The 57671-nt window shown below is 71.8% G+C and carries 46 protein-coding genes (1 of these 46 running past the window's edge); 27 read left to right on the top strand and 19 right to left on the bottom strand.

Features of this window, described 5'->3' with window-relative positions:
- Positions 1 to 161: the 5' portion of a response regulator transcription factor gene (locus J7E86_RS01795; protein ID WP_215079030.1), read on the bottom strand. Its footprint begins 481 nt before the window's first position; the window shows 161 of its 642 coding nt (coding positions 1–161); it begins with the start codon at positions 159 to 161; its stop codon lies off the left edge, out of view.
- On the bottom strand, positions 158 to 1384 hold the full coding sequence (locus J7E86_RS01790; protein ID WP_215079028.1) for a sensor histidine kinase: 1227 nt from the start codon (positions 1382 to 1384) through the stop codon (positions 158 to 160). Before J7E86_RS01790 ends, J7E86_RS01795 begins: the two co-directional genes overlap by 4 nt.
- Positions 1385 to 1556: 172 nt before the next feature.
- Between J7E86_RS01790 and J7E86_RS01785 the strand changes: the two genes are divergently transcribed.
- Together J7E86_RS01785 and J7E86_RS01780 are read left to right on the top strand one after the other, a co-directional pair.
- Positions 1557 to 2621 (top strand): ABC transporter permease, encoded by a 1065-nt coding sequence (locus J7E86_RS01785; protein WP_215079027.1) that lies wholly within the window; start codon positions 1557 to 1559, stop codon positions 2619 to 2621.
- The gene (locus tag J7E86_RS01780) at positions 2618 to 3352 is read left to right on the top strand and encodes an ABC transporter ATP-binding protein (protein ID WP_215079025.1); all 735 of its coding nucleotides are present in this window, start codon (positions 2618 to 2620) and stop codon (positions 3350 to 3352) included. Before J7E86_RS01785 ends, J7E86_RS01780 begins: the two co-directional genes overlap by 4 nt.
- Here J7E86_RS01780 and J7E86_RS01775 read toward each other — a convergent pair.
- Both J7E86_RS01775 and J7E86_RS01770 read right to left on the bottom strand, forming a co-directional pair.
- A complete protein-coding gene (locus J7E86_RS01775; protein WP_215079023.1) occupies positions 3343 to 3828 on the bottom strand; it encodes an indole-3-glycerol phosphate synthase in 486 nt (161 codons plus the stop codon). The genes J7E86_RS01780 and J7E86_RS01775 overlap by 10 nt on opposite strands.
- A 194-nt stretch (positions 3829 to 4022) precedes the next feature.
- Positions 4023 to 4811, bottom strand: a complete 789-nt coding sequence (locus J7E86_RS01770) for a pyrimidine reductase family protein (RefSeq protein ID WP_215079020.1) — start codon at positions 4809 to 4811, stop codon at positions 4023 to 4025.
- Positions 4812 to 4882: 71 nt separating this feature from the next.
- On the opposite strand from J7E86_RS01770, the gene zapE reads away from it, so the two are divergent.
- From zapE to J7E86_RS01755, 3 genes are all read left to right on the top strand, one after another.
- Entirely contained in the window at positions 4883 to 5983 is a 1101-nt protein-coding gene (gene zapE, locus J7E86_RS01765; RefSeq protein WP_215079018.1) for a cell division protein ZapE, read from the top strand.
- A 450-nt stretch (positions 5984 to 6433) separates the two neighbouring features.
- Positions 6434 to 7186, top strand: a complete 753-nt coding sequence (locus tag J7E86_RS01760; protein ID WP_308312434.1) for a peptidyl-tRNA hydrolase — start codon at positions 6434 to 6436, stop codon at positions 7184 to 7186.
- Between the two features lie 43 nt (positions 7187 to 7229).
- Positions 7230 to 8522 (top strand): hypothetical protein, encoded by a 1293-nt coding sequence (locus J7E86_RS01755; protein WP_215079016.1) that lies wholly within the window; start codon positions 7230 to 7232, stop codon positions 8520 to 8522.
- Between the two features lie 162 nt (positions 8523 to 8684).
- On the opposite strand, the gene J7E86_RS01750 is transcribed toward J7E86_RS01755, so the two are convergent.
- A complete protein-coding gene (locus J7E86_RS01750) occupies positions 8685 to 10709 on the bottom strand; it encodes a transglycosylase domain-containing protein (RefSeq protein WP_215079014.1) in 2025 nt (674 codons plus the stop codon).
- Positions 10710 to 10875: 166 nt separating this feature from the next.
- Here J7E86_RS01750 and J7E86_RS01745 point away from each other — a divergent pair, with 166 nt between their 5' ends.
- A complete protein-coding gene (locus J7E86_RS01745) occupies positions 10876 to 11292 on the top strand; it encodes a BlaI/MecI/CopY family transcriptional regulator (protein WP_215079012.1) in 417 nt (138 codons plus the stop codon).
- A gap of 303 nt (positions 11293 to 11595) precedes the next feature.
- Here J7E86_RS01745 and J7E86_RS01740 read toward each other — a convergent pair whose 3' ends face one another.
- A complete protein-coding gene (locus J7E86_RS01740; RefSeq protein WP_215079010.1) occupies positions 11596 to 12285 on the bottom strand; it encodes a nuclease-related domain-containing protein in 690 nt (229 codons plus the stop codon).
- A gap of 350 nt (positions 12286 to 12635) precedes the next feature.
- On the opposite strand from J7E86_RS01740, the gene J7E86_RS01735 reads away from it, so the two are divergent.
- The 3 genes from J7E86_RS01735 (at position 12636) to J7E86_RS01725 (ending at position 16093) form a co-directional block, all read left to right on the top strand.
- Positions 12636 to 13481: a DUF4142 domain-containing protein gene (locus J7E86_RS01735; RefSeq protein WP_215079008.1), complete on the top strand. Its 846-nt coding sequence runs from the start codon at positions 12636 to 12638 to the stop codon at positions 13479 to 13481.
- Between the two features lie 128 nt (positions 13482 to 13609).
- Positions 13610 to 14416 (top strand): TIGR04222 domain-containing membrane protein, encoded by an 807-nt coding sequence (locus J7E86_RS01730; RefSeq protein WP_215079006.1) that lies wholly within the window; start codon positions 13610 to 13612, stop codon positions 14414 to 14416.
- Between the two features lie 114 nt (positions 14417 to 14530).
- Positions 14531 to 16093, top strand: coding sequence for an alpha/beta hydrolase (locus J7E86_RS01725; RefSeq protein ID WP_215079004.1), 1563 nt, complete (start codon positions 14531 to 14533; stop codon positions 16091 to 16093).
- A 66-nt stretch (positions 16094 to 16159) separates the two neighbouring features.
- Here J7E86_RS01725 and hemQ read toward each other — a convergent pair whose 3' ends face one another.
- Complete coding sequence (gene hemQ / locus J7E86_RS01720; protein WP_215079002.1) at positions 16160 to 16876, bottom strand: hydrogen peroxide-dependent heme synthase; 717 nt, start codon at positions 16874 to 16876, stop codon at positions 16160 to 16162.
- A 10-nt stretch (positions 16877 to 16886) separates the two neighbouring features.
- The gene (hemG, locus tag J7E86_RS01715; RefSeq protein ID WP_215079000.1) at positions 16887 to 18308 is read right to left on the bottom strand and encodes a protoporphyrinogen oxidase; all 1422 of its coding nucleotides are present in this window, start codon (positions 18306 to 18308) and stop codon (positions 16887 to 16889) included.
- A gap of 339 nt (positions 18309 to 18647) precedes the next feature.
- Between hemG and J7E86_RS01710 the strand changes: the two genes are divergently transcribed.
- The 4 genes from J7E86_RS01710 to J7E86_RS01695 all read left to right on the top strand — a co-directional run bounded on the left by J7E86_RS01710 (position 18648) and on the right by J7E86_RS01695 (position 22790).
- Complete coding sequence (locus J7E86_RS01710; RefSeq protein WP_215078999.1) at positions 18648 to 19838, top strand: thiolase family protein; 1191 nt, start codon at positions 18648 to 18650, stop codon at positions 19836 to 19838.
- Between the two features lie 152 nt (positions 19839 to 19990).
- Entirely contained in the window at positions 19991 to 20782 is a 792-nt protein-coding gene (pcaH, locus tag J7E86_RS01705) for a protocatechuate 3,4-dioxygenase subunit beta (protein ID WP_374223752.1), read from the top strand.
- Position 20783: 1 nt separating this feature from the next.
- Positions 20784 to 21383 carry a protocatechuate 3,4-dioxygenase subunit alpha gene (gene pcaG, locus J7E86_RS01700; RefSeq protein WP_251018520.1) on the top strand — a complete coding sequence of 200 codons (600 nt, stop codon included), beginning with the start codon at positions 20784 to 20786 and terminating at the stop codon, positions 21381 to 21383.
- 36 nt (positions 21384 to 21419) lie between these two features.
- Complete coding sequence (locus J7E86_RS01695; protein WP_215078995.1) at positions 21420 to 22790, top strand: FAD-dependent oxidoreductase; 1371 nt, start codon at positions 21420 to 21422, stop codon at positions 22788 to 22790.
- Positions 22791 to 22952: 162 nt separating this feature from the next.
- Here the strand turns inward: J7E86_RS01695 and hemE are convergent, their stop codons facing one another.
- Positions 22953 to 24038: a uroporphyrinogen decarboxylase gene (hemE, locus tag J7E86_RS01690; RefSeq protein WP_215078994.1), complete on the bottom strand. Its 1086-nt coding sequence runs from the start codon at positions 24036 to 24038 to the stop codon at positions 22953 to 22955.
- A 91-nt stretch (positions 24039 to 24129) separates the two neighbouring features.
- Between hemE and J7E86_RS01685 the strand changes: the two genes are divergently transcribed.
- The 5 genes from J7E86_RS01685 (at position 24130) to J7E86_RS01665 (ending at position 30573) form a co-directional block, all read left to right on the top strand.
- Positions 24130 to 24807, top strand: a complete 678-nt coding sequence (locus J7E86_RS01685; protein WP_215078992.1) for a DUF3000 domain-containing protein — start codon at positions 24130 to 24132, stop codon at positions 24805 to 24807.
- A gap of 166 nt (positions 24808 to 24973) precedes the next feature.
- Positions 24974 to 25636, top strand: a complete 663-nt coding sequence (locus J7E86_RS01680) for a response regulator transcription factor (RefSeq protein ID WP_215078990.1) — start codon at positions 24974 to 24976, stop codon at positions 25634 to 25636.
- Positions 25637 to 25747: 111 nt separating this feature from the next.
- A complete protein-coding gene (locus J7E86_RS01675; protein WP_215078988.1) occupies positions 25748 to 27025 on the top strand; it encodes a ribonuclease D in 1278 nt (425 codons plus the stop codon).
- A gap of 201 nt (positions 27026 to 27226) precedes the next feature.
- Positions 27227 to 28447: an acetyl-CoA C-acyltransferase gene (locus J7E86_RS01670; protein ID WP_215078986.1), complete on the top strand. Its 1221-nt coding sequence runs from the start codon at positions 27227 to 27229 to the stop codon at positions 28445 to 28447.
- Positions 28444 to 30573: a 3-hydroxyacyl-CoA dehydrogenase NAD-binding domain-containing protein gene (locus tag J7E86_RS01665; RefSeq protein WP_215078984.1), complete on the top strand. Its 2130-nt coding sequence runs from the start codon at positions 28444 to 28446 to the stop codon at positions 30571 to 30573. The genes J7E86_RS01670 and J7E86_RS01665 overlap by 4 nt, the downstream gene beginning before the upstream one ends.
- Positions 30574 to 30781: 208 nt before the next feature.
- Here the strand turns inward: J7E86_RS01665 and J7E86_RS01660 are convergent, their stop codons facing one another.
- Entirely contained in the window at positions 30782 to 31813 is a 1032-nt protein-coding gene (locus tag J7E86_RS01660) for a hypothetical protein (protein ID WP_215078982.1), read from the bottom strand.
- Positions 31814 to 31999: 186 nt separating this feature from the next.
- Between J7E86_RS01660 and J7E86_RS01655 the strand changes: the two genes are divergently transcribed.
- Genes J7E86_RS01655 through J7E86_RS01640 form a run of 4 tightly spaced genes read left to right on the top strand, consistent with a single transcriptional unit; the run spans position 32000 to position 37015 of the window.
- Positions 32000 to 34207 (top strand): HAMP domain-containing protein, encoded by a 2208-nt coding sequence (locus J7E86_RS01655; RefSeq protein ID WP_251018519.1) that lies wholly within the window; start codon positions 32000 to 32002, stop codon positions 34205 to 34207.
- A gap of 3 nt (positions 34208 to 34210) precedes the next feature.
- A complete protein-coding gene (pgsB, locus tag J7E86_RS01650; protein WP_215078980.1) occupies positions 34211 to 35419 on the top strand; it encodes a poly-gamma-glutamate synthase PgsB in 1209 nt (402 codons plus the stop codon).
- Positions 35416 to 35898 carry a poly-gamma-glutamate biosynthesis protein PgsC/CapC gene (locus J7E86_RS01645; RefSeq protein WP_130881708.1) on the top strand — a complete coding sequence of 161 codons (483 nt, stop codon included), beginning with the start codon at positions 35416 to 35418 and terminating at the stop codon, positions 35896 to 35898. Before pgsB ends, J7E86_RS01645 begins: the two co-directional genes overlap by 4 nt.
- 34 nt (positions 35899 to 35932) lie before the next feature.
- Positions 35933 to 37015: a C40 family peptidase gene (locus J7E86_RS01640; protein WP_215078978.1), complete on the top strand. Its 1083-nt coding sequence runs from the start codon at positions 35933 to 35935 to the stop codon at positions 37013 to 37015.
- A 58-nt stretch (positions 37016 to 37073) separates the two neighbouring features.
- Here J7E86_RS01640 and J7E86_RS01635 read toward each other — a convergent pair whose 3' ends face one another.
- Complete coding sequence (locus tag J7E86_RS01635; RefSeq protein WP_215078976.1) at positions 37074 to 38156, bottom strand: hypothetical protein; 1083 nt, start codon at positions 38154 to 38156, stop codon at positions 37074 to 37076.
- 129 nt (positions 38157 to 38285) lie between these two features.
- On the opposite strand from J7E86_RS01635, the gene J7E86_RS01630 reads away from it, so the two are divergent.
- Positions 38286 to 38684 (top strand): NTP pyrophosphohydrolase, encoded by a 399-nt coding sequence (locus J7E86_RS01630; RefSeq protein ID WP_215078974.1) that lies wholly within the window; start codon positions 38286 to 38288, stop codon positions 38682 to 38684.
- Here J7E86_RS01630 and J7E86_RS01625 read toward each other — a convergent pair.
- The 7 genes from J7E86_RS01625 to J7E86_RS01595 all read right to left on the bottom strand — a co-directional run bounded on the left by J7E86_RS01625 (position 38605) and on the right by J7E86_RS01595 (position 49116).
- Positions 38605 to 40185: a glycosyltransferase family 39 protein gene (locus J7E86_RS01625; protein WP_215078972.1), complete on the bottom strand. Its 1581-nt coding sequence runs from the start codon at positions 40183 to 40185 to the stop codon at positions 38605 to 38607. The two genes, J7E86_RS01630 and J7E86_RS01625, sit on opposite strands and share 80 nt — an antisense overlap.
- A gap of 87 nt (positions 40186 to 40272) precedes the next feature.
- The gene (locus J7E86_RS01620; RefSeq protein WP_215078970.1) at positions 40273 to 41769 is read right to left on the bottom strand and encodes an amino acid permease; all 1497 of its coding nucleotides are present in this window, start codon (positions 41767 to 41769) and stop codon (positions 40273 to 40275) included.
- Between the two features lie 473 nt (positions 41770 to 42242).
- Positions 42243 to 44228, bottom strand: coding sequence for a 1-deoxy-D-xylulose-5-phosphate synthase (gene dxs, locus J7E86_RS01615; RefSeq protein ID WP_215078968.1), 1986 nt, complete (start codon positions 44226 to 44228; stop codon positions 42243 to 42245).
- A gap of 288 nt (positions 44229 to 44516) precedes the next feature.
- A complete protein-coding gene (locus J7E86_RS01610; RefSeq protein WP_215078966.1) occupies positions 44517 to 45809 on the bottom strand; it encodes a sugar ABC transporter permease in 1293 nt (430 codons plus the stop codon).
- Positions 45806 to 46594 carry an ATP-binding cassette domain-containing protein gene (locus J7E86_RS01605; RefSeq protein ID WP_215078964.1) on the bottom strand — a complete coding sequence of 263 codons (789 nt, stop codon included), beginning with the start codon at positions 46592 to 46594 and terminating at the stop codon, positions 45806 to 45808. The genes J7E86_RS01610 and J7E86_RS01605 overlap by 4 nt, the downstream gene beginning before the upstream one ends.
- Positions 46595 to 46629: 35 nt before the next feature.
- Positions 46630 to 47739, bottom strand: coding sequence for a substrate-binding domain-containing protein (locus J7E86_RS01600; protein WP_215078962.1), 1110 nt, complete (start codon positions 47737 to 47739; stop codon positions 46630 to 46632).
- Between the two features lie 177 nt (positions 47740 to 47916).
- Positions 47917 to 49116 carry an ROK family transcriptional regulator gene (locus J7E86_RS01595; RefSeq protein ID WP_215079094.1) on the bottom strand — a complete coding sequence of 400 codons (1200 nt, stop codon included), beginning with the start codon at positions 49114 to 49116 and terminating at the stop codon, positions 47917 to 47919.
- 503 nt (positions 49117 to 49619) lie between these two features.
- On the opposite strand from J7E86_RS01595, the gene J7E86_RS01590 reads away from it, so the two are divergent.
- Entirely contained in the window at positions 49620 to 49757 is a 138-nt protein-coding gene (locus J7E86_RS01590; RefSeq protein ID WP_215078961.1) for a hypothetical protein, read from the top strand.
- Between the two features lie 164 nt (positions 49758 to 49921).
- Here J7E86_RS01590 and J7E86_RS01585 read toward each other — a convergent pair whose 3' ends face one another.
- On the bottom strand, positions 49922 to 53848 hold the full coding sequence (locus J7E86_RS01585; RefSeq protein ID WP_215078959.1) for a polymorphic toxin-type HINT domain-containing protein: 3927 nt from the start codon (positions 53846 to 53848) through the stop codon (positions 49922 to 49924).
- 465 nt (positions 53849 to 54313) lie between these two features.
- On the opposite strand from J7E86_RS01585, the gene J7E86_RS01580 reads away from it, so the two are divergent.
- The 3 genes from J7E86_RS01580 to J7E86_RS01570 form a co-directional block, all read left to right on the top strand.
- A complete protein-coding gene (locus J7E86_RS01580) occupies positions 54314 to 54727 on the top strand; it encodes a hypothetical protein (protein WP_308312433.1) in 414 nt (137 codons plus the stop codon).
- An 82-nt stretch (positions 54728 to 54809) separates the two neighbouring features.
- A complete protein-coding gene (locus J7E86_RS01575) occupies positions 54810 to 56414 on the top strand; it encodes a trypsin-like serine protease (RefSeq protein ID WP_215078956.1) in 1605 nt (534 codons plus the stop codon).
- A gap of 212 nt (positions 56415 to 56626) precedes the next feature.
- Positions 56627 to 57671: SGNH/GDSL hydrolase family protein (locus J7E86_RS01570; RefSeq protein ID WP_308312432.1), on the top strand; the 1045-nt coding region annotated here is incomplete at its 3' end.

Genomic DNA, 57671 nt, shown 5'->3' with positions numbered 1-57671 from the left:
ACGTCCGGCCGTGCACCGCCGTCGAGGAGGCGCAGGGCCTCGCCGCCGTCGGCGGCCTCGCCGACGGCCGTCACCTCGGGCAGGTCGTCGACCATGGCGCGCAGGCCGCGGCGTACGACGGGGTGGTCGTCGACGAGGAGCACGCGGATGACGCCGGTCACGCGGCCTCCGTCCCGATGACGCCGGTGCGGACCGGCAGCGCGGCGGCGACCGCCGTGCCCTCGCCGGGGGCCGACTCGACGGTCAGGGTGCCGCCCAGCTCGGTGATGCGCTCGCGCATGCCGTGGAGGCCGAAGGTGCGCCGGCCGTCCGCGGCGGGGGCGTCGGGGGTGAAGCCGACGCCGTCGTCGTAGACGTCGAGGGTGACCTGGCCGTCGAGGTAGGAGAGGGTCACGGCGGCGCGGTCGGCGCGGGCGTGCCGGGCGACGTTGGTGAGCGCCTCCTGGGTCAGGCGCAGCAGGGCCACCTCGGTCTCGACGGGCAGGGCGCACGGCTCGCCGTCGAGGTGGAAGGCGGCGGTGGGCAGGGCGCGGGCGGTGACGCGGCGCAGTGCCTCGGGCAGGGTGGCGTCGTCCAGGGCGGGCGGGGTGAGGGCCTGGACGAACCGGCGGGCCTCGGCGAGGTTGTCGGAGGCGGTCCGGGCGACCTCGCGCATGCGCGCGCGTGCCGTGCCGGTGTCGGCGGTCTCGGCGGCGCGGGCGAGCAGGACGATGCTGGACAGGCCCTGGGCCAGGGTGTCGTGGATCTCGCGGGCGAGCCGCTGCCGCTCGGCGAGCCGGCCCGCCTCGCGCTGGGCGGCCGCGAGCTCGTCGCGGGTGCGGACCAGGTCGTCGATCAGGCGCTGGCGCCGGCGGGTCTCCCGGTAGAGCGCGGCGTAGCCGTAGGCGGTCAGGACGGCGACGGCCGCCCCGGCGACGGGGCCGATGACCTTGGCCGCGGTGAGCCCGCCGGGCGCGGCCGCCTGGGCGGCGACGACGGCGGCGGTGCAGGCCGCGACCGCGGGCAGCGACCAGCGCACCGGCAGGGCGTACAGGAAGAGGAAGAAGAGCGGGAAGGCGACGTAGCTGAAGCCGTGGTCCATGACGAGCAGGGCGAGCCACAGGCCGGTGACGGCGGTGAGCCACGCGCCGGGCCGGCGGGTCCGCCGTACGGCACCGGCGCCGTAGGCGGCGGCGAGCAGCAGGCCGGGCGCGAGGACGGCCGGGGACCCGGCCCCCAGGAGCGCGGGGCCGAGGGCGACCGCGAGCAGCGTGTAGAACGCGCCGTGCACCGCGAGCCGGACCAGGCGCAGTGAGGGCGCCTCGCCGGCGACGCGTTCGTGTGCGCGGCGGCCGCGCACACCAGCGCGCGGAGCCGTCGCGTCGGGGGCGGGGTCTCGGGTCATCCCGTCGAGCGTACGGCGCCGCCCGGGCGGGCCCGGCGGCCCGGCCCTCAACCGTTCGATTGATTTCCGGGTGCGCCGTACGGACGAGCCGGGGACCCGTCCTTGCCCTGATGGCGGCGCGGCCCGCGCGCGGCACGGTGGAGGTGTCCTGATCAGAGCCCGGGGAGGGTCCTTGTTCGTCGCACTCCGTGACATCCGTTTCGCCCGGGGGCGGTTCGCCCTCATGGGCGCCGTCGTCGCGCTCGTCACCACGCTGGTGGTCTTCCTCTACGGCCTGACCGACGGCCTGGCCCGGGAGGCGACCTCCGCCGTCGCGGGGCTGCCGGCCCAGCGCGTCGTCTTCGGGGCGCCCGCCGGCGCGGAGCCCGAGGTGTCGTTCTCCAACAGCTCGGTCGACGACCGGCAGCTGGCGGCGTGGCGTGCGGCGCCGGGCGTCCGCGCGGCGGAGCCGCTGGGCGTCGCGATGACGCGGCTGACGGCGCACGGCAGGGCCACGTCGGTGAGCGCCTTCGGTACCGCGGAGGGGCTGCGGCCCGCGCTGGTGTCCGGTTCGGCGCCCGGGGACGGCGGGCTCGCGGTGAGCGGGCGCGTCGCGCGGGAGGGCGGTATCAAGGTGGGCGACCGGGTCGTCCTCGGCACGCGGGAGCTGACCGTCTCGGGCATCACGGCCGACCGCGCCCACGGGCACGCCCCGGCCGTGTGGACGACCCTCGCGACCTGGCACCGGGTGAGCCACCAGCGGTGGCCGACGGCGCTCGCCGTGACCGGCGCGGGCGGCCCGCCGGGGGCCGTCGCGCGGTCCACGAAGGCGGTGGGGACCGGCGCCGCGCTCGACGGCATCGACGGCTACGCCGCCGAGCACGGCACGCTCCGGCTCGTCCAGGGCTTCCTCTTCGCGGTCGGCGCGCTGGTGGTGGGGGCCTTCTTCACGGTGTGGACGGTGCAGCGGCGGCCCGAGGTGGCGGTGCTCAAGGCGCTGGGCGCGAGCAGCGGCTATCTGGTGCGCGACGCGCTGGGGCAGGCGGCCGCCGTGCTGCTCTCCGGGGCGGCGCTGGGCGCGGCGGCGGGCGCGGGCGGTGGTGCGCTGGCGTCGGCGTCGGTGCCGTTCGAGCTGGGTGCCGCCACCGTGGCCGTACCGCTGGCGGCGATGGTGCTGCTGGGACTGGCCGGCTCCGCGCTCGCCGTGCGCCGCATCACCTCCGTGGATCCCCTGACCGCACTGGGAGCGAACCGATGACCACCCCGACGACCGCGGCGGCCGCCCTGGCGATGGAGGACGTGACGCTCACCTATCCGGATGGCGACCGGACCCTGACGGCCCTGGACCGGGTGTCCCTGACCGTGGCCCCCGGCGAGCTGGTGGCGGTCGTCGGGCCGTCCGGCTCGGGCAAGTCGAGCCTCCTGGCGGTGGCGGCGACGCTGCTGCGGCCGGACTCGGGCCGGGTGGTGCTGGCCGGGCGGGAGACGGCGCGCATGAGCGAGCGGGAGCGCGCGGCGCTGCGCCGCGAGCGGATCGGCATCGTGTTCCAGCAGGCGAACCTGCTGCCGTCGCTGACGGCCGAGGAACAGCTGCTGGCCGTGGCCCACCTGCGGGGAGGGAGGGTACGGGCGGAGCGGGCGCGGGCGGCCGGGCTGCTGGAGTCGGTCGGGCTGGACGCGGCGAAGCGCCGCCGCCGCCCGCACCGGTTGTCCGGTGGCGAGCGGCAGCGCGTGAACATCGCCCGCGCGCTGTTCGCCGGCCCGTCCGTGCTGCTGGTGGACGAGCCGACGTCGGCGCTGGATCACGAGCGCGGCGAGCGGGTGGTGGAGCTGCTGGCCGAGGTGACGCGGCGGCACCGCACGGCGACGGTGCTGGTCACGCACGACCGGGCGCTGCTGAGGCGGGCGGACCGGGTGCTGGCGATGGACGACGGGCGGCTGGGCGGGGGCCCGCCGGGTCAGCCCGGAGGGCCGCCGGGTCAGCCCTGAGGGAAGGCGTCCTCGTCGTTGTGGGCGTAGAGCTTCAGGACGGGCACCCCGACCTTGTGCCGGGCCCGGGAGGCCCAGTCGCGGTGGAAGAACTCCTCGACCAGGTGGGGGGCGGTCAGCACGATCACCTCGTCCGCGTGGGTCTGGTCGACGACCGACCGCAGCAGGTCGAGGGGGTGCCCGTCGACGGTCTGGCCGACGGCCTCGCAGCCGGCGTCACGGAGCAGGCGGAGCGAGTGTTCGAGGGCCAGGGCCGCGGGCCTGCGGGCCTGTTCCCCCTCGGGTTCGTCGGCCTCGTGGACAGCCTGTTCCAGCTCGCCGAGGGCGACGTCGTCGATGGCGCGCAGCAGGCGGTCCTCGGCGCCTCTGGGCTGCATCAGCACCACGAAGGACATCTCGTCGTCGTGGAGGCTGGTCACGAAGTCGACGTCCTCGGCGGACAGCGGTTGCTCGATCATCAATACGCTCGTGAACACGGTGGGTCCCTTCTCCTTCGTGGGCCACCGGGCCCAACAGAAACCATCCTGCGCGGGCCCAGCGGGCCCGCCTGTCCCGATCTCGTGCCCCTGGGGGCGCGTCTGACTCAATTCTGCCCATCGACAGGTAACCGGAACGGGCAATTCCGCCGATGGTCGGATCCGGTGGCGCCCGTCGGATCCGGTGGCACGTGTCAGATCCGGTGGTACCTGGTGAAGAGGAATCCTGATTCTTCTATGACCGACGCCAGGGCGAATCGTTCCGGCACCACGACGGGGGGACCATTGACGATCCGTGCCGCCGTCCCCGACACCGCCACCGGGGCCAGGGACAGGCACATCTCGTCCAGCACGCCCGCCGCCACGAACTGACCCAGCAGCCGGGGGCCGCCCTCCGTCAGCAGCCGCGTCAGCCCCCGCCCGGCCAGCACCCGGGGCACGAGCGCCGGATCGACCCGCCGGCCCTCCCCCGCGGCGATCACCTCCGCACCCGCCGCGCGCGCCGCGGCCACGCGGTCCTCGGGGGCGTCCTCACCGGTCAGCACGATCGTCGGCACCAGCGGCTCGGTGAACAACGGAAGTGAGAAGTCCAGGTCGAGACCGGCGCTCACGACCGCGATCGCCGGCGCGGGCCCCTGACCGAGCGCCGCGCGGCGCGCCGCGAACGCCTCCCGGGCCCGCGCGGGCCGGTAGCCCTCCTGCCGTACGGTCTCGGCCCCCACCACCACGGCGTCGGCGAGGCCCCGCAGGGTGCCGAAGATCCGCATGTCGGCGTTCGAGGACAGCGGCTGGGAGCGCCCCTCGTGATGGGCCGCGCCGTCGAGGGAGGAGACCATATTGGCCCGCAGCCATCCGTGGCCCCCCGATCCCGCCGCTCCTCCCGGGGTCTCCGGGTAGGCGTAGGACTCGGCCAGCTCGGCCAGGTCCCAGGTGCGGTCTTCGCTGTCGGACGGGGTGAGCGGGAAGGGGAACAGGCGTCGCATAGGCCGCAGTGTGACATGGCTCGCTGTTCCCCGGCCCGGCAGCGGGCGGACAGCGGCTAGGCTGGACGGCTGTGTCGCCCTCCACCGCCTCCGCCGCCAGCGCCTCGCCGTCCGCCGACGGCTCCGGCGCGCCGATCGCACTGACCTCGCGCGCCCCGCACGTCCCGGCCGACCGTCTGGTCGCCGAGATGGTGCCGCCGCCGCGCTTCGACTCCGTGCGCTTCGACAACTACATCCCGGCCGCCGACCAGCCCAGCCAGGCCGAGGCCGTGCGGGTGCTGAGCGACTTCGCCGCCGGTCTCGGCGGCGCGAGCGCGAGCGGCAGCGGCCGCAAGCGCTGGTTCCGGCGCGAGGCCAAGCCCGCCGCCGGTCCGCGCGGCGTCTACCTCGACGGCGGCTACGGCGTCGGCAAGACCCACCTGCTGGCCTCCCTCTGGCACGCCACCCCGGCCGCGCCCGAGCAGAAGGCGTTCGGCACGTTCGTGGAGCTGACCAACCTCGTCGGCGCGCTGGGCTTCCAGCAGACCGTCCGCACCCTCGGCGAACACCGGCTGCTGTGCATCGACGAATTCGAGCTGGACGACCCGGGCGACACCGTGCTCGTCTCGACCCTGCTGGGCAAGCTCGTCGACGCGGGCGTGGCGCTCGCCGCGACCTCCAACACGCTGCCGGGCAAGCTCGGCGAGGGCCGCTTCGCGTCGGCCGACTTCCTGCGCGAGATCCAGGGCCTGTCCGCACACTTCCGCCCGCTGCGCATCGACGGCGAGGACTACCGCCACCGCGGCCTGCCGCAGGCACCGGCCCCGCACGACGACGCCACCGTCACCCGCGCGGCGCACGCGACGCCCGGCGCCTCCCTGGACGCCTTCCCCGCCCTCCTCGACCACCTCTCCAAGGTCCACCCGAGCCGCTACGGAGCGATGTGCGACTCCGTGCGCGCGGTGTGCCTGACCGGCGTGGAGCCGGTGGCGGACCAGTCCACGGCCCTGCGGCTGGTGGTCCTGGCGGACCGGCTCTACGACCGCGAGGTGCCGGTGCTGGCGTCGGGGCGGCCCTTCGACGAACTGTTCAGCGAGGAGATGCTGAACGGTGGCTACCGCAAGAAGTACTTCCGCGCGATCTCGCGGCTGACGGCGCTGGCGCGCGATGCGAAGTCGCTGGTCGCGGACTAGCGGGGGCGGTGACCCGCACCGGGGTGGTGTCCTCAATCGCCGGACGGGCTTGGTTCACGGCCTGTCCGGCGACTGGCTGACGGCCGTCAGGGGCGCGCGTTCGCCGCGAGCCGGCCCAGGGCACGGGGCGGTGACCCGCACCCGGGGGGGGTGACCTCAATCGCCGGACAGACTTGATTTACGGCCTGTCCGGCGCTTGCCTGACGGGCGTCGGGGGCGCGCGTTCGCCGCGAGCCGGTCCGGGGTGCGACCTCAGGACCGTCGGCAGGGCACTGCCGGCCCACCTCCCGTCCGCTGCGAGCGGGCCCGCGCCAAATCCAGCCCGTCCGGCGTTTGAGGACCGGGGTCCGGGGCGGAGCCCCGTGCTCTCACGCGCGCCGCGGCAAGCGGGCCCGCGCCAAAAAATGGGCCCGTCCGGCCGCCCACCGGACGGCTGGCAGACTGGTGGCCGTGACCAGCCCTGACACCACTTCGCCCACCACCGCCGGCGAGTACCCCGGTGAGAACCCCCGGGACAAGGCGCCGCAGTTCGTGCTGCCGCTCGTCGTCCGGATCGAGAAGGCGGAGCCGCCGGCCCGTACGGACGCGCTGGAGACCGCGGCCCGCGCGGTGCTCACGCTGCTGTCGGACGAGCGGTCGCTCCCCGGTGCCGACGGCGAGGACGGCGCGTGGGCGCGCGCGGTGCGGGACTGGCAGGACGCGAGGATCCGCAAGGTGGTGCGCCGGGCGCGGGGCGCGGAGTGGCGGAAGGCGTCGGGGCTGCCGGGCATCACGGTGCCGGGCGAGCGGGCGGAGGTGCGCGTCTTCCCGCCCGTACCGCTGGACGGCTGGCCCAAGGAACTGGTCAAGCTCCAGGTCTCGGGCACGGACCTGGACGATGCCGGGCCGCCGCCGGCGCCGGACGCGTCGGTGCCGGTGCTGTGGCTGAACCCGGAGCTGGAGATGTCGGCCGGCAAGGCCATGGCCCAGGCGGGCCACGGCGCCCAGCTGGCGTGGTGGGAGCTGGACGGCGCGGCGCGGGACGCCTGGCGGGCGGCCGGTTTCGCGCTGGCGGTGCGGACGGCGGAGCCCGCGCGCTGGGCCGCTCTGACCACGAGCGGGCTGCCGGTGGTGCGGGACGCGGGGTTCACCGAGATCGCGCCGGGGTCGTGCACGGTGGTCGCGGACCACCCGGCGCTGCGGGGCCGATCGTACGACCTGTGATACTGGCGTCAGAACATCTGTTTTGGCGCCAGGGGGTAGGAAGTTGTCGATAAGGACCGTACGCGGCGCGACGGCTCTGGTCACCGTGGGCGCCGTGGCCGCCCTCGGCCTGGGGCTGTCGGCCTGCGATTCCGGCAAGGACACCGACGCGAAGGGCGGTTCTCCGACCGCTTCCGCGGGGTCGAAGGGCAAGGCGAAGAACGCTCCGGGCGGCGAGGCGGACGAGGAGTCGTCGCCGAGCGCGAAGCCCGAGGAGAAGTGGGACGGCAAGGTCCGGGTGCTCGGGGACGGCTCGACGTCCTCCACCGGTCCGCAGCCCAAGCAGCCCAAGCCCGTGAAGCTCAAGCCGGGCGAGAAGCCGCCGCAGTTCGTGGTCTTCTCCTGGGACGGCGCGCTGGAGGGCGACGACCACCTCTTCTCGCACTTCCGCGAGACCGCCAAGCAGAACAACGCCCAGATGACGTTCTTCCTCACCAGCATGTACCTGCTGCCGAAGTCGAAGGCGACGCTGTACAAGCCGCCGCAGCACAAGCCGGGTGACGCGGCGATCTCCTTCGCGACGGACGCGCACATCAAGGACACGCTGGCCCAGCTGCGGGGCGCGTGGCTGGACGGCAATGAGATAGGCACCCACTTCAACGGGCACTTCTGCGGCGCCAAGGGCGGCAACGACTGGAGCACGGCGGAGTGGAAGAGCGAGATCGACCAGTCGTATTCATTCGTCCAGAACTGGAAGACGAACACCGGCTACACGAACCTGCCCCCGCTGCCCTTCGACTTCAAGAAGGAGCTGGTGGGCGGCCGTGCGCCCTGCCTGGAGGGGCAGCAGAACCTCCTCACCGCCGCGAAGTCCTACGGCTGGCGGTACGACGCGAGCTCGCCCGGCGACTTCCAGATCTGGCCCTCGCAGACCAAGGGCATCTGGAATTTCCCGCTGCAGCTGCTGCCGTATCCGAAGAGCGAGAAGCAGGTCCTGTCGATGGACTTCAACTTCCTCTACAACCAGTCCGGTGACAACACCAAGGGCGACCCCGCGAAGTACGCCGAGTGGCGGAAGCTGACGCGGGACGGCTATCTGAACGGTTTCGAGCGCGTCTACAACGGCAGCCGTGCCCCGCTGTTCATCGGCAACCACTTCGAGGACTGGAACGGTGGCATCTACATGAAGGCCATCGAGGACGTCATGAAGTCGGTGTGCAAGCGCGACGGGGTGCGCTGTGTGTCGTTCAAGCAGCTCGCCGACTGGCTGGACGCCCAGGACCCGAAGGTGCTGACGAAGCTGCGCGGGCTGGACCCGGCCCAGGCGCCGGACTGGTCCACCTTCGTCAAGAAGTAGGCCGGCAGGCCGGGCTTCGTCAAGAAGTAGGCCGGCAGGCCGGGCTTCGTCGAGAAGCAGGCCGGGCTTCGTCGAGAAGCAGGCCGGGCTTCGTCGAGAAGCAGGCCCGCTTCGTCACGAAGCGGGCCGGGCGCCGAAGCGGGTCCGGCGCCCGGGGCGGCGTCAGCTCTTCCGCGCGGTCATGTACTTCGTCCAGATGTCGATGGGGAAGACGCTGCCCGGCGTGGACTTCGCGGCGCCGCCGAGGCCGTCCAGCGACAGCAGTTCCTGCGTCTTGGGGTCGATGCGGGAGAGCGAGACGGCGGTCGACAGCTTGCCGCGGTAGCCGACGAACCAGGCCGACTTGTTGTCCTGCCCGGTGCCGGTCTTGCCCGCAGCGTCGGACCCGGCCGCCCGCGCGGTGGTGGCGCTGCCGCGCCTGACCGCGTCGCGCAGGGCGTCGTCGACGGCGGCCGCGACCCGTTCGGGCAGGGCCCGCTCGGCGCTCGGCTTCTCGACGGGGACGGCGTTGCCGTTGCGGCTCAGCCTGTCCACGGAGTACGGCTCGCTGTGCAGGCCCCGGGCGGCGAACGTGCCGTACGCGCCGGCCATGCGGATGGCGCTGGGCGTCGTGGTCCCCAGGGAGAAGACGGGAACCTTCGTTCCGAGGCTGTTCCTGAGCAGGCCCGCGCGGACGGCGGTGTCGCCGACCTGGTCCAGTCCCACGTCCATGCCCAGCTGCATCATCGGGGTGTTGACGGACTGCGCGACCGCTTCCTTGAGGCTGATCTTCCCCCAGGACTTCCCGCCGTCGTTGACACCCTTGACGATCTTCCCGGAGCGGTCCCAGTACGGGCCCTCCGGAGTGCGCAGGGACACCTTGTTGTCGCCGTCGTAGACGGTCGACGGGGAGACGGGTGTGCGGGGTTTGCCGCGTTCGAGCTGGACGCCGTCGCGCAGGGCGGCGGCGTAGACGAAGGGCGTGAAGGCCGTGCCGGCCGGGACGACGGAGGAGTTGGCGTCGTTGAAACCCTGCTTGAGGTAGCCGGGGCCGCCGTGCAGGGCGACGATGCGCCCGTCGGTGGTGACCGAGGCGGCTCCGATGCGCACGTCCCGGTCGGCCTCCCGCTTCTCCGGGTCGAGGCGGCCGCTCACCTCCTCGACGGCCTTGTTCAGCGCGTCCATGCCCGGCCGCTCGAAGGTGGTGCGGATCTGGTAGCCGCCGAGGTCGAAGTCGTGGTCGGAGACCTCGGTGTGGGCGCTGACGTAGGCGCGGGCCGTCTCCACGAGGTAGCCGGTCTGGCCGGTGAGGCCCGCCGGCCTCGGCGGGGCCTTGGGCTCGGGGAAGGTGGTGTAGCGGGCCCGCTCCTCCTGGGAGAGCTTGCCGGTGACGACCATCCGGTCGAGGATCCACTTCCAGCGCTCCACGGCCCGCTCGTGGTTCTTGGAGCCGAGCGCGGGGTCGTACAGGCCGGCGCCCTTGAGCAGCGACGCGAGGAACGCGCCCTCGCTGGCGTTGAGCTGCGAGACGTCCTTGTCGTAGTAGGCGTGGGAGGCCCGCTGGATGCCGTAGGTGCCGCGCCCGAACCAGCTGGTGTTGAGGTAGCCCTCCAGGATGTCGTCCTTGCTCATCCGGTTGTCCAGCTTGATGGCGATGAACATCTCGGTGAGCTTGCGGGTGAAGGTCTGCTCCTGGTTGAGGTAGGCGTTCTTCACGTACTGCTGGGTGATGGTCGAGCCGCCCTGGGTGCTGCCGCCCGTGACCATCTTGGAGACGGCGCGCACCATGCCGCTCGGCGAGATGCCGCTGTCGGAGTAGAACGTCTCGTTCTCGGCCGCCAGCGCCGCCCACCGGACCTTCTCCGGGACCTTCTTCAGGTCGGTGTCCTGACGGTTGACCTCGCCGGTGCGGGCCATCTCGGTGCCGTCGGCCCAGTAGTAGACGTTGTCCTGCTGGGTGGCGAAGGCGTTGAGGTCGGAGGGTATGTCCGTCCGTATGTACATGATCGCCACCAGGGCGGTCAGGGCGCCGGCCACGGACAGGAAGGCGCCCAGTGTCTGGCGCCACGACGGCACCCAGCGCCGGAAGCCCTGCCGGCCCGGCCGGGGGTAGGCGGGCAGGAGCCGCCGCTTGCGGGGGGCGGCGCGCCTACGGCGGGGCGGGGCGGAATGCTTCCGGGCGTGCGTCCTGTTTCGTCGTTCGAACACCGCTCGACCCTACGGCCTCGGGATACCCGCCCGGTACGCCCCTTGTCCGTGGATTCCAAATCATGAGACCCGTTCGGGTACCGTATCGTTTTTACATCCCTGTAAATGCGGACAGCGGTCCGGCACACAGCCATACGCGAGACCAGCAGAAGGAACGCGGCACGCCATGGAAACCGTCACACCGACCCCCGCCGCGGCACGCCACGGCCGACGCCGTGCCAACGGCGCGCTGGAGGGCGAGGTGCTCGCCGCGCTGCAGCGGGCCGAGGGTCCGCTCACGCCCCGCGAGGTGCAGAGCCGGCTGGCGGGCGAGCTGACGTACAGCACGGTGGTGACGATCCTGAGCCGGTTGCTCGGCAAGGAGGTCCTCACCCGCACCCCGCGCGGCCGCGCCTACGCCTACGCGCCGGTGACCGACGAGGCGGGGCTGGCCGCGCGCCGGATGCGCAAGATCCTCGACGGCCCGGCCGACCGGGAGGTCGTGCTGGCGCGGTTCGTCGCCGAGTTGCCGCCCACGGACGAGGCGCTGCTGCGCGCACTCCTGACCCCCGCCTTCCCCGGGCCGCGCCAGCCGCTGCCCTAGCCGGGCGGTGCCCGGCGGATCATGTGAGCGGGCGGCTGCGGGCCGTGTCGTGCGCCCACCGCTGCGCGGTGGTGTCCTCAATCTCCCCCAGCTACCGCTGGGAGGTGCCCCCAACGGGCTGATTGTGGCTGAGCTCAGCCACAATCAGCCCGTCCGGCGATTGAGGACGCGCCCGCAGGGCGCCCGCCGCCGCAGGCGGCAAAGACGACCCGCCCCGCCGCAGGCGGCCACGCGGCAAAGCCGGCCCGCAGCCGAAGATCCCGCAGGACACCACCCAACCCCCGGCGGGAGCCGCACGCGCCCTCACGCCCAGAGCCACACCCGGCGGTTGCGGGCGACGGTGTGGACCCGGTCGGCCCGGCGGGGGTGCAGCTCGCCGGCCTCCGCGCCCAGGCCGGACACCTCCGTCTCGCGCAGCACCCGCACGTCGTCCAGCTCGGGGGCCACCTCCAGGCTCGCAGCGCCGACGACCACCAGGACCGGCCGCACCCGGACCAGGAAGCCGCACCCCCGCGACAGCACGTGAGAGGCCCGCGCCGCGGCGTGCCGGATCTCGCGGACGTACGGGAGCGACTGCCGCTCCCGGGACAGGCGGACCAGGGTCTCTCCCACGTGGACGTGCGCCCGTCGGCCCGCCGTCGCGGCGACGGCGAAGACACCGCCAGGGCCTATCAGCAGGTGGGAGACGACCGTGTCGCCCGGCAGGACGACGGAGTGCACCACGTCCCAGCCCCCGGCCGTCAGCTCCTCCAGTGCCGCCCCGACGGCCTGCTCGGCGGCCAGCGCCCGGCGCCAGACGTCCTCCACGGGCCGCCGGCCGAGCAGCCGGGCGAGGACGAGCGCGGCGCGGCCGGTGCCCGACGCGTCCAAGCGCGCCCGGAGGGTCTCGCCCGGCCGGTTGGGGGCGAGGTCGTCGTCGGGTGGCAGGAAGAGCCTCTCGGGGTCGAAGCTCTTGCCGTTCGCGCTCCGCTTGCCGTCCGGCCGGTCCCGCACGCGCACCACCCCCACCCGCCATATTGCCGCATAAGCGCGGGAACCAACCCGGTCCTCCACCCGTTCACCGCGTGAGGCCCCGCGACATCCCCCCGATCGCGGGGCCTCACCAGCGCCCGGAGCCGCCCGGCGGCGCGCGCGGAATCGGTCAACGTACCAACCGCCCCACGGGGCACGGGTGTTCTTCCTCCGGCAGTGACGCAGCCCACACGCCCGCGAAAGAAATCCGCGACGGGCGGACGCCCAGGCCAGCCGCTGATTCGGGCGGCCTGCCCCACGGCCGGCCGGTCCGAATCTCCGTGAGGATCAGCGCCGAGGGCCTACCGTGCGGTGCCGCACGAGGAGGCATCATGCGATCTTTCACCGGCACCGGTCTGGTCGTCACCGCTCTCGCGGCGACCGTGACCGCGCTGCTGTTCCCCCTGTGGACGTACAGCGACCGCACGGGCACCGGCACCGTCGACCTCACGGCCGGGGCCGTGGCCACGCCGTACGGGCCGCTGTCCGCGCTCGACCGCGACTTCGTCGAACGGGTCCGGCTGGCCGGGCTCTGGGAGCTGCCCGCCGGGCAGCAGGCCGAGGAGCGCGGCACCACGGCGGGCGTCCGGCGGGCGGGCGAGCATCTCGTCGAGGGCCACACCGCGCTCGACCGGCACGTCCGCGACGTGGCGAGCCGGCTGGGGCTCGAACTGCCCAGCCAGCCCAGCGCGCAGCAGCGCCAGTGGCTCACCCGGCTCAGCGGCGCGCACGGCGGCGCGTACGGCGGCGCGTACGACCGGGAGTTCACCAACGTCCTGCGGCTCGCGCACGGCGCGGTCTTCACCGTCGTCGCCCAGGTACGGGCGACGACGCGCAATACCGCGGTGCGGGAGCTGGCCGACGACGCGAACACCACCGTCCTGGATCACATCAAGGTGCTGGAGGACACCGGCCTGATCGACTTCGACGCGATCGCGGCCCGGACGAAGCCCCGGCTCTCCCTCCCGCCGTCCTTCGGCACCGCCCGGGTGCCGGACCCCGGTTCCACCGCCGTCCCCCCGCTGCCCCCGGCCGCCACCCGCGGCGCGTCGCCCACCGAATCCGCCGCCGGGACCGCCGAACCCGGCCGGGCCCCGCGGACGGACGCGTCCGCGCCGGCTCCCGACTCCCCCTCCCCCGGCACCTCCGAGACCCCCGCACCGCCCGAAAAGCAGTGAGTCCGCCCCGGGCGCCTCCACCGGCCGCCGCGGACGGACGGCCGGCAACCACTCATCACGCACCGGCTTGTGCCCGAATCATGAACAAACGATGGCGGGATCATGGGCGGATCGAGTAGAAATCCGCCATGTGGGTCATCTTCCTGCTCCTCGCCTGGGCCGCGGCGTTCCTCACCTGTGGACGCCTGTGTCTGGCGGCGGCCGCCGCGGGCCGGCCTCCGGAGCACGCCCCGGACGCGGGCCAAGGGCGCGCCCTGACCCTGTACGAGACGGCGTTCCTGGCCGGCGGACCGCACCGGGTCACCGACCTGGCACTGGTCACGATGGGCCGCCAGCGGCGGCTGCTGCTGGCGCACACCGGCTGGGCGACGGTCGTCGACCCGGTCGGCCGTGACGAGCTGGAGCGTTCGGTGATCACCGCGATCGGGCCGGAGGGCCAGTCGCCGGTGCCCACCGTCCGCACCGCGCACGCCGCCGCCGACGCCGTACGGGCGCTGGCCGACCGGCTGGTCGCGGCCGGCCTCGCGGTGCCCGACCCCGTCCGCACGAACGTCTCGGCGGCGATCCGCCAGGTGCGCGGCGCCTGTGCGCTGGTGGTGGTCGCCGGGGCCGCGGCCGTGCTGATGGTGCCGCCGGAGACGCCGGGCCGGGGGCAGGCCGCGGCCTGGTTCGCGCTGCCGTGGCTGCTGACGGCGGCCTGCCTGCTGATCGCCCGGATAGAGGTCCCCCCGTACACGCTCTGGGCCTCACCGGCGGGACAGGAACTGCTGGAGCGCGTCGCCGCCACGTCGCCCCGCCGCACCGACCGGGAGGACTCCGGCGCGCCCGACGACACGGGCTTCCTCACGGCGCTCGCCGTGCGCGGCCGCAAGGCCGTCGCCGACCCGGAACTGCGCGCCGCCCTCTGTGCCCACCTGCGCGACCACCGGTACTGAAACGCCGGCTGATCCCAACGAGCCCATTGCGACCGACACGGGCGTCGGTGCTTTACTTCGCCAACCGCCGCACGAATTATCCCTTTTGTCGCATAAGCCGAGAAGGGATGGCCAGTGAGAGCAGCAGCCCTGTACGGAGCCCTCGGATCACTGGTCCTCTCCGCGCTCACCACCCTGCCCGCCGACGCCCTCGACGGGGCCCGCCCGGACGACGCGACCCGCGGCGTGGCCACCGCCGCCCGGCTGGCCGCCGCGCGGGGCATCCGCTGGGGCGCCTGCCCGGCCGCCGAGCGACTGTCCGCGCCCGTCCGGTGCGGCACCGTCTCCGTGCCCCTGGACTACGCGCGCCCCTCCGGCAAGCACATCTCCCTCACCGTCAGCCGCGCCCGCGCGACCGGCAGCCGCGCCGAACACCAGGGCGCGCTCGTCTACAACCCCGGCGGACCGGGCGGCTCCGGGATGTTCTTCCCGCTGCTCGCCGGCGTCCAGCAGTACCGGGCGACGGCCAGGGCGTACGACTTCGTCGGGTACGCGCCCCGCGGCGTCGGCCGCTCGGCGCCGCTGTCCTGCATGGACCCGGCGCGCTTCGTCCAGGCACCCACGCAGGCGCCCGAGCACCCCTCCGAGGCGTACAAGCGGGAGCGGATCGCGCAGGCGAAGGCGTACGCCAAGGGCTGCGCCCGCCGGATCGGGCGGGACCTGCCGCACTTCACCAGCCTGAACAACGCCCGCGACCTCGACGTGCTGCGCGCCGCGCTCGGCGAGCGGCGGCTCACGTACATGGGCGCGTCCTACGGCACGTACTTCGGCGCGCTCTACGCCACGCTGTTCCCCGGACACGTGCGCCGCATGGTCTTCGACAGCGTGGTCAACCCCTCGCCGCGCAAGATCTGGTACCGCAGCAACCTGGACCAGTCCGCGGCCTTCGAGCGGCGCTGGAACGACTGGTGCCGCTGGGTGGCCCGGCACGACGCCGTCTACCACCTGGGCCGCACCCGGCAGCAGGTGCGGAACTCCTACGACCGGGCAAGCGGCCGACTGGCCCGGCGGCCCGTCGGCGGGAAGATCGGCCCCGGCCAGCTCCAGGCCGCGCTCCTCCAGGCCGGCTACGCCGACAGCCACTGGGCGGGCAACGCGCACGCCCTCGCGGCGTACCTGCGCGGCGACGACAAGCCGCTGCGCGCCCTCGCGATGCCCGACCCGGCGTCCGCGCGGGCCGAGGAGAACAGCAACGCCGTCTACACGGCGGTCGAGTGCAACGACGCGGAGTGGCCGAAGTCCTGGGCGGTGTGGGACCGGGACAACACCCTGCTCGCCCGGCGGGCACCGTTCGAGACGTGGACGAACGCCTGGATGAACCTGCCGTGCGCCTTCTGGACCACGCCCCGGCAGCGGCCGGCCGACGTCCGGGTGGGCCGCCACGCACTGCCGCGCACGCTGGTGCTGGCCGCCGAACGGGACGCGGCCACGCCCTATCCCGGCGCACTGGAACTCCAGCGCAGACTGCCGGGTTCGGCACTGGTCACCGAGCGGGGCGCGGGCACCCACGGCATCGCGTACGGGCCCAACGCGTGCGTCAACGCCCACACCGAGCGCTACTTGCTGACCGGCGCCGTCCCGGGCCGGCGCGCGTGGTGCGCGCCGCGCCCGGAACCGGCGCCGACGGCCGACGAATGACGCCCCGGGTGCGCCACGGGCCGTGCCGCCCGGGGTCGGTGACCGGCGCGGGCGCGCGGGAACGGGTTACGCGAGGCCGGCGACCAGTTCGGCGACGGCCTTGCGGCGGCCGGTGTAGAAGGGCACCTCTTCGCGGACGTGCATACGCGCCTCGGAGGCGCGCAGGTGACGCATGAGGTCGACGATCCGGTACAGCTCGTCGGCCTCGAAGGCGAGGATCCACTCGTAGTCGCCCAGCGAGAACGAGGCGACGGTGTTGGCCCGCACGTCCGGGTAGCCGCGCGCCATCTTGCCGTGGTCGGCGAGCATGCGCCGGCGGTCCTCGTCGGGCAGCAGGTACCAGTCGTAGGAGCGGACGAAGGGGTAGACGCTCACGTAGTCGCGCGGGGTCTCGTCGGCGAGGAACGCCGGGATGTGCGACTTGTTGAACTCCGCGGGGCGGTGCAGCGCCATGTTCGACCAGACCGGCTCCAGCGCGCGGCCCAGCCGGGTGCGGCGGAAGAGGTTGTACGCGTCCTGGAGGGCGTCCGAGGTCTCGGAGTGCCACCAGATCATGACGTCGGCGTCGGCGCGCAGACCGGAGAGGTCGTACGTGCCGCGCACGGTCACGTCCTTCTCGGCGAGCTGCGCGAACAGCTCCTCCACCTCGTCGGCGTAACCGGAGCGGTCCTGCGGCAGGACGTCGCGGAGCTTGAACACCGACCAGAGGGTGTAGCGGATGACCTCGTTGAGGTCCTTGGCCTTCTTGCCGGCGTTCGGGGTCTTCTCGGGGGCGTCAGTCATGTCCCTATTCTCACTCGTTCGTTCCGGCGCCCGCCGTCAGGGTCGCGAGTACCTCCTCGGCGGCCCTCTGCCCGTCGGCGATACAGGCGGGGATGCCCACGCCGTCGTACGCGGCACCGCAGACCCGCAGGCCGGGAAGGCGCGCGACGTGGTCCCGTACCCGGGCGACGCGGGCCTGGTGCCCGACCGGGTACTGCGGCAGGCCGCCGTCCCAGCGGGTGACGACGCTCTCGACGGGCGCCGCCGTGAGGCCCACGGCGTCGCCGAGGTCCTTCAGCGACATCGATACCAGCTCGGAATCCTCGCGCTCCAGATCCGCCTCGTCACCAAACCGCCCGATCGAGGTACGCAGGACGAAGAGATCCGGGTCGGCGTCCGCGTTCCAGCGCCACTTGTTGCTGGAGAAGGTGGACGCCTTGATCGTGCGGCCGTCGACGGGCGGCACGAGGAAACCGCTGCCGTGCGCGAGCCCCTCGGTGTCGGAGCGGCGGAACGCCATGGTGACCAGCGCCATGGAGGCGTACTCGACGGAGCCGAGCTCGGCGGCGGCCGCGGGAGCGGCGTGCCGCAGAACCCGTCCCGCCGCCGGTGCCGGCACGGCGAGGACGACCGCGTCGGCCTCCACCGTCCCCTCCGGCACCTGGATCTCCCACCGGTCACCGGTCCACCGCAGGTCACGCACCGGGGTGTCCGGCCGGATGTCGCCGCCGGCGGCGCGCACCGCGTCGGCGACGGCGCCCGGCAGCAGGCCGATGCCGCCCTCGATGCCCATGAAGACCGGTCCGCCCGGCTGCCGGGCGGCGGCGCGCGCCTGGAGGTCCCGTACGGCCTCGGTGAGCGAGCGGTGCGACCGGGCGGCCTCGAACAGCTGGGGCACGGCCGTCCGCATGGAGATGCGGTAGGCGTCGCCCGCGTAGACGCCACCCAGCAGGGGCTCCACCAGCCGGTCCACGACCTCGCGGCCCATCCGCTCGGCGATGTACGCGCCGATGGCGACGTCGTCGCCGAGCTCGGTGGGCGGCAGTTCCTCGTCCTGGGCCACGCGGCGCAGGCCCTCGGCCGAGAGGACGCCGGAGGCGGCCACCTCGGCGAGGTCACCGGGCACGCCCATCATGTGGCCCTTGGGCAGCGGCCGGAGCTCGCCGCGGGTCCACAGCATCGCGGTGGCGGAGGGCGGCCGCAGCCGGTCGGCGAGACCGACGGCGCGCGCCAGCGCGACCGCCTCGGGGCGCCGGGCCAGCATCGACTCCGCGCCCAGGTCCACGGGAACGCCCGCGATCCCGCCCGCCAGCAGCTTGCCACCGAGGCGGCCGGAGCCCTCCAGGACCGTGACGCGCACGCCGCGGCCCACCAGCCGGTGGGCCGCCGCCAGCCCCGAGATCCCGCCGCCGATGACGACCACATGGTGCCTGGGAGTGTCCGCTGCGCTCATGGCGCCTACTCTCTCAAACGCTCGCCGGGCCCCGGTCGGCCGGTCGGCCGCGACGCGACGGCCGTCGGGGCCGGGGCCGCGCGCCCGGCGGGGCCGGCGGGGCCGGCGAGGGCCTCCCGCACCCTCGGCACCGTTGACAGCGATGGGCCGCATGCGGAGACTCGTCATGGGATCCGCCATGACCGAACGTTCGGTTGGTGCGAAGTGGAGGTTGGTGCGATGCGGAAGGGGGACGCGCGGCCGACGACGGCCCCCCGCCGCCCCGGCACGCCACCGGCAGGCCGCACCACCCGCCCGTCCCCGCCCGCCCTCGCCCGCCCGAGCGCTCAAGGAGCAGCCATGAACGACCGCATCCGGGATGTGTACATCGTCGACGCCGTGCGCACCCCGGTCGGCAAGTACGGCGGTGCCCTCGCCTCCGTACGCCCCGACGACCTGGCGGCGCACGTCGTGCGCGCGGTCGTCGGCCGGGCGCCCGCCCTCGATCCCGCGCGGGTCGACGACGTCGTCCTGGGCAACGCCAACGGCGCCGGCGAGGACAATCGCAACGTCGCCCGGATGGCCGTGCTGCTCGCCGGACTGCCGGTGTCCGTGCCCGGTGTGACCGTCAACCGGCTGTGTGCCTCCGGCCTGGAGGCCGTCGTGCACGCCTACCGTGCCATCGCCGTCGGTGACGCGTCGGTCGTGGTCGCGGGCGGCGTCGAGTCGATGACACGCGCCCCCTATGTACTGCCGAAGGCCGACCGGGCCTTCCCCTCGGGCCATCAGGAGCTTTACTCCACGACGCTGGGCTGGCGGATGACCAACCCCGCCATGGAGCCCCGGTGGACGACACCGCTGGGCGAGGGCGCCGAGCTGATCGCCGACAAGTACGGCATCACCCGTGAGGAGCAGGACGCGTTCGCGCTCGCCAGCCACCGGAAGGCGGTACGGGCCTGGGCCGACGGCGCCTACGACGGCGAGGTCGTGCCGCTTCCCGGCATCGAGCTGCCCCGGGACGAGACCATCCGCGACACCACCTCGACCGAGGCCCTCGCCCGGCTCAGGCCGGCCTTCCGCGAGGGCGGCACGGTCACCGCGGGCAACTCCTCCTCCCTCAACGACGGTGCCGCCGCGCTGCTGCTGTGCGACGAGGAGGGGCTGCGCGAGACGGGCCGCGAACCCCTCGCGCGCATACGGGCGTCGGCGACCACCGGGATCGAGCCGGATCTCTTCGGCCTCGGACCCGTCGAGGCCGTGCGACGCGCCCTGGACAAGGCGGACCGCTCCTGGTCGGACCTGTCGCTCGTCGAGCTCAACGAGGCGTACGCCGCGCAGGTGCTGGGGTGCTTCGCGGAGTGGCCCGACCTGGACACCGGCATCGTCAATCCCCGAGGCGGCGCGATCGCGATCGGCCATCCGCTGGGCTGCTCCGGTGCCCGGCTGGCGGGTTCGGTCGCCCACCAGCTGGCGGCGGCGGGTTCGGGCACGGGGCTGGCGGCGCTGTGCGTCGGCGTCGGGCAAGGCCAGGCGCTGGTCCTGGAACGCTGAGACCACCGCGAGTTCGGCGAAACCGTGGTGAATCCGCCCCCGGAGAGGCCACCGGCGGCGGCGCCGAAGTGGCCGAGAAGTACGGGGGGACGGCCGCCGGACCGACCGGCCGGCCGACCGGCGGGATCACCCGTGGCCCGCCGGGGTAGGTCATGCCCATGGCACCTGAACCCCCTCGGGAACAAAGAGGCCGAGAGGCCGTCGCGCCTCGTGACGCGGCGGCCGGCGGACACGCCGGCGGCACCCCCGCACCGGTACGGGCACCGGGCCGGGCCGCCCGCGCCGCCGTCCCCTACCAGGGCATCGCGCTGCGCCACCCCCGGCAGCCGCTCGTCGCCGTCGCCCCGGATCCGGACGCCGTCGAGCTGGCGGGGCCCGTCTTCGGGCCGGCCGACGTCGGGCCGCTGGACCACGATCTGACGCGGCAGCACCGCGGGGAACCGCTGGGCGAACGCATCACCGTCAGCGGGCGAATCACGGACCGCCGGGGCAGACCGGTGCGCGGCCAGCTCGTGGAGCTGTGGCAGGCCAACGCCGCCGGCCGCTACTCCCATCGGCACGACCGGCACGACGCGCCCCTGGACCCGAACTTCACCGGCACGGGACGGTGCCTGACCGATGACGACGGCTGCTACGGCTTCACCACCATCCGGCCCGGCGCCTACCCCTGGGGCCTGCACCCCAACGCCTGGCGCCCCTCCCACCTGCACTTCTCCCTCTTCGGAACGGCCTTCACCCAGCGCCTGGTCACCCAGATGTACTTCCCCGGCGACCCGCTCGTGCCCCACGACGCGATCTGGAACGCGCTCACCGACCCGGCCGACCGCGCCCGCCTGGTCGCCACGTACGACCCCGCTCTGAACGTCCCCGACCGGTCCCTCGGCTACCGCTGGGACATCGTCCTGGACGGGCCCGCCGCCACCTGGTCCGAGGAGGGCCGCTGACATGCACGGGATAGCGATGCCCGGCACCCCGTCCCAGACCATCGGCCCCTTCTACGGTGACGCCCTGCCCTTCCCCGGCGGTGGCGACGTGGCGCCCACCGGGCACCCGGAGACCGTCACCGTGCACGGCCACGTCTTCGACGGCGCCGGCGCGCCCGTACCCGACGCGCTGCTGGAGTTCTGGCAGGCGGACCGGGACGGCTCGCTCGCGGGCGCGCCCGGCAGCCTGTGCCGCGACGGGGCGTCCTTCACGGGCTTCGCCCGCGTCACCACCGGCCGCGACGGCCACTACGTGCTGCGCACGCTGCTGCCCGGCGGCGTCCCCTACCTCGCGCTGTGCCTCTTCAGCCGCGGCCTGACCCGGCACCTGTTCACCCGCGTCTACTTCACCCTCCCCGCCGAGGACCCCCTCCTCGCCTCCCTGCCGACCGACCGGTGCCTGACCCTGCTGGCCGCCCCGGACCCCGCCCGCCACCGCGCCTACCGCTTCGACGTACGGCTGCGCGGCGAACGCGAGACGGTGTTCCTGGACTTCACCGACACCCCGGCATCCGACGGCACGTCAGCCCACCAGGGCTCCCCCGGCGATGGGGGCGTCTAGCCTGGGCCGTCCGAACGGCGAGAGGGTGGGCGGACGATGACGGCACAGCGACTGGTGGTCATCGGGGGCGACGCGGCGGGCATGTCCGCGGCCTCCCGGGCGCGCAGGGGCAGGAAGCCCGGCGAACTGGAGATCACCGCCTTCGAACGCGGCCGGTTCACGTCCTATTCGGCGTGCGGCATCCCCTACTGGGCAGGCGGCGAGGTCGACGGGCCCGACGCACTGATCGCACGGACCGCCGAGGAGCACCGCGAGCGCGGCATCGACCTGCGGACGCGCACGGAGGTGACGGAGCTGGACATCGAGGGGCAGCGGGTGCGGGCCCGCGACCTGGAGTCCGGCGCGGAGAGCTGGCACGGCTACGACCACCTGGTGGTGGCGACCGGCGCCCGGCCGGTGCGGCCGCCGCTGCCCGGCATCGACGCGCGCGGGGTGTACGGCGTGCAGACCCTGGACGACGGGCAGGCCCTCATCGACGGGCTGGAGCGGGCGCGGGGCCGCCGGGCGGTGGTCATCGGCGCCGGGTACATCGGCGTGGAGATGGCCGAGGCGCTGGTCCGGCGCGGTTACGCGGTGACGGTCGTCGAGCGCGCCGAGCAGCCGATGTCGACCCTCGACCCGGACATGGGCCGGCTGGTGCGGGACGCGATGTGCGGCATGGGCATCGAGGTGGTCACGGGCGCCGAGGTCACCGAAGTCCGCACCGGCCCGGACGGCGAGGTCGCCGCCGTCGCCACGGACGCGGCGGAGTATCCGGCCGATGTGGTGGTCCTGGGCCTGGGGGTGCGGCCGGAGACCTCTCTCGCCCGCGCGGCCGGGCTGCCGCTCGGCGCCTCGGGCGGCCTGCTGACGGACCTGGCGATGCGGGTGCGCGGCCACGAGAACGTCTGGGCCGGCGGCGACTGCGTCGAGGTGTGGGACCTGGTCGCGGGCCGCACCCGGCACATCGCGCTGGGCACCCACGCCAACAAGCACGGCCAGGTCATCGGCACCAACATCGGCGGCGGCTACGCCACGTTCCCCGGCGTGGTCGGCACGGCCGTCAGCAAGGTCTGCGATCTGGAGATCGCCCGCACCGGCCTGCTGGAGGCCCAGGCCAGGGCGGAGGGCCTGCGGTTCGTGACCGTGACGGCCGAGTCGACGAGCCGCGCCGGCTACTTCCCCGGCGCCCGCCCGATGACCGTCAAGATGCTCGCCGAACGCCGTACGGGCCGTCTCCTGGGCGTCCAGATCGTCGGCCGCGAGGGCGCGGCGAAGCGGGTGGACGTGGCGGCGGTGGCCCTGACCGCCCGGATGACGGTGGAGGCGATGACGGCGCTGGACCTGGGCTACGCCCCGCCGTTCTCTCCGGTGTGGGACCCGGTCCTGGTGGCGGCCCGCCGCGCGGCCGCGGCCGTGGCCTCGTAACCGGGGCTCCGCCCCGACCTCTGTCCTCGATCGCCGGACGGGCTGATTTTCAGCCCGTCCGGCGATCGAGGACACGGCACAGCCAGCCCGTCCGGCGATCGAGGACAAGAAACGGCGAGAAGCGCGGGGCAGGGGCAAGTCCCCCACCCCGGCGCCGACCGGCTAGCGCACCGTCCGCTCGTGAACGTACTCGACGAGGTGGGTGAGCGCGTCCGGGTCCGTCGTCGGCATCACACCATGACCGAGGTTGAACACATGGCCCTCCAGGCCGCTCGCCGCCTTCAGGACCTCGTCGGTCTTCGCCTTCACCGCCTCGCGCGGGGCGAAGAGAACGGTCGGGTCGAGGTTGCCCTGCAGCGCCTTGCCGGAGCCGACGCGGCGGGCGGCCTCGTCGAGCGGGACGCGCCAGTCGACGCCGACGACGTCCGCACCGGCCTCGCCCATCAGGCCGAGCAGCTCGCCGGTGCCCACGCCGAAGTGGATGCGCGGCACGTCGTAGCCGGCGACGGAGTCGAAGACCTTGCGGGAGGCCGGCATGACGTAGCGGCGGTAGTCGGCCGGGGCGAGGGCGCCGGCCCAGGAGTCGAAGAGCTGGACCGCGCTGGCGCCCGCCTCGATCTGAACGCGCAGGAAGGCGGAGGTGATGCCGGCGAGCCGGTCCATGAGGTCGGCCCACAGCTGCGGGTCGCCGTACATGATGGCCTTGGTGTTCTCGTACGTCCGCGACGGCCCGCCCTCGATGAGGTAGCTGGCCAGGGTGAAGGGCGCGCCGGCGAAGCCGATCAGCGGCGTGGCGCCCAGCTCGGCGGTGAGCATGCCGATGGCCTCGGTGACATAAGGGACGTCCAAGGGGGCGAGGGCGCGCAGCCGCTCCAGGTCCGCGCGGGTGCGGATCGGCTCCGCGACGACCGGGCCGACGCCCGGCTTGATGTCGAGGTCGACGCCGATGGCCTTCAGCGGGACGACGATGTCGCTGAAGAAGATCGCGGCGTCGACGTTGTGGCGGCGCACGGGCTGGAGAGTGATCTCGGTGACGAGCTCGGGCCGCATGCACGACTCCAGCATCGGGATGCCCTCGCGCACCTTGCGATACTCCGGAAGTGAGCGTCCGGCCTGCCGCATGAACCACACCGGCGTGTGCGGTACGGGCTCACGTCGGCACGCCCGCAGGAACGCCGAGTCGTACGCCGCGGTGCGGCCGGTCTGCTGCTGTCCGGCGGGCTGGCCGGCGTCCGTGCGCTCACTCATGTCCCAAATCTTCGCACGGGCCGAACGAGTGACCCGCCCATGTGGGTGTCCCTACCCGGAACGGGGCCCGCTTCCGCCTAGTCTTCCGGGCATGGCTGCGGCGCAGGGACACCTCTCGGATGGTCCGGACGACGCGGACGGGGACGGCTCCCCGTCCGTCTTCCGGCAAGCGGTGGCCGGGTTGCAAGGGGTACGTCTGCGACCCGAGATCGAGCTCGACGCGACGCCGCCGCCCCAGCGGCTCGCCCCCTTCTCGTACGCCCTGGAGGCGGCGGTCGTCGTCGACGACGAGGAACTCGCGGACGGGCGGCTGATCCTGCTGCACGATCCGGCGGGGCACGAGGCGTGGGGCGGTACGTTCCGGCTGGTGACGCTGGTCCACGCGGACCTGGAGCCGGAGATGGCGGCGGACCCGCTGCTGCCGGAGGTGTGCTGGACGTGGCTGACGGGCGCGCTGGAGGCCCGCCGGGTGCCGTACGGCGCGCCGAGCGGGACGGTCACGCGGGCGAGTTCGCACTACTTCGGCGGGCTGCGGGACCGGGAGCCGTCGACACGGATCGAGATCCGCGCGTCGTGGTCCCCGGAGGAGCCGCCGGCGGGGCCGGGCCGCAAGGGCGAACAGGGCGGCGGCGCGGGGGTGCCGGACACCGCCGCACACCTCGCGGCCTGGTGCGATCTACTCTGCCAGATCGCGGGACTGCCGCCGGGCGGGTCGCCCGACGCGGGGGTGGTGACGCTTCCTCAGCGCCGCGATCCGCAGAGTCGTTGATCGATCAACCGTCCTAATTGCCCGAATTGTTACTCATCAATTCGTGATCTTCCCCTAAAGCCGGGACGCTTCGGTGCCGAAGAGGCTTGTGACCCTTCCCATACGGATCGCCCCGGCTTACCCCCAAAGTCGGCACCGTCCCCGCCACTCCCCCCATGGAGGCTTGGTGTCCGTTCTCCTCGAGCAACCTGCGAGCCTCGCCTACCGCCCGAACAAACCGACGGCCATGGTCGTCGTCGCCGACCCCCGTGTCCGCTCCACCGTCACCCGCCACCTGTGGGCGCTGGGGGTGAGAGATGTGATCGAGGCGTCGTCCATCGCGGAGGCGCGCCCCCGCGTCGGCAATCCGCGCGACATCTGCGTGGCCGACGTCCACCTTCCCGACGGCTCGGGACTCACCCTGCTCTCCGAGACCCGTGCCGCCGGCTGGCCCAACGGTCTCGCCCTGTCCGCCGCCGATGACATCGGCGCCGTGCGCAACGCCCTCGCGGGCGGCGTCAAAGGCTATGTCGTCACCGGCACCCGCACCAATCTCGGCCTGCCCGGCCGCCCCGGCGCCGCCCCCATCGGCGCCGCCGCCGCGGCCCGCATGCACCGCCGCCCGCCCGGCGCGCCCGGCCACCCCGGCGGTTACCGCGAGCTGTCCGGCCGGGAGGTCGAGGTACTGCGGCTGGTGGCGGAGGGCCAGTCCAACAAGGCCATCGGCGTCTCGATGGGACTGTCCGCCCTCACCGTCAAGAGCCACCTCGCCCGCATCGCGCGCAAGCTCGGCACGGGCGACCGGGCCGGCATGGTCGCGGTGGCCCTGCGCACCGGCATCATCCACTGACCGCTCGCCACGGGCGGACCGGGCCCATGAGAAGGCGGCGAAAAGGCACCACGCCCGCCGACGGGGACGTTCCGTCGGCGGGCGCTTGCCATACACAGATACCCTTGAGCGGTGACCGACGCCCAAGAGACCGCAGCAGAGACGACACTGCGAACCACCGGGGGCGGCCCCCCGGACGACGTCGATTCGGCGCCGATCCCCTTGCTGGAACCACGCGAAGGCATTCCGCCGGTCGTCGCCGACAACGATGCCCTGGCCGAGATCGTCGCGGCGTTCGCAGCGGGCTCCGGCCCCGTCGCCGTCGACGCCGAGCGTGCCTCCGGCTACCGCTACGGCCAGCGCGCCTACCTCGTACAGCTGCGCCGTGAAGGCGCGGGCTCCACCCTCATCGACCCGGTGGGCTGCCCCGACCTCTCCGCCCTCGGCGAGGCCCTCGGCGACACCGAATGGGTGCTGCACGCCGCCACGCAGGACCTGCCGTGCCTGCGCGAGATAGGGATGACGCCGTCGCGGCTCTTCGACACGGAGCTCGCGGGACGGCTCGCGGGGTTCGCCAGAGTGGGACTCGGCGCCATGGTCGAGAACGTCCTCGGCTACGCCCTGGAGAAGGGCCACTCCGCCGTCGACTGGTCCACCCGGCCGCTGCCCGACCCCTGGCTGCGCTACGCCGCGCTCGACGTGGAGCTCCTCGTGGACCTGCGCGACGCGCTGGAGGAGGAGCTGGAGCGGCAGGGCAAGCTGGAGTGGGCCCGCCAGGAGTTCGCGGCGATCGCCGCGGCGCCGCCCGCCCCGCCGCGCAAGGACCCCTGGCGCCGTACCTCCGGCATGCACAAGGTCCGCCGGCGCCGGCAGATGGCCGTGGTGCGCGAGCTGTGGACCGCCCGCGACGAGATCGCCCAGCGGCGCGACGTCTCCCCGGGCAAGGTGCTCGGCGACGCCGCGATCATCGAGGCCGCCCTGAACACCCCGCCGAACGTGCAGGCCCTGGCGGCCCTGCCCGGTTTCGGACACCGGATGAGCCGCAAGCAGCTGGAGCAGTGGCAGGCGGCGATCGACCGCGCCCGCGCGATCCCGGACGCCGAGCTGCCGCAGCCCGGCCAGCCCCTGACCGGCCCGCCGCCGCCGCGCGCGTGGGCGGACAAGGACCCGGTGGCCGCCGCCCGGCTCTCGGCGGCTCGCGCCGCGGTGTCGGCACTGGCCGAGCGGCTCACCATGCCGCAGGAGAACCTGATCACCCCCGACACGGTGCGCCGCCTGTGCTGGGAGCCCCCGGCGAAGGCGACCCCCGAGGCCGTGGCCGAGGTGCTGGCCGCGCACGGCGCCCGTCCCTGGCAGATCGAACAGGTCACGCCGATCCTGGTCACGGCGCTGAACACCCCGGCGGCCTGACCGCACGCGCACAGGCCCGGACCTCGCCGGAACGGCGGGGTCCGGGCCTTTTCCACGGGATCTCCGATGTGACCTTCGCCGCCCCCGGAGGGGACTGGGCAGCGTGGTTACCCACAAGTAGCATGAAGGCATGAGTCCGCGCCGCGGCGGCGCCGTACCGGCATGCCCGCGCGCAGCGATCCACCTTGGAGGAGAGCCAACGTGCCTCGTACCGCTAGGGACGTCGTCTTCGTCGACGGCGTCCGCACCCCGTTCGGCAAGGCGGGCCCGAAGGGCATCTACCACGAGACCCGCGCCGACGACCTCGTCATCAAGTGCATCCGTGAGCTGCTGCGCCGCAACCCGAACCTGGACCCCGCCAAGATCGACGAGGTCGCCATCGCCGCGACCACGCAGATCGGCGACCAGGGCCTGACCCTGGGCCGCACCGCCGGCATGCTCGCGGGCCTGCCGCAGACCGTGCCCGGCATGTCCATCGACCGCATGTGCGCCGGTGCGATGACCGCCGTCACGACGGTCGCCGGTGGCGTCTCCTTCGGCGCGTACGACATCGCCCTGGCCGGCGGCGTCGAGCACATGGGCCGGCACCCGATGGGCGAGGGCGTGGACCCCAACCCGCGCTTCGTGTCGGAGAAGCTGGTCGACGACTCCGCCCTCGTCATGGGCATGACGGCGGAGAACCTGCACGACCGCTTCCCGCAGCTCACCAAGGAGCGCTCGGACGCCTACGCCGTCCGCAGCCAGGAGAAGGCCGCCAAGGCGTACGCCGACGGCAAGATCCAGGCCGACCTGGTGCCGATCTCCATCCGCCGCACCACGCCCGAGGGCGGCGAGCTGGGCTGGGGCCTGGCCACCGCCGACGAGCCGATGCGCCCGGGCACCACGATGGAGGGTCTCGCCAACCTCAAGACCCCCTTCCGCCCGCACGGCCGGGTCACCCCGGGCAACGCCTCCGGCCTCAACGACGGCGCCACCGCCTCGCTGATCGCCGCCGAGGACGTGGCGCGCGAGCTGGGCCTGCCGGTCCGCATGCGCCTGGTGTCGTACGCGTTCGTGGGCGTCGAGCCCGAGGTGATGGGCTACGGCCCGATCCCGGCGACCGAGAAGGCCCTCGCCAAGGCGGGCCTGACGATCGACGACATCGGCCTGTTCGAGCTGAACGAGGCGTACGCGGTGCAGGTGCTCGCGCTCCTGGACCACTACGGCATCGCGGACGACGACCCGCGCGTCAACCAGTACGGCGGCGCGATCGCGTTCGGCCACCCGCTGGCCTCGTCGGGCGTGCGCCTGATGACGCAGCTGGCCCGGCAGTTCGAGGAGCAGCCGCACGTCCGCTACGGCCTGACCTCCATGTGTGTCGGCCTCGGCATGGGCGGAACGGTCATCTGGGAGAACCCGCACTTCGACGGAGGCAGCAAGTGAGCACGACCGCTGAGCTTTTGAAGGGGGCGGCAGAGCTGTTCCCCGGTGAGGTCGTGACGCAGGCGCACGTGCGCCACTTCGACCTTCCCGGCGGTGCGGGCGCGTTCGCGCTCATCACGCTGGACAACGGCCTGGACCACACCAAGCCGACCACCTTCGGTCCGCGTTCGCTCGCGAACCTCGACGCCGCGATCGACCAGGTCGAGGCGGAGGCCGCGGCCGGGAAGATCGTCGGCGTCGGTGTCACCGGCAAGCCGTTCATCTTCGCCGTCGGCGCCGACCTCAAGGGCGTGGAGCTGCTGGCCCGTCACGAGGACGCACTGGCCATCGGTAAGGGCGGCCACGACGTCTTCAAGCGGCTGTCGTCGCTGGCGGTGCCGACCTTCGCGTACTACAACGGCGCGGCCATGGGCGGCGGCGTCGAGGTCGGCCTGCACTGCTCGTACCGCACGGTGTCCAAGGCCATCCCGGCCTTCTCGCTGCCCGAGGTCTTCCTCGGTCTCGTCCCGGGCTGGGGCGGCTGCGCGCTGCTGCCGAACCTCATCGGCGCCGACCGCGCGGTCTCGGTCATCATCGAGAACTCGCTCAACCAGAACAAGCAGCTGCGCGGCAAGCAGGTCTTCGACCTGGGCATCGCCGACGCGATCTTCGAGGGTGCCGACTTCCTGGAGCAGTCGCTGCTCTGGACCGCGTCCGTCCTCAAGGGCGAGACCGAGGTCGTACGCCCGGAGATCGACCGCGGCGAGGCGTGGGACCAGGCCGTCGAGCGCGGCCGGTTCATCGCGGACTCCAAGGTGCACGGCGCGGCCCCGGCCGCCTACCGCGCGCTGGAGATCATCGCCGCGGCGAAGAACGGTGACCTGCGCGCCGGCTTCGACGCCGAGGACCAGGCCCTGGCGGACCTGATCATGGGCGGCGAGCTGCGCAGCGGCATCTACGCCTTCAACCTGGTGCAGAAGCGCGGCAAGCGCCCGGCCGGCGCCCCCGACCGCAAGCTGGCCCGCCCGGTCACCAAGGTGGGCGTCGTCGGCGCCGGCCTGATGGCCTCTCAGCTCGCCCTGCTGTTCCTGCGCCGCCTGGAGGTGCCGGTCGTGCTGACCGACATCGACCAGGAGCGGATCGACAAGGGCGTGGGCTACGTCCACGGCGAGATCGACAAGCTGCTCGCCAAGGGCCGCATCGGCCAGGACAAGGCCAACCGCCTCAAGGCGTCGGTGACGGGCTCCCTCGACAAGGCCGCCGCCTTCGGCGACGCGGACTTCGTCATCGAGGCCGTCTTCGAGGAGATGGGCGTCAAGCAGCAGGTGTTCGCCGAGGTCGAGGCGGTCGTTCCGGCCCACACGATCCTGGCGACCAACACCTCCTCGCTGTCGGTCTCCGAGATGGCGTCGAAGCTGAAGCACCCGGAGCGGGTCGTCGGCTTCCACTTCTTCAACCCGGTCGCGATCCTCCCGCTGCTGGAGATCGTCCGCGGCGAGCAGACGGACGACGCCGCGCTGGCCACCGCCTTCGGCGTCGCCAAGAAGCTGAAGAAGACCGCGGTGCTGGTGAAGGACGCCCCGGCGTTCGTCGTCAACCGCATCCTCACCCGCTTCATGGGCGAGATCCAGAACGTCATCGACGAGGGCACCCCGGTGGTCACCGCCGAGAAGGCCGTCGAGCCGCTCGGTCTGCCGATGTCCCCGCTGGTGCTCCTGGAGCTAGTCGGCCCGGCCATCGGTCTGCACGTCTCCGAGACGCTCAACCGTTCCTTCCCGGACCGCTTCACGGTCTCGCCGAACCTGGCCGCCGTGGTCAAGGCCGGCAAGCGCGGCTTCTACGTCTACGACTCCGGCAAGCCGGAGCTGGACCCCGAGGTCGCCGCGCTCCTCAAGCAGGGCGACGTCGTCCTGACCGAGGAGCAGGTGCGCGAGCGGGTCCTGGACGCCGTCGCGCAGGAGATCGGCCTGATGCTGGACGAGGGCGTCGTCGCCGAGGCGCAGGACATCGACCTGTGCCTGATCACGGGCGCGGGCTGGCCGTTCCACCTGGGCGGCATCACGCCGTACCTGGACCGCGAGGGCGTTTCCGAGCGGGTCGTCGGCCGGCGGTTCCTGGCCGAGGGCGTGGCGAGCGTTCCCGCGTAGCGTCGCCGAGTGGGTGGGTTCGGGGCTCCGCCCCGGACCCCGGTCCTCAAACGCCGGACGGGCTGGCTGTGCCTGTGTCCTCAATCGCCGGACAGGCTGCATTCCAGCCCGTCCGGCGTTTGAGGACACAGCGCGGCCAGCGCGTCCGGCGATTGAGGACAAGAAACGGTGAAAGCGCGGGGCAGGGGCAGCGTTCGCCCTCTCCCACCTACGGCCGCCTCGCACTCCACTCGCCGACAACCTCCGTCAGCGCGCCCACCGCCTGCGCCACGAGACCGTCGTCCATCCGCACCCGCCGACTGTGCTCCACATGCAAGAACGGCACATCCGCCGCCGCCGCGTGGTCGCCCTCCACATTCGTGCGCCCCTCCAAGGGGCCGCAGTAGCGCTCCCACACTTCGCACGCCCTCAGCTCCCGCGCGCGCAGCGCCCCGGCCAGGCGGCGGGCCGACGGCAGTGCCGCGTCGCCCTTGCCGGTCGAGACGACCACGTCCTGGCCGGGCAGGCTGCTGTCCGCGAAGCCGTGCACCTGGAGGGCGGGTAGCCCCCGGTCGGCGAGCGCGTCGGAGACCGCGGCGAAGACGGAGTCGCGCCGGTGCGCCACGTCCGCGGCGTCGCCCGCGGCGTTGCGGTGCGCGCCCGCCAGGACCATGACGCCGCCGGGAGTGCCGCGCAACAGGCCGACGCCGAGCTGCTCGGTGCGCTGGTCGGCGGTGGGGTGCGGAACCTGCACCTGCCAGCGGGCCGGGCCGCGCAGATCCACGTAGACCCGCCCCCAGCCGCGCCGGGCCTCGCCGTCGGCGGTGGCGTCGGCGACCTCGGCGACCTGCCGTGCGCCGACGCGGTCGACGAGGGTCCGTACGGTGTAGCCCGCCTTGGACAGCGCCCGCAGCGCCCCGGCGCGATCGCCGCCCAGGAGGACGCGGACGCCGTCGGCGACGGCCCGGCGGTCGCGTTCGGCCGGCACCCGGTAGGTGCCGGCCTGGGTGATCCGGTCGGTGAAGTCCGTCACCCGCTGCCGGAGGTCCACGGTCTCCGTCGCGGTGGCGCGGTGTTCGACGGCCGTGGGCGGACGGGCGGGGTCGGAGGGGTGCGAGCAGCCGGAGAGGGTGCCCAGCGCCAGCACGAGCGCGGCGACCGGCGGCAGCACGGATCGCGCGACCCGAAGAGCATGCGGTGTGCCCGACTTGAGCATCATGTCGGGCAACGCGCCCCACCACGGCACTCCGCTGCGCCTCACGCCCTCACCGGCCCTTACGTCATGTCACTGGCAGATGCACGTACATAGGGCGTGTCCCAGCGGCCTTTTGGAAACGCTTTGATTATTGCTTAGGATTCAACGGCTCCACGCCTCACCCGCACGCGCCGCAGACAAGTCAACGCATTCCGTCGTCCTGGCCAGCCCGTGCCGTGGTCGAAAGGAATCATGTTGTCCGCTCCGCGCGGTACGCGCCGGCGCAAGATGCGCCGTCGCGCCGACATGCCCCTCCTCGGAGGCGCCCGGCCCCCGATCGCCGCGCTGCTGGCCCTGCTGCTGGCCGTGGCGGGGGCGACGGCCCTGGTGCTGGGCGACCGCGACCGGGCGGGGACCGACACCGCGGTGCTCACCTCGCAGCAACGCGTGGCCGAGGACGGCGCCCTGTCGCTGCGGGCCTCGCTGGACGAGAGCGTCACCGACCTCCAGCGCGCGGCGGCCCTCTTCACCGGCCCCGCACCCGTGCCCGCCGACACCATCCTCGACAAGCTCGGCAAGGTCTACAGCAAGTGGCGCGGCATCGCCGTCATCGACCCGGCCGACGGCACCCTGCTCGCCGCGCGCGGCGAGAACATCCCCCTCGGCACCGTCCTCAAGAGCGGCGGCACCGGCAAGAGCGACGCGCAGGACGCCCTCGGCCCGCAGCTGGTGCGGCTGCGCTCGGGCGAGACGCGGATGCTGGTCGTGGCCGCCCTGCGCGCCGGCGGCGACAAGCGCCCGCGCCTGCTCGTCGCCTCCGGCACCCTGAACGTCCCCGGCATCTCCACCGGCGAGAACCGTTCCCTGCTCGTCGTCGACTCGGCCGGCACCGTCCTGGCCAGCGACGGCCCCTCGGTGGCCCGTACGTCCTGGGCCAAGCGGGTCGCGAAGACCGCCGCCGCGGACTTCACCAAGACCTTCGAACCCGGCGGCCACCCCGGTTCCAGCGGCCATCTGATGGGGACGAGCGGCAGCGGCCACACCCGTACGGCCGTGGGGTACGCGGCGGCCGCCCGCGCGCCCGGCGAGAGCAGCCCCGCCGGCGCCCTGGGCCTGTCGGTGATCACCTCGGTCAAGGTCACGCAGGACTCGCACGCCGTGCGGACGCAGGCGTTCGGCCTGGTGGCCGGGGGCATCCTGCTTCTCCTGGCGCTGCTGGTGACCTGGGTGCTCATGCGCACGGTCCAGCGGCCGCTGCTCCAGCTCTACGTGGAGAGCCGCCGGCTCGGCCGCGGCGAACTCGACCGTCCCGTCCGGAGCTTCCGCGGCCGCGAACCGGCCCGTGTCGGCGCCGCCCTGGAGAGCCTGCGCCGCCAGTGCCTCGGTGAGCGCGCGCCGGGGCGCACCGGCCGGGCCCGCGGCGGCTTCGGCACCCGCGCCACCGTCATCTGCTGCGGTGTCCTGCTGCTCGCGTGGGCCGCGCCCCTCCTGCTGCTGCTCAACCGCGCCGGCGGCGGCGTGACCGTACCCAAGCAGCTCGTCGAGGACCAGCGGCGCCGTACCGACACCGCCGCCGACCGGGTCCGCAAGGCGCTCAACGAGGGCTGGGCCGACGTCGCCTCCGTCGCTCAGATCGTCGGCGCGGGCGGCGGCAAGGACGACAGCGCCGACAAGGCCGTCCTGGAGACGACGCTGCGCGAGCACCCGCGCTACCGCTCGGTGTACGTGCTCGACGGTGCGGGCACGGTCCTCACCCGGGCCGGTGCCACGCCGCGCCACCCCGCCGGGCACAAGCCCTACGAGGACTCCGTCGCCCAGCTCAACACCTCCGGCAAGGAACCGGCCGTCGCCGCCTACGCCGCCGTGCCGGACGGCAAGGGCCGTACGGTGGTCGGCGAGTACGACCCGCAGTTCCTGATCTCCATGGTGACGCGGCCCGGTCTCGGACAGGTCTGGCTGATCGACGCCAAGCACCGGATCATCGCCGCCGACCGCCCGCACGGCTTCCGCGCGTTCTCCAAGCTGCCCGGCGGTCACCTGGACGACCTGGCGGTCAAGGCCCGCAAGGACAGCAACGGAAAATCGATTCTGCACCGCTCCTCGCGCTCCTCCTCCCTGGCGGCCGCCGCGCCCTTCACCGGCGGCGGGGCCGTCAAGGACCTCGGCTGGCAGGTCGTGAGCGAACAGCCGACGTCCTGGCTGGAGCTGCCCGAGTACACCGCCGAGCGGCACACCATGCTCGCCGGCCTGCTCGGGGTGACCGCCGCCGTCGCCTGCCTGGGCTGGCTGCACATCATCGTGATCCGCCCGCTGCGCGCCCTCGCCGACCGGGCCGAGGCACTGGCCACCGGTGACCGCAAGACCGTCCTCTTCCCGCAGCACCACGACGAGGTGGGCGCGGTCGTACGCAACCTGGAACTGATCCGGCAGCGGCTGGCGCGACCCTTCGGAAGGAACTGACCCGTGCTCTTCCTCTACACGGTCCTGGTGATCTGCTGCGCGATCGTGCTGGTCGCCGGGGTCATCGAACAACGCCGCCACTTCACCAACCTGGACCTCATCCCCACCCGGGTGCTCATCAACGGCATCCGCGGCAAGAGCTCCATCACCCGGCTGTGCGCGGGCGCGCTGCGCGGCGGCGGGCTGATCACCGTCGCCAAGACCACGGGAACGGCGGCGCGCTTCATCCACCCCGACGCCACCGAGGAGCCGGTCTACCGCAAGTTCGGCATCGCCAACGTCGTCGAGCAGATCGGCATCGTCCGGCGCGCCGCCGCCTACCGCCCGCACGCCCTGGTGATCGAGTGCATGGCCGTCATGCCCGCGCTCCAGGAGGTCAACCAGACCAAGCTGATCCGCAGCACCATCGGCGTCCTGTGCAACGTCCGCGAGGACCACCTCGCCGAGATGGGGCCGACCCTCGACGACGTCGCCCGGTCGCTGAGCCGGTCCATGCCGCACGGCGGGATCTGTGTGACGGCCGAGCGCGACCGGCTGCACATCCTGCGCGAGGAGGCCGCCAAGCGCGACTGCAGGCTCATTGCCGTGGACCCGGAGACCGTCAGCGACGCCGAGCTGCGGGGCTTCAGCTGGTTCACGTTCAAGGAGAACGTGGCCATCGCGCTGGCCGTCGCCGAGCTGCTCGGCGTCGACCGGGCCACCGCGCTGCGCGGGATGTACGACGCGCCGCCGGACCCCGGTGTGCTGTCGGTGGAGCGCTACCGCACCCGCGAGGGCATGCCCTTCCGCTTCGCCAACATCTTCGCGGCCAACGACCCCGAGTCGACCCTGATGAACGTCGAGCAGCTGCTGAGCCTCGGCGCCGTCGACCGCCCCCTGCACGTACTGATCAACTGCCGCCCCGACCGCGTCGAGCGCAACGGCCAGATGGGCGAGATCATCCCCCGGCTGGCCCCCGACTCCGTCTTCCTGATCGGCCACCCCACAAAGAGCGCCCACGACGCGATCCCCGCCGAGTGGCGCGAGCGGGTCGTCGACCTCGGCGGCGACCGCCGCGACGCGGCCGAACTGGAGAACGAGATCCTGGGCCGGCTCGGACCCGGCGCCTCGCTCGTGGCCATCGGCAACATCCACGGCCAGGGCGAGCTGCTGCTGGAGCGGCTGGCCGAACTGCCCACCGACGAACCGCAGACTTCAGGAGAGCTCCGTTGATCCCCGCCGTCCTCACCCCGGAGATCGCCGCCATCGGGATCGCCCTGGGCCTGCTGTTCTCGCTGGTCTGCTACCTCACCACCAACCTCTCCCCCGGCGGCATGATCACCCCCGGCTGGCTGGCCCTCACCCTGGTCGAGGACCTCCAGCGCGCGGCCATGGTCGTCGGCATCACCGTGCTGACGTACCTGTCCACGCTGCTGCTCCAGCGGTACGTCATCCTCTACGGCAAGCGGCTGTTCGCCGCGGTCGTGCTCACCGGCGTGGTGCTCCAGGCGACCCTGTACGTCATCCTCCAGCAGCAGTTCCCGCTGATGTACGCCAACCAGACCCTCGGCTTCATCGTGCCCGGTCTGATCGCCTATCAGCTGGTGCGCCAGCCCCGCGGGGCGACACTGCTGGCCACGGGCACGGTGTCGCTGGCCAACTACGTCGTGCTCACCGCCGGCATCCTGCTCGGCTTCATGCCCACCGCCTGATCCCCCTTTTTTGACCCCCACGGAGCGCAGCCTCATGTCCCGCAAGACGAAGGACCGCAAGAAGCAGGGCCCGTCCCGCCGCCGCGCGGTGCACACGCTGGTCGTGCTCGGTCTGCTCGGCGCCAGCGCGTACCTCACCGTCGAGCTGCGCGACAAGCAGCCCGACGCCGCGCCTCCGGTGCGGTCCGTGGGCGGCTCCGCGCCCACCGCGGGCGCCAAGGCGATGACCGGCGAGCGCCGCTACGAGCGCCTCGCCAGCCCCGCCCGTACGGTCGTGCGCGCCGCGGACGGCTCGGTCCTGGCCACCCTCACCGACGGCGCCCGCACCGCGGTCCTCACCGGCCCCAGCCGTACGTTCACCGAGCCGAAGTACACCTCCGCCAAGGTGACCACGGACAGCTGGGTGCGGCTGCTGCCGCAGGCGTGGAAGGAAGGCTCGGAGAAGGCCGCGTGGTTCACGGAGTGGTTCGGGGCGTACCTCGGCAGCAAGGAGCCCGACGTCCTGGCGTTCTCCATGGACTACCTGGAGGGCGCCCCGCAGAAGAAGGACGTCCGGGGCCTGGCCTATGCCGGTGACGCGCAGTTCGGGCCGGTGAACCCGAAGGGCTCCGAGGCGGGCGACATGCGCCTGGAGCAGTCCGATTTCTACGACTACCTGGGTATTCCGTACACCTTCCGGGACGGCACCGTCGAGCGTCCCGAGGCGCAGCGGCTGCGCTCGATGGACTGCTCGGGCTTCGTCCGCACCGTCTTCGGCTACCGGGCGCGCTATCCGCTGATGGGCAAGGACGTCAAGGGCGACGGCCTGCCGCGGACCGCCGACGGCATGGCCCGCCTCTCCCCCGGTGTGCCGGTGCTGGAGCTGACCGGGAAGCGGCCCGAGGCCACGGACCGGCTCCAGCCGGGCGACCTGGTCTTCTTCGAGATCGACAAGCGCACCGGCGAGCGTCTCGACCACGTCGGCATCTACCTGGGCCTGGACACGGACGGCAAGCCGCGCTTCATCTCCAGCCGCGAGGAGGCCAACGGCCCGACCTTCGGCGACAAGGGCGGCACGGCCCGCCTGGACGGCAACGGCTTCTACGCGGCGGGCCTGCGCAGCGCGAAGCGGCTGTAAGGAAAGCCCGGCCGCCCCTCAAGCCCGTCCGGGGTGGGGTGGGGGAAGAGGCCCACCCTCAGACCCGCACCCAATCCCCCATGACCAGACCCGCACCGGCCCGCTGCCGGGCGACGCGCAGACGCCCGTCCATGCCCAGCACCGCCACCACCACCCGTCCGCGCGCGTCGAGCGCCAGCGCCGGTGCTCCCGAGAACTCCTCGCCCGTCTCCGACCACTGCGCGCCCACCGTCTCGTCGCCGCTGGGGAACGCGGCGAGCGCCGGCAGTCCGGAGGCGGCACGCTGCGCCAGGACGGTGCAGTCGTGGCCGTCGAGCATCGTGTGCAGCGCGGCGACGGGGCCGGTGCCGGTGGTGCCCAGGGAGACGGCCGCGGGCTCGGCGTCACCGGCGGTGTCCGTGTCCGGCGGCAGCACGTGGAGCGCGGAGTCGGCGTCCTCCCGCCAGAAGTGGGTGACGCGGTCGTCGCCGGTGGGCGCCGACGTGGAGGAGCAGGCCGCGGGCTTGGCGGGGATGTTGCGGGCGCGCCGCAGCGGACCGCCGGGTTGCTCCTGGCGCCAGCGCAGCACGAACTCGGCGGCGGGGGCGAGGAGTTCGACCCGCCCGTCGGGCGTCGCGCCGGCCGAGAGGCTGTCGAGGACGTGACTGCCCTTCAGGTCCGCCCAGGGGCCCCAGATCCCGCGCGCGTCCATGCGCCGCCCGCACACCCCGCCGCCGGAGTTGCGGACGAAGAGGTGGAGGCCGGTGGAGTCGACGACCGCCGCGGGGACGCCGATCTGGTCGGCCCGCTGCCGGTCCTGGCCGTGCGGGGTGCCCACCGACCGCCAGTTGGTCAGCGGCCGGCCCGACTGGAACTGCGTAGCGTAGACCACCTCGGTCTCGGTGCGGTCCCCCTCGTCGCTCTGGACGACGCGGCGGCGCACGCCCGCGAGGTACGCATAGCCCTGCGCGGTGCGCGCTATGGAGAGGTACGGCTCCAGGCCGGGCGCGGACAGCAGCTCCGGGCCGCTCCACTCGGGGCCGCCGGGCCGCGTCTCGGTCCAGCGGACCACGCCGCCCTCAGCCGGCGCCCAGGCCGTCAGGCGGCCGTCGCCGCCCCGCAGGAGCCAGCCGGTTACCGGGGTGGCCGTACGCACTGCCATGACTCGCTGCCAGCCTTTCTCACACGCGGGCTCGTTTGCGCGTCGCGCGGACCCCGTTTGTCGACCCTCGACAATAACATCGAGCGGGTCCGCCGATTCCGCCCGGAAGCGCCGTGGGAGGCTGTGCGCATGAGCGCTCTCCTCGTCGTGGACGCCGCGAATGTCGTCGGATCGGTGCCCGACGGCTGGTGGCGCGACCGCCGGGGCGCGGCGGAGAAGTTGCGCGACCGGCTCGCCGCCCGCGCGGCGGCCGACGAGCCGGTGCTGCCGGCGGACTCCGTGGAACCGCCCCTGACGGCCCCTCCGGAGATCGTGATGGTGGTGGAGGGCGCCGCGCGCGGCGTGGAACCGGTGCCGGGCGTACGGGTCGAGTCGGCGGACGGCAGCGGCGACGACCGGATCGTGGAGGTGGTGGCGGAACGGGAGCCGGGACGCCGCTGCGTGGTCGTCACCGCCGACCGGGAGCTGCGCGCGCGGGTACGGGCGCTGGGGGCGGAGGTCGCGGGGCCGCGCGCGGTCCGGCCGTGAGCGCCGGCGGGTCGGGGATCCGCACGTACAGCACCGCGCCGTCGGCCGCGCCCACCCGCTCGTAGGACCGCTCGAGGACGGCTCGCAGCGAGGGCAGGCGGGACGGCGCGTAGGGCTTGCCGCGCGAGTCGTCGACGATGAGTTCGGGCGGGCGGCGGCGCAGCTCGCGCCGGAAGACGGGCCAGGAGCCCGGTACCCCGTACGCCTCGCCGACGCGTGAAGGGCCGCGCCCGCCGCTGTAGTTGGTGAGCAGCCCGGCGGTCAGGAAGCGGCCGGCGGGCGGCCGGCCGGCGAGCCAGTACTGCTCGGGGTGCATGCCCCAGAAGAGCACGCGGGCGGTGGGCGCGGTGCGCTCGCGGACGGCGCGGGCCACCTTCACGGAGTGCGGCAGGTCGGGCGGTTCGCCGGTGAAGCCCCAGCACAGGAACCAGCCGCAGGAGAGCACCGACAGTCCGCCCGCCGTCAGCAGCATGCGCCGGGGTAGTGAGCACAGCGCACACGTGCCGAGGAGGGCGAGCGGCGGCAGGAGCTGGAGGTAGTAGTGGCCGAAGAAGTGGAAGCCGGTCGCGACGGCGACGGCGGAGGCGGCGAGCCACAGCCACAGTTCGGGCGGCGCGGCGCGGCGGCGGGCGAGCACCAGGGCGCCGGCCGGCACGAGCAGGCCCGCGCAGGCGAGGCAGACGACGGAGGCGTTGGCGGCGGCCCGGTCGATCGCGAGCAGCACGGAGCCGGCGACGGAGGCGTACGTGCCCGAGCCGGTCACCGACCAGAACAGCAGCCGGGCGGGGCCGGTGACGCAGGCGACGGCGGCCACCGGCAGCACGGCGCCGAGCGTGAGGGCGGCCGCGCCCGCGGCGCGGCCGCGCGCCGTCCACAGCAGCAGGAGGACGGGCGCGAGGACCGCTCCCCCGGTCTGCTTGGTGAGCATCGCCGCCGCAACGGCCAGCCCGGCGGCGCCCCAGCGGCCGCGGTCGGCGCACCACATGGCCGCGACCGTCCACGGCACCATGAACACCTCGAAGGCGGCGGCCTGCGCGTCCTCGGGGGCCAGCCCGATGGACACCAGCAGATACAGGGCCCCGGCCGTGCGGCCCGCGCGCTCGCCCCAGCGGCGGCGGGCGAGGGAGGCCAGCAGCACGGCCGTCAGCAGCTGGGCGAGGACCGCGAGGGCCTTCAGCGGCAGCAGTGAGCCGTCGCCGAAGAGGGTGAAGCACAGTTCGTAGAGCCAGGGCAGCACGGGCGGCTTGCGGTCGACGACGGTGCGGTAGAGGACGGCGCCCTGGGTGAGCATCCGGGCCTCGGTGGCGAGGAAGCCCTCGTCGGGGTTCCACAAGGGGCGGGCGAAGGACGGCAGCCGGGTGACGACGGCCAGGACGGCGAGGAAGGGCAGCAGGCCGGGCCAGAAGCGGCCGGTGCCCGGGGCGGCGGCCGGCTCGTCGCGCAGCCGTGCGCGCGGCACCGGGGCGGCGGCCGGGGCGGGTGCGCGCTGTGCGACGGGCATGCAGGTCAACCTAGGGTGCGTCCTCGGGCGGCACGGTGCGCAATCGCCGGGCGGGCCCGATTTTCGGACCCGCCCGGCGGTGGGTGCCTACGGCACGCGGCTGTGCCGCCGCCCGTAGACGAAGTACACGACGAAGCCGAGGACCATCCAGGCGGCGAACCGCAGCCAGGTCTCGGTGGTGAGGTTCAGCATCAGCCACAGCGAGGACAGGACCGACAGCACGGGCACCACCGGGACGAGCGGGGTGCGGAAGGCCCGGGGCAGGTCGGGGCGGGTGCGGCGGAGGATGACGACGCCCAGGGCGACGACGACGAACGCGAAGAGCGTGCCGATGTTGACCAGTTCGGCCAGGACGTCGATGGAGGTGAAGCCCGCCAGGACGGCGACGACGAGACCGAGGAGGATCGTGGAGCGGTAGGGCGTGCCGTACTTGGGGTGGACGCGGGAGAAGATGCGCGGCAGCAGCCCGTCGCGGCTCATCGCGAAGAACACCCGGCTCTGGCCGAGCAGCAGGATCATGCAGACGGTGGTCAGGCCGACGGCCGCGCCGAAGCTGATCAGGCCGGCCCAGAAGGGGTGGCCGGTGGCCTTGAACGCGTCGGCGAGCGGCGCGTCCGTGGACAGCTCGCTGTACTTCTGCATGCCGGTGACGACGACGGACACGGCCACGTAGAGCACCGTGCAGATGGCGAGCGAGCCGAGGATGCCGCGGGGGACGTCGCGCTGGGGGTTGCGGGTCTCCTCGGCGGCGGTGGCGACGATGTCGAAGCCGATGAAGGCGAAGAAGACCACGGCGGCGGCCGCGAAGATGCCCATGGTGCCGAAATTCGAGGGCGCGAAGCCGAAGATGACCTGGATCAGGGGTGCCTTGATGTCGGTGCCGGCCGCCGTGCCCTGGGACTCGGGGACGAAGGGGTGGTAGTTGGACCCGGTGACGAAGAAGGCGCCCACGATGATCACGATCAGGACGACGGTGAGCTTGATGGCGACGACGACGGCCGTCACCCGCGACGACAGCTTCATGCCGAGGACGAGGATCGCGGTGAGCACCAGGACCAGGGCGCAGGCGAGGATGTCAAAACCGAAGCGGCCCTCGTGGGTGCCCTCCAGGACCCTCGGCAGGTGCAGTCCGGCGTTGTCCATCAGGGAGCGGATGTAGCCGGACCAGCCGACGGAGACCACGGCACAGCCCAGGGCCAGCTCCAGGATCAGGTCCCAGCCGATGATCCACGCGGGCAGCTCGCCGAGGGAGGCGTACGAGAAGGTGTACGCGGAGCCGGCGACCGGCACGGTGGAGGCGAACTCGGCGTAGCACAGGGCCGCGAGCGCGCACACGACGCCGGCGAGGACGAAGGCGAGCGCCACCGACGGGCCGGCGTTCTCCTTGGCGACCTTGCCGGTCAAGACGAAGATGCCGGTGCCGATGACGACACCGACGCCGAAGACCGTGAGGTCCAGGGCGGTCAGCGACTTCCGGAGCGCGTGCTCCGGCTCCTCGGTGTCCCGGATGGACTGTTCCACCGTCTTGGTCCGGAAGATGCCGCGCCTGCCGCGGCTGTTCCGGAGGGGTTGCTCCGTGCTCATCGGCCCACCTCCACCTGATCGACCTGCGTCGACCTGCGTCACCCTGCGTCGAACTGCGTCGCGCCGCTCTGCCCGGCGCTCTGCCCGCGAACTGAGCGAGTGTCCGCGATGATCCGGTCCGCACCGGGGCGGGACCGGCCACCCACGTCAGGATTCACCCGATGGGACGCAGCCGTACATATGCGTACGGGCCGACCGGACCACCCGGATAGGTGGTGACCGATCGGCCCGTGGCCGTGCGGAGGGGGGTGCCTGCTGTGCTGTGTCGTCCGCACCACAGCTGCGTGGTGGTGTCCTCAAGCGCGGACGGCCTGAAATCAGCTGAGCTCAGCCGAAATCAAGCCCGTTGGGGGCACCCCCAGCGGGCTGAAGGGGGCTGAGCCCTGCCGAATCAAGCCCGTCCGGCGATTGAGGACGCGCCCGCAGGGCGCTCGCCGCCGCAGGCGGCAAAGGCAGCCCGCAGCCGGAACCGCCTAGTCGCGCGCCGCCTCAGCGGCACCCGCATCGGCGCTCTCCGTCACCCCCGTGGCCTCGGCGACGACCTCCGCGCCGGCCGGGTCCGCGGTCTCGTCGTAACGGCCGTCGATCTTGGCGACGAGGCCGGTGACCTGGCGTGCGATGTCCGGTGCGGTGAGCCCGATCTCGGCCATGACCTCCTTGCGGGAGGCGTGGTCGAGGAAGCGCGGCGGGATGCCGAAGTCACGCAGCGGCAGGTCCACGTCCGCGTCGCGCAGCGCCTGGGCGACGGCCGAACCGACACCGCCGACCCGGCTGTTGTCCTCGACCGTGACGACGACGCGGTGCGCGGCGGCGAGCGCGGGCAGCGCCTCGTCGACGGGCTTGACCCAGCGCGGGTCGACGACGGTGGAGGAGATGCCCTGCCGGTCGAGGAGAGCGGCGATCTCCAGGCACATCGGGGCGAGGGCGCCGACGGAGACGATGAGGACGTCCGGCCGCTCGGTGGTGTCCGCGGGGCGGCGCAGCACGTCCATGCCGCCGATCCGGCCGACGGCCTCGACGGCGGGGCCGACCGCGCCCTTGGAGTAGCGCACGACGGTCGGCGCGTCCTTGACGTCGACGGCCTCGCGCAGCTGGGCGCGGACCTGGTCGGCGTCGCGCGGGGCGGCGATCCGCAGGCCGGGGACGACCTGGAGGATCGACATGTCCCACATGCCGTTGTGCGAGGCGCCGTCCGTGCCGGTGACCCCGGCCCGGTCCAGGACGAAGGTCACGCCGCACCGGTGCAGCGCCACGTCCATCAGGACCTGGTCGAAGGCGCGGTTGAGGAAGGTGGCGTACACCGCGAAGACCGGGTGCAGGCCGCCCGTGGCCAGACCGGCCGCGGAGGTGGCCGCGTGCTGCTCGGCGATGCCGACGTCGTAGACGCGGTCGGGGAACACCTTGGCGAACTTCTCCAGGCCGACGGGCTGGAGCATGGCCGCGGTGATCGCGACGATGTCCTCGCGCTCGCGCCCGAGCTCGACCATCTCGTCGCCGAAGACGGAGGTCCAGTCCGCGCCGCCCGAGGAGACCGGCAGACCGGTGTCGGGGTGGATGACGCCGATGCCGTGGAAACGGTCGCCCTCGTGCTGCTCGGCGGGCTTGTAGCCGCGGCCCTTCTGGGTGAGGCAGTGCACGATGACGGGGCCGCCGAAGCGCTTGGCGCGCTGGAGGGCGGATTCGAGGGCCTCGATGTCGTGGCCGTCGATGGGGCCGATGTACTTCAGGCCCAGGTCCTCGAACATGCCCTGCGGGGCGATGAAGTCCTTCAGACCCTTCTTCGCGCCGTGCAGCGTCTCGTAGAGCGGCTTGCCGAGGACGGGCGTGCGCTCCAGCAGGTCCTTGCCGCGGGCCAGGAACCGCTCGTATCCGTCGGTCGTACGGAGTGTGGCCAGGTGATTGGCCAGACCGCCGATGGTGGGGGCGTAGGAGCGCTCGTTGTCGTTGACGACGATGACGAGCGGGCGGTCCTTGGCGACCGCGATGTTGTTGAGCGCCTCCCAGGCCATGCCACCGGTCAGGGCGCCGTCACCGATGACGGCGACGACGCGGTCGTCGGTGCCCCGCACCTGGTTGGCCTTGGCGAGGCCGTCGGCCCAGCCCAGGACGGTGGAGGCGTGGCTGTTCTCGATGACGTCGTGGTCGGACTCGGCGCGCGACGGGTAGCCGGACAGGCCGTCCTTGGCACGCAGCCGGGTGAAGTCCTGGCGGCCGGTGAGCAGCTTGTGCACATAGCTCTGGTGCCCGGTGTCGAAGAGGACCTTGTCCTTCGGCGACTCGAAGACCCGGTGCAGGGCGATGGTGAGCTCGACCACCCCGAGGTTGGGACCGAGGTGTCCGCCGGTCTTGGCCACGGCGTCGACCAGGAAGGTCCGGATCTCCGCGGCCAGCCGGTCGAGCTGCTCCGGGCTCAGCCGGTCCAGATCGCGCGGTCCCCTGATGCGGGATAGCAGCGCCACCCGTGCCTCCTTAAGCGTTCGAGCTGTCGAGCTTTGCCGGTCTGTCGAGTCTAATCTTCCGCCCGCGGTGGCGGTGAACGGGTGGTGCGAGGTATGTCACGCGATCGGCGTAGCCCGGCTTCATAGCGGACAAAGGGCGTTTTCCCGTGACGTTCCCCGGCCCGGACGGACGGACCGAAATCGCCGGACGGGCTGGATTTCCAGCCCGTCCGGCGATTGAGGACACGGCACGGTCAGCCCGTCCGGCGATTGAGGACGCCGCGGCCCAGGGGCCACGGCCCCCAGACCTTACGCCCGCCCCGCGGACTTCTGCGTCCGGCGGGACACCGAGTCGATCACCACCGCCGCGAGCAGCACCGCACCGGTGATCATGTACTGGACGGCCGACGCGATGCCCAGCAGGGCCATCCCGGAGGCGATGGACTGGATCACCAGCACACCCAGCAGCGCGGACCAGGTCTTGCCGCGGCCGCCGAAGAGGCTCGTGCCGCCGATGACGGCCGCCGCGATGGCGTTCATCAGCAGGCTGCCCGCGCCGGAGGACTGGTTCGCGGCGTTGATCTGCGAGGCCAGGAACATTCCGCCGAGCGCGGCCATCGTGCCGGAGAGCGCGAAGACCGAGATCCTGACCAGGGAGACGTTGATGCCCGCCCGGCGCGCGGCCTCGACGCTGCCACCGAGCGCGAAGACCTTGCGCCCGTAGGGGGTCCGCCGCAGGACGAAGTCCAGGGCGACCACGACGCCCAGGAAGATCACCACCGCCAGCGGCAGGCCCTTGTACTCGTTGAACAGCCAGGCCACCACGTACGCGGGCACCGCCAGCGCCACCGTGCGCAGCACGATCTCGCTGAGGGGCCGGCTGGGTACGCCCGCGGCCTCACGCCGCTTGCTGTCGCGGAGCGTCAGCAGGAAGAACGCGGCCACGGCCAGCGTCGCCAGCCCGTAGGCCGCGGCGACGTCGCTGAAGTAGTGGTTGGTGAGGCCGGCGACGAGCCCGGAGTCGTCGAGGTTGATGGTGCCGTTGGAGCCGAGCACCTGGAGCATCAGGCCGTTCCAGCCGAGGAGACCGGCGAGGGTCACCACGAAGGCGGGCACGCCGATCCGGGCGAAGAAGAAGCCGTGCAGCGCGCCGATCAGCGCACCGGAGAGCAGGGCCACGACGAGCGCGAGCCACTCCGGCATGCCGTGGTTGACGTTGAGGACGGCGAAGACGGCGGCCGCCAGCCCGCTCACCGAGCCCACGGAGAGATCGATCTCCCCGAGGATCAGCACGAACACGATGCCGACGGCGATCAGGCCGGTACCGGCGGCGGTGACGAAGAGGTTGGAGAGGTTCTCCGCGCCCAGGAAGGCCGAGTCCTGCAGCCAGAAGACGGCGGCGATGATGATCAGGCCGACCACCACGGGCAGCGAGCCCAGCTCGCCGCTGCGCATCTTGCGGACGAATTCGCGCCCGTAGCCGGCGAAGCCCTCCTCGCGGACGAGCAGGCGCGGGTCGACGGCCGTGACGGCGCCCTCGGCGGGTGCCTGGCCGTTGCCGGTGGGCTCGGCACTGTCGGACTTGGACAGGTTCGTACTCACTTCTTACCCTCCGCCGTGCGGGCCTTGCGGCGGGTGACAGCGTTGTCGGTGGCTCCGGTGATGGCGGAGATGATCTCCTCCTGGGAGGTGCCGCGCACCTCGAAGGTGCCGTTGTTGCGGCCCAGGCGCAGCACCGCCACCCGGTCGGCCACGGCCTTCACGTCGGCCATGTTGTGGCTGATGAGGATCACGCCGAGGCCGCGCTCGCGCAGCCGCTCCACCAGGTCGAGCACCTGTGCGGTCTGCTCGACGCCGAGCGCCGCGGTGGGCTCGTCGAGGATGACGACCTTGGGCTCGCCGAGCAGCGAGCGGGCGATGGCCACGGTCTGCCGCTGCCCGCCGGAGAGCGAGGCGATGGGGATCCGGACGCTGGGGATCCGGATGGACAGGGTGGCGAGGAGCTCGCGGGCGCGGCGCTCCATCTCCACCTCGTCCAGCACCCCGGCGCGGACGATCTCCCGGCCGAGGAAGAGGTTGCCGACGACATCGAGGTTGTCGCAGAGCGCGAGGTCCTGGTAGACGGTCGCGATGCCGAGCTCCTGGGCGGCGTGCGGCCGGTCGACGGTGACCGGCCGGCCCTCCCACTCGATGACACCCTCGTCGGCGGGGCCGACCCCGGCGATGGTCTTGACCAGGGTCGACTTGCCGGCGCCGTTGTCGCCGACCAGGGCGACCACCTCGCCGGGATGGATCTCCAGCTCCACGTCGGTGAGCGCCTGGACGGCACCGAACCGCTTGGAGATCCCGCGCAACGCCAGCACGGGCGTAGCGGACACGTTCATCATCTCCTTCACCGCCTGGGCGGCGGACAGTGGGGGGCTTACTTCAGTCCGGCCTTGTCGCACTGCGCCTTGTACTTCGCGGTGCAGATCTCGGACAGGTTGAAGAAGCCCTCCTTGCCGACGTACTGGCCGATGTCGGCCTTGGTCAGGGCGAAGGGGGTGACGATGATGGCGGGGACCTTCTTCTCGGTGCCGCTGTCGACGGTGGACTTCGCGACGCCGTCGAGCTTCTTGCCCTGGGCGAGGGCGACGGCCATCTCGGCCGCGGCGTCCGCCTCGGGCTTGTAGGGCTTGTAGACGCTCATGAACTGCTCGTCGGAGAGGATCCGCTGGACGGCCGAGAGCTCGGCGTCCTGGCCGGTGACGGGCGGGAGCTTGTCGAAGCCGGCGCTCTTGAGCGCGGTGATGATGCCGCCGGCCATGCCGTCATTGGCGGAGTAGACGCCGACGATCTTGTCCTTGCCGAGCGAGGAGATGGCGCCCTTCATGTTCTCGTTGGCGTTCTCCGGCTTCCACTCTTTGGTGTCGTACTCCTTGCCGACCTTGACCTTGCCGTCGAGAACGGAGTGGGCGCCGTCCTTGTACATCTTGGCGTTGGGGTCGGTGACGGAGCCGTTCATCATGACGATCTCGCCCTTGTCGGCGTTGTCGCCCAGCTCCTTCAGGAGCGATTCACCCTGGATCTTGCCGACGCGCTCGTTGTCGACGGAGGTGTACGCCTTGATCGGGCCCTCGGCCAGCCGGTCGTAGGCGACGACGGGAATGCCCTTGTCGTTGGCCTTCTTCACCGAACTCGCTATCGACTTCGCGTCCACCCCGTCGACGATCAGCGCGTCGACCTTCTTGGTGATCATGGTGTCGACCTGCTGCTGCTGGACCGAGGCGTCCTGCTTGGCGTTCTCGTAGAGGACGGTGACGTCCGCGCCCGCCAATTCCTTGATCTTCTTTTCGATCAGCGGCTTGTCGAAGCGCTCGTACCGCGCGGTCTGATTCTCCGGGAGAAGGAGGCCGATGGTCAGCGCGCCCTTCGCGTCCTTCTTCTTGTCCCCGTTGCCGCCGGATTCCTTGGCGCTGCCACAGGCGGCGATACCGGCGGCCATCGAGACGGCGATGGCGGCCACGGCGACGCGGCGCAGATGCGTGTTCACTATGCAGATACCTCCCTGACGAGGCCGCGTCGTTGCGGCCGAGGTGGCTGGAAGTCAACTCGGCCGCCAAGGAAGCGTCAAGAAGTAAATCCTTAACGAGATGGCAACGATGCCATTCGTTATCTCCGTGAACTCAAAGACGGCCGTCGAGAAGCCGTCGGGAAAGCGTGACGGCCGTCAGGCGGAGACGGGGGCGTGCGCGGGCAGGGACTCGGCCAGGAGGTTGGAGTCGCCCATCTCGCTCAGTACGAGCGCGATGGCGCCCAGCACCTCCGCCCGGCCGCCCAGCGCGCCGGGCACGACCTCCAACTGCCGTGCGGCGCTGGGGATCGCGTAGCGCGAGACGGATTCCCGGATGGGGCCGAGCACCAGCTCGCCGGAGTCCGCGAGATCGCCGCCGAGGACGACGCGGCTGGGATTGAGGAGGTTGCAGAGGTTGGCGACACCGCTGCCGATGTGCCGACCGACGTCCCCGATCACCCGCCGGCAACCCGGATCGCCCTCGCGCGCGAGCCGCACCATGCGGTCCACGGTCAGATCGGTGCCATGGGCCGAATGGAGCAGCGGCAGGACGTAGCGCGCCGCGGTGAACGTCTCCAGGCAGCCGCGGTTCCCGCAGCGGCAGACCGGCCCGGACTCGTCCAGGGTGATGTGCCCGATCTCCCCGGCGGTGCCGCCCGGCCCGCGGTAGATCTGCCCGTTGATCACCAGTCCGGCACCCACACCACTGGCGACCTTGATGTACGCCAGGTCCGCGGCCCCGCGGCCCGCACCCCAGACCAGCTCGCCGAGGGCGCCGAGGTTGGCGTCGTTGTCGACGTGCACGGGCACGTTCAGGCGGGCGGCGAGGTCGTCACGGGGGTTGGTGCCCGCCCAGCCCGGCAGGATCGCGGTCGAGCCCAGCGTCCCGGACTCCACGTCGATGGGCCCGGGCACGCCCAGCCCCACTCCGACGATCTTCGACGGGTTGATCCCCGCCTCCTCGATCAGTCGCCTGACCAGCGCTTCCGCCCGGTCGAGCCCTTGAGCGGCGGAGGCGTCCACGTCCAGCGGCTCGGCGTCCTCGGCCAGCACCCGGTGGGCGAGGTTGCCGATGGCCACCCGCAGATGCGTATGGCCGAAGTCGACGCCCACGACGATCCCGGCGTCCCCAGAGAGCGAGACGCTACGGGCCCGGCGCCCACCGGAGGAGGTGGGGGTGACCTCCACCGTCCCGCCGTCCTTCAGCTCCCGCACGATGTTGGAGACCGTGGCCGCCGACAGCCCCGTGGACCGGGCGATCTCCGCCTGGGTGAGCGAGCCCGCCATGCGCACCGCGCGCACGACCCGCTCCAGGTTGGCCCGGTGCAGCGACGACTGCGACCCCGGAGTCTCCACGCCCATCCACTCCCGCCTCACGGGGCGGCACGACGGCCGTCCCCTCGACCGAACCACAGCACTGGAGCCCGGCCATCCGTACAACATATGAACTCTAAGCTGAGCTGTCCGGAGTAGATCCCGTCAAGGTTCTGAACGGGATTGAGGCCTCATCGTACGGAGGGCGCTCAGGTAAGCGATCAAGGAGCGGCCCGGCCTCCGTGTGTCCAGGTCGCCGAAACATGCAACCCAATCGGCGTCACCGCTGGTGTCTGCGGTCGTGTCCAACTCCGCCGTCGACCCCAAGCCATCGACACCGACAACCTCGAGACTGCCGCTCAGCGTCGAGGATGAGGCTCTGACACCCCACCCGCCGCAACCGTAACCCACTGACGTTGCCATCACCGTTGCCGTCAAGCTCCCCAGAAGCCCCACCCAGCATCCCTCCCCGGGCGGGGCCTCCTTCTATTTCAGTCTCGCTGAGGCCATTCCGAGTCGCACGTTCCCCGATCCGTCAAGAAGGAATGCAGTTCATCGAAGAGGACGGCAACCGCTTCGCTGCTTTCCCTATGCGAGGCCGCAACCCAGAAGTCGCCGACCTCATCTGGGTAGGCGATTCTTATTACCAGAACCTGCCACGCGAGATTGGCTCCAAGATCTGACCTGACAGCTAGCCACTCACGAAACCCTTCGAGGAATCTCCATTCGGTCGCGGCATCCATGCCGGTCACAAATGCAGCCACCTCGCCGAATGTGGTCAAGCCGTACAAGTTAGGACGCCTACGAGCGTCGGCAATCCTGCCACGAAGATCCATGCTGTCACCTGCTATCTAGGAGCTGGACTGAAGACGAGGTCGTCGCCATATTCGAAGTTAGCCCGATACTGATCAATTGCTTCGCCTCGCCTCCCGGTTACGGCGTCGAACACTCGACCATCCTTGACGACGACATCGTGGTAATTCCACCCGCTGTCTATGCCACGATACTTACCGAGCTGCGGCGCACCATACTTATCAGTGATTCGCATGATGTCTCCGCCAATGACCGACTGAATATGGTCGGCAACCTTCTCACATCCCCCCGTTCCGCAAACCTGCGATGCAGGCTTCGGTTTCCAGGACGCTCCCAGGTCCGGGCCACAGGGATCGGAATTGTGCACCAGAACCGGCGTGCTACCTGCGAGTACATAGTATGTATGCAGGTCATCAACGGTCAGATTGTAGGTCTTGGCGGTTTTCGCAAAGGAGCGATTTCCCTCAACCTTGACAGCGCTTCCGTCGGCAGCCTTGAGGGTCATGCCCGGACGGAGCTGCGCAGCCTCGACCCAGCTCTCTTGCGATGGCGACCAGAAGGGGTGCTCATAGGTGGCAGTGAGACGTTCAGCACCCTGAGGAGTCTCTATGGTCAACTCATTGAAGAATTTGTCGTGCTCAGTGACGATCAGATCCGTCACCTTACGCTGGCCTGTCTCACCACTGACAGGATCCGTGGCAGTCACCAGGTCGCCGACCTTGATGGACTCGATGTTCTGTGTCGAGTTATCCGCCATGAGAACCTTAGTGCCAGCAAGGAAGCACGTGGCGCATTCTATCCCTCTCCTTCCGACCCGTGACCCTTTTACCGCGCCTTCGACGCCCTCCTCCAGCTTTTGAACTGCCCTGAACCTGCCGATAGGCAGGATCGACAGCGCAGCCAGCGAGCACTTACCCAGCCCGGGATTCTCCGCACAATCCTCGATATCGCCGATCGGAGTGAGGTTCCAGAGGAGGATTTTGGCCAGGCCCGGGTCAGGCAGCTCCTTGTCCCAGACCCACTCGCCCGGCCCCCTCGTGCAGGCCATGCCGCTCAGCTCATTGCCGGCATGGAGGGGCGTAGAACGACAGACCCTCTTCTCTTTCTCCTTCCGCTCCTTCTCCTGCTGCTTCCGCCGTTGCTCGGCCAGCCGCTGCGCTTCGGCCTGCTCCGCCTGGCGCTTCTTCAGTACATCTTTCCAAGCCTCGGCGGCGAGAGCCTTCGCTTCCTTGGCGCCTTTACCTGCGGCCAGGGCGGAACGGTGAGCATCGTCTGCGTACCCAGCCGCCTCGCTGGCCGAGTCACGGGCGTAGTTGGCCGAGAACTCGGCCTGGGCTGCGGATGCAGTGGCGTCATCGGCATCTCGATCGGCAGCGGTGGCAGCGTTGCGTGCGGTAGTGGCGGACTGCGCCGCCTTGGCGGCAGAGTTCTCCGCCTGGCGCGCCGACTTGTCGGCGTCGGCCGCGTACCCCTTGGCCTGGTCAGCCGACTTCTGGGCCTCGCCTGCCGCCTTCTGCGCATCAGCCGAGGCGCCCTTGGCGACGGCAGCGGCCTTGGCGGCTATCCAGCGGTTCTCCTGGGCCTTGGCCTGGATCTTGGAACCTTGGTCGATCAGAACCTGGAGCTGGGCGATATGAGTGGCGGCGAGCTGGTCCTTGCGGTCGGCCATGTACTGCCCGACCTGGATGAACCTGTGCAGTTTGTCCGCAGATCCGGACAGGGCGACCTTGGCCGCTGCCTTCACCTCCGGACCGCCATCGTTGACAAGTCTGGAAGCCAGCACCAGTTCGTCATCGTTCAATGCCTGGTACTGCCCGTTGGATATGAAGGCAGCCAAGACCTTGGGGTCCTTGCTGGCCATGGCAGCCTTGGCTGCCGCCTTCACGCCAGGTCCGCCGGCGCTGTTGACCTGCGAGACTCGGATGTCGTAGTCCGTAGCTCCGGCCGTGTACTGACCGGTGGTGTAGAAGTCCCTGATCTGCTGATCGCTGCCCTTGAGCGCTTCCTGGGCAGCCGTGCGGACGGATTCGTAGGGGCTCTGAACCGAGAGATCGACGACCTGCTGACGCATTTCGTCCAGCCCTGCCCGCTCCCAACCGCTGCGCAGGTACTCCATGACGTCGCTGTCCGTGCCGGCCAAGGCCTGGGTGGCGGCTTCTTGACCGAAGGGCCCTCGGATCTTCAGTGCCCGCAGTGCGAGGTCGCGGCCCTTGGCGGCGGTCGCCTTGACATCGACGTCAGGCTTGGCTGCTTCCGTGCCCAGAGCCTTGGCGGTGTCGTCCAGCTTCCTGGCCTCTAGCGCCTGGGCGGCAGCGGTGGACGTGAATTTCTCCGCCTGCGCCTTCTCGGATTTGGCGCGCTCAATACCAGCCGCAGTGCGAGTGGTGAGGTCTTCCGCCTCAATCTCTCGCGCGACCGCGAAGACATTCTTGGCCGTCGAGACCGCCATGGTCGCCGCGTCGGCTGCCTGCTTCGCCGCGTCGGCCTGCTTGGCCGACTCCGTAGCCGCGTCCTTCGCCTCGCCCGCGTGCTTGGCAGCATCCTCTGCGGCATCTGCCGCCTTGTTCGCATGGTCAGCGGCCGAGTTGGCCGCGTCCCGCGCCTCGTAGGCGGCACTGGCGGACTTGCCGGCCAGTGACTCGGCCGCACTCGCCGCGCGGTGCGCCTCCCGTGCGTGCCGACGAGTCTCCGCGGCCGCTGCCTTCGCCTCACCCGAGTGGATTCCTGCCGCGTCCGCGTACCCGCTCGCCTCATCGGCGGCATCGGCTGCGGCGTCGGCGTTGGCGCTGGCGCTCCGCGAGGCCTTTGCCGCCTCCCGAGCAGCCGCGGATGCATTGCCCGCCTGCGTAGCGGCAGCGGCCGACCTCTTCGCAAGACCCGCTGCCGCGCGTGCCTGCTTCGCGTAGTTCTTGGCGTCCTCCGCCTTGCCCGCATCCCCTGCGGCGGCTATGGAAGCGTTGTACGCCCGGGTGGCTGCCTCAGCCGCAGCATTAGCCGCGCTCGCGGTCTGAGCAGCGGCCGTGGCGGCGATACGAGCCGAGCGCTGGGCGGCGTTGGCCGCGCCGATCGCCTGCTGGGCGGCGCTGGCAGCGGCCCGTGCCGCGTCAGCAGCCTGTTGGGCCTTGACAGCGGCTTTCTTGGAGTCGTCCTTCGCCGCCTTGGTTTCCTTGGCCGCCTTCGCCGCGGATTCCTTGGCCAGTTCGGAGGCCGCAACCGCACGGGCCGACGCGTTCTGAGACGATTCGGTTGCCTGTTCCGCCCGGAGCCCGGCCTTCTCGGCCTGCTCGGTGAGCTCGGCGATGGTGGCGTGCTCCTGGTCACGGTTGCGAGCCGTGAACTGGCCCACCTCCAGGAACTCGACCCTGTCCGCCGGGGTGCCCTTGAGCGCGAGCTTCCCGGCAGCCTTCACATTCGGGCCTCCCGCGCTGACGATCCCTGAGACGAGAATCTCATCGTCCGTCTCGCGCGCGTCGTACTGGCCGACTTCAAGGAACTTCACGATGTCAGCAGGCGAACCTTTCAGTGCCGCCTTGCCTGCTTCCTTGACGCCGTTGCTCCCGTAGTAGACGATCCGGGACGCCTCGACGCGCTGGTCGTTCTCAAGAGGGGCCTTCCAACCATCCTTCAAGAACGCCTGCAGGTCCGCCGGAGTGCCCTTCAGCGCCTTCTTCGCAGCTTCCCGTACCTGAGGACCACCCACGTTGAACACGCGGCTGGCGTCAATGTAGTCGTCGTCGTACTGGATTCCGTCCTTGGCCGCGAGGAACTTCTTGATGTCCTCGTCAGTACCCAGGAGCGCCTCTTCAGCCGCCCTCTTGATACCGGGCCCGCCGTTCGTCCAAGAGTTGACTATCAGGCCGCGATCCAACAATCGCTGCCACTCTGCGCCCTCTGCCTCATCCGCCGCTGCGACCGGCGCGGCACCAAGGAGGCCCGCAACGAGGGCCACAGGAAGCAGCACGGCACAGGCATTACGCAGGCCTGACAGCCCTCGTCCTCTTGTCCGTGAGTCTCTGGGAGGTTGTGGCGCTCCAGTTCTGGAGCGTGGTCGCTGTCTCATGCAGCGGTCTCTTTTCTGCTCGGTCCGGGACGAGGCAAGCCACACACCGGCGTCGGGCCGCACCGCTTCGCGCGGCCGACACACAGTGCGGGCGGCCGCGGATCGAGAAATGCGATGGGCGCGACCATCCCCCCCGAGATGCCGCAACTCCCCTCAGGCCAGGACTAACTGAGGGAACGTAGGAGTGCATCATACATATGCTTTACTACGGACATCGCAGAGCGTCACACCCTGACCCCAACTCGTGAACCGGAGATGGTGAGCATGGCAATGCTTAATGTCCGAAAAATACTTACTTCTGGCGCCATTGCGGCAGTTGCCCTTGTTGTGGGCTTGACGACCTCGTCAGTAGCTCAGCCTGGACCGGTGCAGGCCGCGCCCTCGGCCGCCGTCGCCGGATCCGGCGACACCGACATGCCCTTCGCCGTCGAGAAGTTCGAGTACCCCGATTCAGCCAAAATCCTCAAGGAGAAGGGGATCGAGCTGTACAAGGGCGACGGGCGCATCACGCTGACCGACTGCTCGAACACCCACGACATCGAGGTCAGGTCCCGGGTGGGGAAATTCTGCTTCGCCGTCAAGGGCAAGCAGGGCCGCCTTCTCCTCAAGCTGCCCGATGCGTATGGCATCTGGACGGAGGACCACCCCGTTCAGGCCAAAATCACCGTGGACGGCAAGGACACCCTGATCGACGCCCCCAAGAACGACTACAAGCCGTTCGGTGAATCCGTTGACACGACCAAGCGCGCCGTCCTGCTGGAGCTCCGCGTCACTGGCTGAGGCGTACACGCCGCCTAAGGAACCCGACTCCCAGTCGGCCAGCGTCACACAGCGAAGAGTTCACTGAACAAGGAAGAAACACATGTCTGCCAGACGTCCGCGCACAGCGTGGCTCGCAGGACTGCTCTTTACCGCTGCCACCGCGAGCACGCTGACGGCCGCCCCGGCCCACGCCATCGTCGGTCAGCCCGTCAACGACTCGTTCGCCTTCACCGCCAAGCTGGACATCGGCGCCGAGGGCAACAAGCACGGCTGCTCCGCCGCCCTTGTGGCACCGCAGTGGCTGGTCACCGCCGCCAGTTGCTTCGTCGACGACCCTGCTCAGGGCCTCAAGGTCCCCGCTGGCCCGCTCGCGCCCAGTCTCAAGACGACCGCCACCATCGGCCGCTCCGACCTGACCCGGGAAACCGGCAGCGTCGTCGACGTCGTCGAGCTGGCGCCCCGCGATGACCGCGATTTGGTGCTGGCCAAACTCGCCAAGCCCGTAGCCGGCGTCTCACCCGTGAACATCAGCCCCAACGCGCCCATCAGCGGCCAGGACCTCTGGGCATCGGGCTACGGCCGCACCAAGGACGAGTGGGCCCCCGACCGCCTGCACTACGCGAAGTTCGCCGTAGGGGCCGTCGACAAGACCACGATCGGCCTCGCTCCCAAGACCGAGGGCACGGCGATCTGCCAGGGCGACACCGGCGGGCCGACCTTCCGTGACGTCGGCGGCCGGTTCGAGCTGGCCGGCGTCAACAGCCGCTCCTGGCAGGGTGGGTGCCTCGGCACCGACGAGAAGGAAACCCGCACGACCGCCATCGACACCCGCGTCGACGACATAGCCTCCTGGATCCAGACCACCACTGCCCCCCGTGACCTTCTTAAGGGCAAGAAGTGGACCGAGGCCAAGCACCTGGTCCCGGGTTACTTCACCGGCGGCGCCCCCGGCGGCAGCCGGCACATGGACCTCTTCGTCACCTGGGCGGACGGCTCGGCCAGCATCTTCCAGGGCGCCGACAACAACGACCCGAAGTATCCCTTCACCGCCGAGCACAAGATCTCGGGCAGCGGTTGGAAGGGCGCCAAGACCGTCTCGGGCGGCAACTTCACCGGAAGCGGTTCCGACGGGCTGATGGTCAGTTGGGAATCGGGAGAGGTCACGTGGTTCTCCCACGTCGACCAGAACGGGTTCAGCAAGGAAGAGCAGCTCAGGCCCGCCAACGCGACCTGGAAGGATTACGCCACGCTGACCACGGTCGGCAGGTACACCGCCAACGCTCTGCGTGATGACGTGCTCGTCGTCTGGAAGGACGGCTCTATTTCGCTGTTCCCCGACCTCGGTACGAACAAGCTGATGGGCGAGATTCAGCTGCAGAAGGCGCTGCCCGCCGGCACCTACATCACGCAGGTCAGTGCCGGTGAGTTCACCGGCAAGGCGACCTCCGACCTGCTGGTCCGCTGGCAGAACGGTTCGGCCAGCATCTTCCCGGGCGTGACCCCCTCAGCCAAGCCGTTCCACGACGAGATCCAGTTCCGTCTCGCCGATTCCGCGTGGAAGAACACCTTGTCGGTCACGGCAGGAGCCTTCGCCGCCAACAACCGCCCTGGCGACGTCCTGGTCCGCTGGAGCGACGGCAACCTCGGCCTGTACCCGGCCGTGGACGCGGCCGGCACACATGGCGAGGTCGATCTCCTCAAGTAGGGCGAGCCGCATCGTCGGCCTGAGGGCCGCATCGGCAGGCATTCCCGGCGGCAGCGTCCCGGAGTGTCCTCCCGGAATCACCATCGGCTTCTGAATGGGGCTTGTCGCGGCTTGGGCCGCGGCAAGCCCCTCAGCCGAACAGGCATTGCCCCGACCGGAATCGTCACGCTCAGCCCGCCTGAGAAACCCGTGACGCTCTCACATCGGAGGGCGTGATTCCGTTTGTCCGGAGGCAGGCATGGCAGAAAGACATTCCTTTGATCAAGAGATCCCATCCCCATGCCGGGGAATCACGTCCCGGCCAGCACCACCTGTCGGGGCGACGGGCGCTTTCACCACGCACCCCGGCACGACTGGCCAAACGCGCCCTCGTCGCAACACTGACCGTCGGCGCACTGACGGCAGGCGCACACCTCGCGTCCGCCGCCACCAAGAAGGCACCGTCGCCGAGGCCCAGCGCCGACAGTCGCCCGGCGGCGCCCCCGGCGGCTCCCGACGCCTTCGCGAAGAACTGGAAGGTGCCACGGCTCGCAGTGATGCCTCTGGGTGACTCGATCACCCATGGCGCCGGCAGCTCCAACGGCGCCGGCTATCGCGACGACCTGTGGAGTCAGCTGGCTCCGCACACGAGCAATCTGGACTTCGTAGGGTCCCAGCGGAACGGCAAGCTGCCCGACCCCGACCATGAAGGTCACTGGGGCTGGAAGATCGGTGGCCTGTCCGCCAACATCGACCGATGGCTTCCGGCAGCAAAGCCGAACACGGTGCTGCTCCACATCGGCACCAACGACATGCACGACAACTATCAGGTGGACACGGCTCCCCGACGCCTCGGCGAACTCGTCGACAAAATCACGTCGGCCGCCCCTGACATGACCGTACTGGTCTCCTCGCTCGTACCCTCCGCGGACGCCGGGACCCAGCAGCGGATCGAGCGGTTCAATGCCGTGATCCCACAGCTGGTCGCTGAGCGCCGGGCCAAGGGACGGCACGTCGGCTTCGTCGACATGGGCGCCGTCACGACGCAGGATCTCGATGACGACCTCCACCCCAAGGACAGCGGCTACGTCAAGATGGCGGACGCCTTCTACACCGGGGTGGCTCAGGCCGCGGCCGACGGCTGGATAAAGCAGCGTGTGGACATCAGGCCCGGAACCCCGCCCCGCAAGGGACCGCCCGGTGACTACCGGGTGGACATCAACGGCGACGGGAAGGCCGATTACCTCGTCGTCCAGGACGACGGCGTCGTCAACGCCT

The organism is Streptomyces sp. ISL-11 (assembly GCF_018614525.1).
GTDB lineage: Bacteria > Actinomycetota > Actinomycetes > Streptomycetales > Streptomycetaceae > Streptomyces.
This window is presented reverse-complemented; position numbering and strand designations above follow the sequence as displayed.

Bases quoted from the DNA above. Each gene is read 5' to 3' on its own strand.
- J7E86_RS01790 (WP_215079028.1), bottom strand. From the start codon at position 1,384: ATGACCCGAGACCCCGCCCCCGACGCGACGGCTCCGCGCGCTGGTGTG.
- J7E86_RS01780 (WP_215079025.1), top strand. From the start codon at position 2,618: ATGACCACCCCGACGACCGCGGCGGCCGCCCTGGCGATGGAGGACGTG.
- J7E86_RS01770 (WP_215079020.1), bottom strand. From the start codon at position 4,811: ATGCGACGCCTGTTCCCCTTCCCGCTCACCCCGTCCGACAGCGAAGAC.
- J7E86_RS01745 (WP_215079012.1), top strand. From the start codon at position 10,876: ATGGAAACCGTCACACCGACCCCCGCCGCGGCACGCCACGGCCGACGC.
- J7E86_RS01735 (WP_215079008.1), top strand. From the start codon at position 12,636: ATGCGATCTTTCACCGGCACCGGTCTGGTCGTCACCGCTCTCGCGGCG.
- J7E86_RS01730 (WP_215079006.1), top strand. From the start codon at position 13,610: ATGTGGGTCATCTTCCTGCTCCTCGCCTGGGCCGCGGCGTTCCTCACC.
- hemQ (WP_215079002.1), bottom strand. From the start codon at position 16,876: ATGACTGACGCCCCCGAGAAGACCCCGAACGCCGGCAAGAAGGCCAAG.
- hemG (WP_215079000.1), bottom strand. From the start codon at position 18,308: ATGAGCGCAGCGGACACTCCCAGGCACCATGTGGTCGTCATCGGCGGC.
- J7E86_RS01710 (WP_215078999.1), top strand. From the start codon at position 18,648: ATGAACGACCGCATCCGGGATGTGTACATCGTCGACGCCGTGCGCACC.
- pcaH (WP_374223752.1), top strand. From the start codon at position 19,991: ATGCCCATGGCACCTGAACCCCCTCGGGAACAAAGAGGCCGAGAGGCC.
- pcaG (WP_251018520.1), top strand. From the start codon at position 20,784: ATGCACGGGATAGCGATGCCCGGCACCCCGTCCCAGACCATCGGCCCC.
- J7E86_RS01695 (WP_215078995.1), top strand. From the start codon at position 21,420: ATGACGGCACAGCGACTGGTGGTCATCGGGGGCGACGCGGCGGGCATG.
- hemE (WP_215078994.1), bottom strand. From the start codon at position 24,038: ATGAGTGAGCGCACGGACGCCGGCCAGCCCGCCGGACAGCAGCAGACC.
- J7E86_RS01685 (WP_215078992.1), top strand. From the start codon at position 24,130: ATGGCTGCGGCGCAGGGACACCTCTCGGATGGTCCGGACGACGCGGAC.
- J7E86_RS01655 (WP_251018519.1), top strand. From the start codon at position 32,000: ATGTTGTCCGCTCCGCGCGGTACGCGCCGGCGCAAGATGCGCCGTCGC.
- J7E86_RS01640 (WP_215078978.1), top strand. From the start codon at position 35,933: ATGTCCCGCAAGACGAAGGACCGCAAGAAGCAGGGCCCGTCCCGCCGC.
- J7E86_RS01635 (WP_215078976.1), bottom strand. From the start codon at position 38,156: ATGGCAGTGCGTACGGCCACCCCGGTAACCGGCTGGCTCCTGCGGGGC.
- J7E86_RS01630 (WP_215078974.1), top strand. From the start codon at position 38,286: ATGAGCGCTCTCCTCGTCGTGGACGCCGCGAATGTCGTCGGATCGGTG.
- J7E86_RS01625 (WP_215078972.1), bottom strand. From the start codon at position 40,185: ATGCCCGTCGCACAGCGCGCACCCGCCCCGGCCGCCGCCCCGGTGCCG.
- J7E86_RS01620 (WP_215078970.1), bottom strand. From the start codon at position 41,769: ATGAGCACGGAGCAACCCCTCCGGAACAGCCGCGGCAGGCGCGGCATC.
- J7E86_RS01605 (WP_215078964.1), bottom strand. From the start codon at position 46,594: ATGATGAACGTGTCCGCTACGCCCGTGCTGGCGTTGCGCGGGATCTCC.
- J7E86_RS01590 (WP_215078961.1), top strand. From the start codon at position 49,620: ATGCAGTTCATCGAAGAGGACGGCAACCGCTTCGCTGCTTTCCCTATG.
- J7E86_RS01575 (WP_215078956.1), top strand. From the start codon at position 54,810: ATGTCTGCCAGACGTCCGCGCACAGCGTGGCTCGCAGGACTGCTCTTT.